The organism is Serratia fonticola (assembly GCF_001006005.1).
GTDB lineage: Bacteria > Pseudomonadota > Gammaproteobacteria > Enterobacterales > Enterobacteriaceae > Chania > Chania fonticola.
Genome location: NZ_CP011254.1, coordinates 5698728 through 5756398, shown reverse-complemented (window position 1 = coordinate 5756398; position 57671 = coordinate 5698728). Strand labels below are relative to the sequence as shown.

Here is a 57671-nt window from a genome sequence, read left to right as displayed (position 1 = left end):
AACTGGCGGTCAACCTGCTATTCCTGATCAGCGCCATGGTGTGTGTTGGTTTGGGGATATGGGTTACGCGAGTGGGCTTCCCGCGCTGATCCTGGTTGTTTTTTTAACGTTGCTGGCCGGTGGTAGTTCTGTATCACCGTCTTAACTCAACAACGTGGCTACCGGTACTCAGTATCTCATGATGAAAAAACGCGCTATTTTTGTGATTAAAGTCTCATTTTTGTGATTTAAATCTATCAAATTGCATTGTTAATGTGATTTTTATCACATGTAGCGGTCTGGTTTCGCGTAAACTAGGTGGATTATTTTTAGCGGATCAGGATTATGAACGTCATTTTTGCCATTGCGGTAACTACCGGTATTCTCTCCGGCGTATGGGGCTGGGTTGCCATCAGCCTTGGGCTAATCAGCTGGGCGGGCTTTCTTGGCTGCACGGCCTATTTTGCCTGCCCGCAAGGTGGCCTCAAAGGCCTGGCGATCAGCACACTGACCTGTTTGAGCGGCGTGTTCTGGGCGATGGTCATTATTCACGGCAGCGCGTTGGAACCCGCCTGGAGCATTCTGGGTTACCTGCTGACCGGCGTTGTCGCCTTTCTGATGTGCATTCAGGCCAAACAACAATGGCTTGGTTTTGTACCCGGGACTTTTATCGGTGCCTGCGCCACCTTCGCCGGTGACGGCAACTGGCCATTGATCACGGCCTCACTGCTGGTTGGGCTATTGTTTGGCTACGCCATGAAAAACAGTGGCTTGTGGCTGGCCGCACGCCGTAAATCCCCCTCTGTAGCGCTGGCTGAACAAGCCTCCACCGACGCCTGAAAGGGCGTCAGTATCTTGCCTTGCCTCTTTTTTAATCAACATTCTGATGGCGTGTATCCAGGTCGTGTCCTACCATGGGACTACGACCAAGGGTTGTTGATGGTTAAGCAACGTTGCATTTGTTAATAACGGAGAGCTTAAAGATGGCGATAAATCGAAACGAGAACCAAACGACGCTGGATGACGATCTGAGAATGCTGAGTGACACGCTGCAAGAAGTGTTGGATTACTCTGGCGATCGAGCCGATCAGGCTTATACGGATATCAAAGCCCATGCCGAGCGGGCGCTAAAAGACATCAAGTCGCGTCTGGCAAATAGCTCAGAATGTTATTACGTGCGGGCGAAAGAGGTGGCATGTCGCGCCGATGACTATGTCCGTGATAAGCCTTGGCACAGCGTAGGCATTGGTGCCACGGTAGGTTTGGTGCTTGGGCTATTGCTGGCCCGCAAGTAACACCAATGAGCGTGATAGCTGCCGAATAGTGTCACAGGAAGGAGTCATGCAGATCACAGACACGCCGTAACCCGTCCCTGGGGGCTCGCAATCGCGCATCCATGCGCTCAACGGTCGGCTAACCTGCAATGACTCCCTCCTGTCTCAAGCTTCGGGTGTAGCGGTATTAAACACAACTATTTAGCTACTGCGTCCCTTATTGCTTTCCCAGAATTACCTCCACCTGGTAGGTTTTACCCTCATCAGCCAAGGTAATCACCGCTTCCTGCTGCAACACACCATCAATGAACACCTGAGTTTCTCCTTCCCCCTGGCGTAGGGTGAAGTGATATTCGCTCTCCCCTTCACGGTAGGTTAGGGTGACCGGTGGCCAATCTGCCGGTAAGCGGGTGTGGATGGAAAGCGTATTGCCGTGGCGTTTTAGCCCCAGCAACGACTCGACGATTAACCGATACATCCAGCCCGCCGAGCCGGTATACCAACTCCATCCTCCTCGCCCAACGTGTGGGGCGACCGCGTAAATATCCGCCGTGGCGACATAAGGTTCGACCTTGTAGCGCTCCGCCGCAGTACTATCCAGGCTGTGGTTGATGGGGTTAATCAGCGCCATCAGTTCCCAGGCGCGCTCGATATTGCCCATCTCGGCGAACGCCATCACCGCCCATACCGCCCCGTGAGTGTATTGACCGCCGTTTTCCCGCACACCGGGCAGGTAACCCCGGATGTAGCCAGGATTCGGGCCGTTGCCGTCAAAGGGTGGGGTCAGCAGTTTGATGATGCCGGCCTGGTCGTCTACCAGGTGCTTATCCAGAGATTGCATTGCCTGTGCGCTGCGATCTTTGTCACCCGCGCCAGAAAGGATCGACCAACTCTGGGCTATGGCATCAATGCGGCATTCTGCCGCTTGGTGTGAACCCAGCGGTTCTCCGCTATCGAAGTAACCACGGCGATACCATTCGCCATCCCAGGCGTTGTTGTGCAGGTTGGCACGCAGTTTTTCTGCTTCCTCGCGGCACAGTTCTGCCAGCTCCAGATCGCCGCGGTGGGTGGCCAGTTTGCCGTAACGTTGCAGAATATAGAACAGGAAGAAGCCCAGCCAAACGCTCTCACCCCGGCCTTCCAACCCCACCATGTTCATGCCGTCGTTCCAGTCACCGGCACCCATTAGCGGCAAGCCATGCTCGCCAAAGGTCAGGCCATGCTTCAGCGCTCTGGCCCCGTGCAGATAAAGGCTTTCCTGTTCCGGGCTGATACCAGGCTGTTCATAGGAAGACTCCTCACCCGGTGCCAGTATACGGGCCTCCAGATAACCCACCTGTTCTTCGAGAATCGATGAATCATCGGTCGCGTCTAGGTAGTGGCATATCGCCAATGGCAACCACAGGTAATCATCGGAGCAGCGGGTACGCACCCCGTTGCCCTGTGGTGGATGCCACCAGTGCTGAACGTCGCCCTCAACAAACTGGCGCGAAGCACACAGCAGGATCTGCTCACGCATCCGCTCAGGCAAGGCATGCGTCAGGGCCAAGGTATCCTGGAGCTGATCGCGGAAGCCAAATGCGCCGCCGGACTGGTAATAACCACTGCGTGCGTGAATGCGGCAGGAGAGGGTTTGATACAGCAACCAGCCGTTGGCCAGCAGGTTAACCGCTGGATGAGGCGTCCCGATCTGCACCTTGTTGAGGATCTTGTCCCAATGAGCATCGACCTGCTGCAATTCGTGTTGCAATGCCTCCTCGTTGAGATACTGGCGCAGCAGGGATTCGGCTTCGTCGGCATCTTGTCCCAGACCAAGCGCAAACACAAAGCTGCGCTGATCGCCATCGATCATGCTGATGGCCGATTGCACCGCGCCACAGGGATCCAACCCGGCACCGGTCTTGCCGGATAACCGCCGCAGCTTAAGTACGGCTGGAGCGGCCAACGAACCGTTTCGGCCAATGAACTCCCGCCGATCGCCGGTGACCGAGCAATGGACACCAGTGACGCCGAAGAACGCGGTACGTGGCGATCCGCTGCTGGTGTAATGGTTGGTGGCGAAGATGCCACAGCCGCCAGGCGGTGTGGCTACGCGGGTGACCACGTGCATCGCCGATTTCTGGCGTAAATCACCGAGGATCAGTTCGGCATAGCCGGTAGTCGAAAGCTTACGCGTGCGGCCAGAAGTGTTGGTGAGCGTCAGCAGGAACAGTTTCACCGGGGCGTCTTTGGCAACCAGCATCGTCAACTGGCTGTCGATGCCGCCTTCCCGGTGTTCAAACACGCTGTAACCAAAGCCGTGGCGCGTCAGGTAATGACCGCGCCCACGGGCGGGCAGCGGCGTTGGTGACCAGACGTGACCACTCTCTTCATCGCGCAGATAGAAAGCCTCGCCGCTGCGATCGCTGACCGGATCGTTATCCCAAGGCGTCAGGCGGTATTCATGCGCATTCTCATACCAGGTGTAGGCTTGGCCGCTTTCAGAGATCACCGAACCGAACATCGGGTTGGCGATAACGTTTGACCACGGAGCCGGCGTCACCTTGCTTTCGTTCATGGCGATCACATATTCGCTGCCATCCTCCGAGAATCCGCCAAACCCGTTGTAGAACTGGAGTTTGTCGATGATTGGCAACTGTGGCGAATGCAGATTACGCGGCAAATTGGCCATGGTAGCCAGTTTGGAGGAGGCGGTGGGCGGCCCCAATGGCTGTTGTAGCGTTTGTGGCAACTGCAACCGTTGGTTGAGCTGTTCCGTCAGGCCACCACGGCGGTCATCCAGATAGATCCGCGCCACGCTCAGCAGCAATGTGTGATCCTCCGGTGACATATGTTCACTGGAGCGAACGAAGATCCCTCCAGGTTTGTCCGTTAGGGAAGACTCCATCCCGGCGGCGATCAGCCCCATGATCTGATTTTGCAGATCTTGCCGGTAACCGCCGGAATCCTCATTGAGGATCACCAGGTCGACCAGCAATCCTTTGAGGCGCCAGTAGTTGTGTGCCTGAATGAGCTGTTGCACCAGCCCGATATTCTCACTGTCGGTGACGGACAGCAGCACGATTGGCAGATCGCCGGAAATCGAATAGCCCCATAGGCCTGACTGCCCGCGGCGGTTATTGATGATTTCATTGCTGGCGGCACGCATCTCCTGCACCGGGAACACCACCGCGCTGGCCAGGCGGTTAAACAGATTGGCATCTTCTTCGTTAGCGTTCAACTGGCGCAATACCACCTGGCTGTGCGACCAGGCGAGTTCGAAAATACGATCGGCCATATGGCGGTCGCGGTACTTCTCCAACATCGCCAGGCTGGTGGCGCGGTCTTCACACACGCCGTAGAAGATATCCAGCGTCAGCGGCACGTTGGGTTCCAGCCGGATCCGCTGACGGATGGCGATGATCGGATCGATCACCGGCCCGGCGCTATTGGTCAGGGGTTCATTCTGAAATAGCGCCTGCGGGTTGGCTGCCGTGCGGCCACGGCCGATAAACTTGGCCCGGTCGGTTTCAAAGGACGTTTTGCTGCTGGCACCCTGGACCGACATCATATGCAGCAACCACGGCGATTTTTCTTTCGGCTCACGCGGACGGCGATGGCACAGAATGGCATCCTGTTCCTGCAACAGCTCGGTTTGTACAAACAGATTGCTGAACGCAGGGTGGGCCAAATCGTTGCTGGCTGGGGCCAGCACCACTTCGGCATAGCTGGTGATCTCAATGGTCCGCGACTGTTTTCCCCGATTCACCAAGGTTAAGCGCCGTAGTTCGATGTCGTCCTCAGGGGAGATCACCACCTGGGTTTTCACCGACAGCAGCCCCTGCTTGCGTTGGAATTCCGCCCCGGCATCGTTGAAGACCGCGCGATAGCCGCCTTTCTCGGTTTCGCCGGTGGGGTGCCAGGTATTGCTCCACACCTCACCGGTTTGCGGATCGCGCAGATAGCAGAATGCGCCCCAGTTATCGCAGGTGGCATCCTCACGCCAGCGGGTCAACGCCAGATTCTGCCAGCGGCTGTAGCTGCCGCCGGTTTGGGTGATCATCAGGTGGTAGTTGGCATTCGACAGCAACTGGACTTCCGGGATCGGTGTATCCACACGGGTGAACTCACGTGCAGCGAAGCTGGCCGGTTTAATCGCGCCTTCATGGGTTTCGAAGTGGCGGCGGGTGCTGTACAGCTCAACCGCATCAGGCACCCGTTCCTGCAACAGCAAACGGGTCGACTGGAAGGCGGGGTAACTGGCGAAGCGTTTCACCATCGGCGCATCCAACAGCAGGTGTGACAACGCCAGGAAACTCATGCCTTGGTGGTGGGCCATATAGGAACGAACAATCACATACAACTGCCCCCGGCTGAGGCGTGAAGTGGTGTAGTCCAGCGCTTCATAGAAGCCATAACGGCCCTTGGCACCGTTTTTTTCCAGTTCCACCAGGTTGCTACAGGCACTGTCCGGGTCGACAATCAGCGCCATCATGGTAGCGTATGGGGCGATCACCATGTCGTCACTCAACCCACGCCGCAGCCCTAACCCCGGCACGCCAAAGGCGTGATACTGGTAGTTTTGCAAAGCGTCAAAGCCGAAGTAGCCGGACTCGGAAATCCCCCACGGTACACCGCGCTCCTTGCCCCAGGCAATTTGCCGCTCGACTGCAGAGCGGCACATTTGCACCAGCAGCGTATCGGGATAGGCAGGCATCACCAGTTGCGGCATCAGGTATTCAAACATTGAGCCGCTCCAGGACATCAGCGCTGGCTCCTTGTCGATCACCGTAAACAGCCGGCCTAACGCAAACCAGCTACGCTGCGGAATTTGATTGGTGGCAATCGCCACATAGTTGGTCAGGCGGATTTCCGAGGCCAGCAGATCGTATTTACCACTGTCGGCACGGTTTTGATCGCAGTTGAAACCGACGGTCAGCAAATGGGTGGCTTCGTCATACAGGAAGCTGAAGTCCATTTGCGCCATTGCGGTCAGGCGCCGTGCCAATTGCGCCAACTGTTCGAGGCGCTCCGCTGCCAACTGCTGCACGGCATCCAACTGCGTTTGCTGTTCAGTCGACAGCGTCAGCCGTTCAGGTGGGTTGGCCAGCCAATGCAAGCTAGGGATTTGTTCCAGCTCTGGCATGCTGTCGCTCAGCCAGCTAAACCATAATGCCCATTCGGCGCACAGCTCGTTGAGCTGCTGGTGTAGGTTGCCAGCCCAGCGTTTGACCTCGTCGCCCTGTTGCAGAGCGGGTTCCTGCAACCCATTACAGTGGTTACGCATTTCATTGAGTTCAGCCTGTAGTGCCGCCGGATGGGCGTTCTGCGCCTGTTCCCAGTGTTTGCGCAGTTTGGTTAATCCTTTCGGTGCGGCGTTACCCCAGTGCTGCTCCAGTATCAGCAACGTATCTTCCACTCCGGCCAGAATGCGGACTGGCTCGATAACTGGCTGTGTAGCCAACGCTGGCAGGCCTGAGCTCAGGGTCAACAGGTGGCCTGCGAAATTACCGCTGTCCACGCTGGAAACATAACGTGGATTCAGAGGCTCCAGGGTACGCGTGTCGTACCAGTTGTACAGGTGACCGCGATAATGCTCCATGCGATCGAGCGTATTCAACGTTAGGGTAATACGCTGCAAGGCTGCACTGAGGGTGATATAGCCGAAGTCATAGGCGGTAAGATCGGCCAACAGCGCCAACCCGATATTGGTGGGTGACGTGCGGTGCGCCACTACCGGCTCTGGAATTTCCTGGTAGTTATCCGGCGGCAGCCAGTTTTCCTGCTGGTTGACAAAGGTGGCGAAAAACTCCCAGGTTTCGCGACTGCTCTGGCGCAGGAAACGGCGCTGGCGATCGTCGATGGCCGTTTTGCTGCGCTGTGGTTCCAGGCTGAGTGAATAAAGCAGGTACGGCGACAGGATCCACAAGGCGGCTAACGGGATAGCAGCTAATAGCGCTATCGGATTGGAAAAGGCGGCTATCAGCAACAACAGGACGCCAGCACACGGGGTGATCCACAGGTTGCGATAAAAATTCGCCAGCGTGACGGTCAGGTGGTGTTTGGATTGGTCGAAGCTGGTCCACTCTTGCAGATGACGTTTGCTGATCAGCAAACGCCACAGGGTGATGCCAATGGCTTTCAGGCTGTACCAGGCTTCATGAGGTAGCTCGGCCAGACGCAGGCCAATCTGACACAACCGATGCAGTGAGCCCTTCAGTGCCAGCTGCAAGTGCTGAATAACAGGCCGACGCGGGGGCTTGCGCACCACATCCTGCAACAGCGCCAGCAGCGTGGGCAGCAGCAGAATAATGGCGAATACGGCCAACCAGTATGGGGTATCCGGTAGCCAGGTTAAGCCAAAGAACAGCAGCAACAGGAAGCAGGGCGCTACCAGGCTGCGGCGTAGGTTATCGAACAGTTTCCAGCGCGACAGGGGGCTTAATGGGTTAGCGGCCCGTGAACCGTCTTCGGTGGTGACTCGGGGCAACAGCCAGTTCAATAGCTGCCAATCGCCGCGGATCCAGCGGGTGCGGCGGGCAACATCGACCAGATAGTTGCTTGGATACTGTTCATAGAGCAAGACGTCGCTCAATAAACCGGAACGGGCATAGCAACCTTCCAGCAGATCGTGGCTTAACACCAGATTTTCCGGGCAGGTGCCCTTCAGGCTGTGGGAGAAGACGTCAACATCATAAATCCCTTTGCCGATAAATGAGCCTTCGCCGAACAGATCCTGATAGATATCTGAAGCCATCTGGGTATAAGGATCGTTGCCGGGCGTACTGCTGCAAAGGGCAGCATAACGGCTCTGGCCATAATCGGGGATCTCTTCGGCCATGCGGGGTTGCAGGATGGCATAACCCTCCACCACCCGCTGCAGTTTGGCATCATACTGGGGTTGATTCAGGGGATGGGCCATGGCGGCGATCAGCCGGTGTGCGGTTTCACGCGGTAGCACGGTATCGCTGTCCAGGGTGATCACGTATTTGACGTTTTTCAGCACCTCCAGCCCTTGGCCAACCTGAGTGGTAAACGCATTGCCACGGTTACGCAGCCAATCGTTCAGCGCGTTCAACTTGCCACGTTTACGCTCCAACCCCATCCAGCTCTGTTGTTTTTCATTCCACTGACGATCGCGATGGAACAGGAAAAAGTGGCTTGGCCCTTCGCAGGCATATTGCGCATTAAGCTCGTTCATCTTTTGGCTGGCATAGGCCAGCAGTTCGACATCGTCGGGGTGTTGTTGCCGAGGTGAGTCATTAAAGTCAGTGAGCAGGGCAAAATGCAGGTGCTTGATGGCATTGCCCAGATAACAAACTTCCAGCGTGTTGATCAACTGGTCAATGCCGGGCTTGCTGCTTATCAGCGTGGGAATGGCAACCAGCGTGCGGAACTCGGCCGGGATACCACAGGAAAAGTCCAACCTTGGCAGCGGCTGCGGAGAACGGCTGCGGGTGGTGATCTCACTGAGCAGACTAATGACGAACTGAGCGAGCACCATCCCCAAGGGGAACAGCAAGATCAACAGTCCCCAGGTAAGCCCGGTTTGGTGGGCATGGCGTAACAGCAAGGCCCAGCAGGCCGTCGTGAGTAGGCTGATGCTGCCCAGCCAGGAAAGCAGTGGGGATTGGCTGAGCGCCTGACGGATGCGCGTAATACGGCTAAGCCGAACGTCGAGCTGTTGCTCTAACTGCGCGCGGCCATGGTCAATCAGGTAATAACCGATGTGATGAGTACGTGGATCGTTGCGGGGATCTTCGGCGGCGATCCGTGCCATATTCAGAGCGTGTTGTGCGACCTCAACCTCGTTGTGAGAACAGTGACGAGCCAGCCTCTCGATCACATGACGATAGTTGTCTCGGGTATCGAAATGCATTAGTGGATAAACCCCGGTAGGGTCTTCGCGCAGCGTCTGATCGACCTTGCTCATGGTCTCAACAAATTCCGCCCAATCCATTTCACTCAGTTGCCGCAGGCCAGCGATACTGTTGCTGACGGAAAGCTGGCTCACGGCCAGTTGTTGGTTGAAACGATGGATAAGCTCATCGGAGGTCAGGCTGACTTCGGCCAGGCGTTGCTCAACCCAGGTCAGCGGTAGTGCCAGCATGGTGCCGTGCCCTTGCAGACGACGCACCAGTTCCGCCACGAAGGCGCTGGTGCGGGGCGGGTTGGAGCGGGCCATATCGGCAATCACAATGATCAGGTTGGCCGGATCGTTCTCCGCCGACTCCAGCATTTTGGTCACCCAACTATCGGCCAGGCTGCGTTCTTCCTGTGCCTGGGCCACTTCTACCGCCACGCGGCGCAGGTTTTCAATGAGTGCCAGCCTCAACATGCCCGGCAGCGCCCAAAGCTCGCCCAGGGTCAGATTAGCCTCTTTTTGGTAAGCGGCAATATAGCGCGTCAGGCTCTCGGCATCCCATCGTCCGTCGCCGTGAGCAATGGCTTCGGTAGCGATATCGAAAATGCGTGGGCAATTGTGCGGGGCGGTTAACTGTGGCAGCCCACGGCCGAAGGTTTTCGGCAGGTGGTGCCTAACGACGCGGATCTGCTCCTCGATAAGATAAAAGTTATCCAGCAGCCAGTCGCCCGCCGGAGTCATGGTGTTTTTCTTATCGTTGCTTAACCTGCGGCAACTATCCGTTAATACCTGCTCGTTGTTATCGAGGCGTTTTAGCAAATAGTAGGGCGTTTTATGGGTTGCCAGCTTATGGGAGCGTGCCAGGCGCTGGCCGTAGCGTTCCATTTGATCGACCGAAAACAGCTCTGCCTTGATGTTGCTGGCGGGAGGGGTTTCGGCAGTAGCCCGATTATGCCGTAAGGGCAACCGGGCTACTTTGGGACGGCGGCGCTGCTTCTTTAACCAATTGATAAGTATTTCTTTCACGCAAAAAGCTCCTTACATCTGACCCAAAGGACAGCGGGTTAATACCGTTGGGAGGCTGTGAACATCTTGATTTAACTATCGATTTGATATGACAAGATTTCACTGCGGCAGGAACATGACTTCTAAGTATAGTTCCGCCGCGCGCGTGTGGTTGTTTTTTAATCTTAAACTTCAGTTTTAATAAATAATTAGCGACGGAAGATATGGGTTAATTGACGCTATTTTTCCGCCCGTAAGGGTTGATTTACCGTATAATTCCCCACATAGCGTTTGGTTAATGAGGTGGTAGTGGAACAACTTTCGGGATTGCTGCGGCGGCTACGTCAGCAGCTTGGGCACGATTTTCCCCGTGAAGCCGGATTTCGGCAGCTAACGCTGGTGGTTCCCGGCCATCTGAGCGATTTGCTGCTGGAGTGGCTGGCGGCGCAGGTGCTGTTCCCTCAATTCTACTGGCGTCATCGCGAAGGGCGGCAGGAGGCGGCAGTGTGCGGCGCTTTGCGGCAGTTTTCACAGCCTTCAATGGCGCAGGCATTCGTGAATGCCTATCCAGCAGCCCGTTTATGGGGGCTGACTGCCTTTGACGGTGACGCCCAGCTGTTTTTGCCGCGCCTGGAAATTCTCAACCGCCAAGGTAAGTGTGAACTGACGCTAAACCTGTTTTCTGAAGAGGCATTGAGTGATGACGCCCAAGCGGCGCTTGCCTGGCTTGAAAATCTGCTGGTGATCAAACCGATCGAGAATTTACAGGTGAAAGTGCTGTCGGTGCAGCATCAGCCGGAACGTTCCGGGTGGGAAATCATACTGCGCGATGCGCTGAAGGCGATAAATCGGCAGCAGATGGATAAGGTGGTCTTGGCGCGCAGCTCGGTGTTGACGCTGGAGAGTCCATTGTTTGCCCCTGCGATGATGGCCGCCAGCCGCAGGGTGAATCACCAATGCTACCACTTTATGCTGCGCTTTGATGCACATTCCGCATTTCTTGGCTCCAGCCCGGAAAGATTGTACCTGCGTGAGGGAAAACATTTGCTGACCGAAGCGTTGGCGGGGACGGTTGCCAACCATCCTGATGAGCCGCAAGCCCAGGCACTGGCCGAGTGGTTACTGCAAGACAGCAAGAACCAACAGGAAAACCTGCTGGTGGTCGATGATATCTGCCAGCGTTTGCAAGGCGGTGCCAGAGCGGTCGATGTGTTGCCACCAGAAGTGGTGCGGTTGCGCAAGGTACAGCATCTGCGGCGGCGTATTGAAGGGCAACTGAACCAGGGTGATGATGCCGATTGCCTGCAACGGCTGCAACCGACGGCTGCGGTGGCTGGGCTGCCGCGCCAGGCCTCGCTTGAGTTTATCCGCCAGCATGAGCCTTTTTCTCGCGGTTGGTATGCCGGCTCTGCGGGTTATCTTTCTGCGGCACGGGCTGAGTTCTGCGTTGCGCTACGTTCCTGCCAGATCGAGGATGCTCGGGTTGAGCTGTATGCCGGGGCGGGGATTGTGGCCGGTTCCGATCCGGCACAGGAGTGGCAAGAAATCGAAAATAAGGCGGCGGGCTTACGCACTCTGTTGCAGCCAGAACATTCTGGGCAGGCGCATTGAGCAGGCCGATCTTCGTGTGTAAACTTGTTGTGTTTTATATGTTTCTTTTTTGTTCTCTTTCGGGGCGCTATTTGGCATAGGTGGGGCGAAATTGATTTATTGCAGGCCACCTGCCACAGGGAAATACGGCGTTTTTGCGCTGGCGCAAAAGCCGTAAAGATAATTACTTATATAATTCAGAGTTATGATCTCCGGTTCGCTACCTCGTTTGGGTAGGCTTCGGCGCGTAACCTCTGTTTACTACTGATGAGCGAAATATGTCGACAAGTGTTTTTAATCGCCGGTGGGCGGCGTTGTTGCTGGAAACGCTGGTCCGCCATGGAGTGCGGCATGTCTGTATCGCTCCGGGATCGCGCTCCACGCCTCTTACGTTGGCCGCTGCCGCGAACCGCGCTTTTGTCTGTCATACTCATTTCGATGAGCGGGGCCTGGGCCATTTAGCGCTCGGCCTGGCAAAGGCCACGTGTGAGCCGGTGGCGGTGATCGTCACCTCGGGTACCGCGGCAGCAAATCTTTATCCTGCCCTGATCGAAGCCGGGCTAACCGGGGAGCGGTTGGTGTTTCTCACCGCCGATCGTCCGCCGGAGTTGATTAACTGCGGTGCCAATCAGGCGATCCGTCAAAACGGCCTCTACTCGAGCCACCCCACCTTGAACATCGATTTGCCACGCCCAAGCCCGGATATTCCGGCTCGCTGGCTGGTGTCTACCCTGGATAGCGCGATGGCGCGCCTACGGCAGGGTGCCCTGCATATCAACTGCCCGTTTGCCGAGCCGTTATATGGCGGAGATGAACAGCTGTATGAGCAGTGGTCGGCAGAGTTAGGGGACTGGTGGCAGGATACGCACCCTTGGCTGCGTGAAATGGATCCCCATCAGGTTATTAAGCAGCCGGACTGGTTTTTCTGGCGGCAGAAGCGCGGCGTGATTATCGCTGGCAGGATGGGAGCGGAAGAGGGCGTGCAACTGGCTGAATGGGCGGGCATGCTCGGTTGGCCGCTGATCGGCGATGCCCTTTCGCAAACGGGACAACCGCTGCCCTGTGCCGACTTATGGTTGGCGAATCCACAGGCTCGCGATCTGTTGGCTAGTGCGCAGTTGGTGGTGCAGTTTGGCAGCAGCCTGACGGGCAAACGCCTGCTTCAATGGCAGGAGCGCTGCCAGCCGGAGGAATTCTGGCTGATCGACGATCTGCCTGGGCGTCTCGATCCCGCGCATCATCGTGGCCGCCGTATTCGTTCTACCGTCGGCGAGTGGCTCGATCTGCATCCGGCGCAACCTCGCTCACCTTGGGCTGGCGATCTGTCCGCGTTGGCGGATGATGCCCTTGATGCGACGTCGCAATACCTGGTTAACCGGTTTGGTGAGGCCCAACTGGCCCATCGCCTACCTGAGCTGTTGCCGGAGAACGGCCAGCTGTTTCTCGGCAATAGCCTGATTGTGCGCCTGATCGATGCCTTAACCCAGTTGCCTGCCGGTTATCCGGTGTTCAGTAACCGCGGGGCCAGCGGTATCGACGGCTTAATTTCCACCGCGGCTGGGGTTCAGCGCGCCACAGCCAAGCCGACGTTGGCCGTGGTAGGCGATCTCTCCGCGCTATACGATTTGAACGCCCTGGCACTGTTGCGCCAATGTTCGGCGCCCACGGTGCTGATCGTGGTGAATAACAATGGCGGGCAGATTTTCTCACTCTTGCCAACGCCAGAACCTGAGCGTCAGCGGTTTTACTGTATGCCGCAGGACGTGGAGTTCAGCCAGGCGGCAGCCATGTTCCAGCTTGATTATGCTTGCCCGGAAAACTGGGGGCAATTGCAGCAGGCAGTGGAAAAAGCCTGGCGCCACAGAGGAGCCACGCTGATTGAGTTGCAGGTGCCGCCAAGCGATGGCGCAGAAACCTTGCAACATCTGGTACAAAAAATGGGGGCAAACTGATGCTGGCTTCCCGCGTGCTACAACAAGGCGAAAGCCAACGCCCATGGTTGATCTGGCTGCATGGTCTGCTAGGGAACAACAATGAGTGGCGGGTGATCGCCTCGCGTTGCGAACAGTGGCCCTCGCTGGCTATTGATTTACCCGGCCATGGCGATTCTGCCGATCAATCCTGCCTGGACTTTGCCGACGTCAGCAGGCAAATCACTGCCACGCTGCAGCAGCATAATATTGAGCGATACTGGCTGGTGGGTTATTCACTCGGTGGGCGCATCGCCATGTACCATGCTTGCTGCGGAGAAGCGCAGGGGCTACAAGGTATTGTGATCGAAGGCGGTAATCCAGGGTTGGAGAATGAGGATTTACGTGCCCAGCGGCGTGCCCATGATGCCACTTGGGCGAAGCGTTTCCGTACCGAACGGATCAAAACGGTATTGGCCGATTGGTATCTCCAACCGGTCTTTGCCAACCTCAGCCCGGTACACCGCGAGGCGCTGATCGCTGCCCGTGCAGATAATCATGGCCCGGCCATTGCCGATATGCTGGAGGCGACGTCTCTCGGGCGGCAACCTTGGCTGGTGCCACAGTTACAACAGTTGGCACTGCCAGTGATGGTGTTATGCGGTGCCGACGATCACAAATTTCAGGCGTTGGCGCGTGATGCCGGTTTGCCATTGCAAACCGTGCCAGAAGCGGGTCATAACGCTCATCTGGCCAATCCGGCAGATTTTGCCGCCGCGCTCGATGCATTTCTTGCTAAAAAAGGAACCAAACATGCTGTATCCCAATGAAGAACAACTGTACGCCGCGATCGACTGGCAGGACTGCTCGGGTGATTTCGAAGACATCCTGTACCACAAGTCCAGCGATGGCATTGCCAAAATCACCATCAACCGCCCACAGGTGCGTAATGCCTTCCGCCCGCACACGGTGAAGGAAATGATCGAGGCGATGTCGAACGCGCGCTATGACGACGGCATCGGCACCATCATTCTTACCGGTGCCGGGGATAAAGCCTTCTGCTCCGGTGGCGATCAGAAAGTGCGCGGTGATTACGGCGGCTATCGTGATGACAGCGGTGTACACCACCTGAACGTGCTGGACTTCCAACGCCAGATCCGCACCTGCCCTAAACCAGTGGTAGCGATGGTGGCCGGGTATTCCATCGGCGGCGGCCACGTGCTGCATATGATGTGCGATCTGACCATTGCGGCCGATAACGCCATCTTTGGCCAGACGGGGCCGAAAGTCGGTTCCTTTGACGGCGGCTGGGGGGCTTCCTACATGGCGCGTATCGTCGGCCAGAAGAAGGCCCGTGAGATCTGGTTCCTGTGCCGCCAATACGACGCTGCTGCGGCGCTGGATATGGGCCTGGTGAATACCGTGGTGCCGTTGGCCGATCTGGAAAAAGAAACCGTGCGCTGGTGCCGTGAGATGTTGCAGAACAGCCCAATGGCCCTACGCTGCCTGAAAGCCGCACTGAACGCCGACTGTGATGGACAGGCCGGGCTGCAAGAGCTGGCGGGTAACGCCACCATGTTGTTCTATATGACCGATGAAGGTCAGGAAGGGCGCAACGCATTTATCGAAAAACGCCAGCCTGACTTCAGCAAATTCAAGCGTAACCCGTAATGACGGCACTAACCCGTGTTGCTGCGATCTATCGCTATAGCCTGCCGATGGAGGCGGGCGTGGTGCTGCGCAACCAGCGGCTGAAAACCCGAGATGGCTTGCTGATCCACCTGCAACAGGATGGGCTGCAGGGATGGGGGGAAATTGCCCCCTTACCGGAGTTCAGCCAGGAAACGCTCGACCAGGCGCAGCAGGCTACCTTGGCCTGGGTGCAGGCTTGGGCTGCGGGTGAACTGCCTGCGGAAAGCGAGTTGCCGTCGGTGGCTTTCGGCACCAGCTGTGCCCTCGCAGAACTGGCTGGGCAATTGCCAACGCAGGCCGATTACCGCAAGGCACCTCTGTGCACTGGCGATCCGGACGAGCTGTTTGACCTGTTGGCCGCGCTGCCGGGGGAGAAAGTGGCCAAGGTGAAGGTGGGGATGTATGAGGCGGTGCGGGATGGCATGGTCGTCAATGTCTTGTTGGAAGCCTTGCCTGACCTCAAGCTACGCCTGGATGCCAACCGCAGTTGGAGCCGGGCCAAAGCGGACGGTTTTGCCAAATACGTTAACCCAGCGTGGCGCGATCGCATTGCGTTTCTGGAAGAGCCCTGCAAAACCCGTGATGAATCCCGTGAGTTTGCCTTGGCAACCGGGATTGCCATCGCCTGGGATGAAAGCGTGCGTGAAGCCGATTTTGTCGTGCAGGCGGAGCCGGGCGTGGCAGCGATTGTGATCAAGCCGACCTTGGTGGGTAGCCTGGCACGCTGCCGTGAACTGGTCATGCAGGCGCATCAGGCCGGATTGGTGGCGGTGATCAGTTCCAGCATTGAGTCCAGCCTGGGGTTGACGCAGCTGGCGCGCATCGCGCATTGGCTGACGCCGCAAACGGTGCCAGGTTTGGATACGTTGAACCTGATGCAGGCCCAGTTGATACGCAACTGGCCAGAGAGCACCTTGCCGCTATTGGGCATTGATACCTTGGAGTGTGTATGGCGCAGTTGAGTGATTGGCCGTGGCGGCATTGGGCCAAACAGCGCCCGCAGGCGACCGCGGTGATCTTTGAACAACAGCCGGTCAGTTGGCTGATGTTACAGCGGCAGGTAGAAGTGCTGGCTGCCGACTTTCAGCGCCAGGGCGTGTTACCTGGTAGCGGCGTGCTGCTGTGTGGGAAAAACAGCTATCCGTTGCTGTTGGCCTATCTGGCGCTGTTGCAGTGTGGTGCGCGCCTGCTGCCGCTCAATCCGACGCTGCCTGCGCCGATGCTGGCGGCTTTGCTGCCGGATCTGGATATCGACTTTGCTTTCAGCCCGGATGGCTTGCCTGAGTTGCCCCCTGGCGCGATCGTCTTGTCGCCGCCGGGCGTTGATGAGTGCCACTTGCAACTGTTGCCGTGGGATGAACAAAGACTGGCGACGTTGACGCTGACTTCCGGCTCCAGCGGCCTGCCAAAAGCTGCCGCCCATAGCTATGCCGGCCACCTTGCCAGTGCCGATGGCGTGTTGCAACTGCTGGAGTTTCAGCCGCAGGACAGCTGGCTGCTCTCGTTGCCGCTGTTTCACGTGTCTGGTCAGGGCATTATTTGGCGCTGGCTGGCGGTGGGGGCACAGCTTGTGGTGCGTGAAATGCAACCCTTGGCCGATGCGCTGGCGGGATGCACCCATGCTTCGCTGGTGCCAACTCAACTTTGGCGTTTGCTGTCTGAACCGATGGCCAAGCATGCGCTAAAAGAAGTGTTGCTCGGTGGAGCGATGATCCCGGTGTCACTCACCCAGCAGGCCGAGGCGGTAGGGATCCACTGTTGGTGCGGCTATGGTTTGACGGAGCTGGCTTCAACGGTTTGCGCCAAGCGTGCCGACGAGCTGCCTGGCGTTGGGGCACCTTTATCAGGCCGTGAAATACGCCTGGTGGATCAGGAAGTCTGGATCCGCTCCACCAGCCTGGCGCTGGGTTATTGGCTGCGGGGCCAGCTAGTACCCATTACCGACGATCAAGGATGGTTCCATACCCGCGATCGTGGCGCGATGGAGCAGGGTGAACTGCGTATTATTGGCCGGCTGGATAACCTGTTCTTCAGCGGCGGGGAAGGCGTTCAGCCGGAAGATGTGGAACGTGTTTTTGCCGCGCATCCTCAGGTGCTACAGGTGTTTATCGTGCCGATTGACGATGAGGAGTTTGGCCAACGGCCGGTAGCGGTGGTCGATCTGGAAGGCGAGTTGACGCTGGAAGGGTTAATGCTCTGGGCGCAGGACCGGCTGGCGAACTTCCAGCGGCCGATTGCCGCATTGGCGTTGCCCGACGAGCTAAAAAACGGCGGCATCAAGATTTCGCGCCGTCGTCTACAACAGTGGGCGAGTAGCCAACTGCAAGCATAACCTGTTGCGTTGCGAAAAAGGCCGCCCGAGGGCGGCCTTGCTATTGGTGTAAAAAATTATTTCAGGCCCAAGGCCTTGGCTACGCCGTTACCGTAATCGGGATGTACTTTGGTGAACAACTCAACCTGACGACGTTGGATCTGTTCTGGCACCTGCGACAACTCACCGGCGATACGGGTGAACATACGTTGGTGCTCCTCGGCACTCAGCAGATTGAACAGCGCGCGCGGTTGGCTGTAGTAATCGTCGTCTTCACGATGATTCCAGTGATCGGCGGCACCTTCGATGCTCAATGGCGGTTCGCTGAAATCTGGCTGCTCCTGGAACACCCCAAAGCTGTTTGGCTCATAGGTTGCGCCGTTGCCGCTGTTACCATCCACTCGCATAGCCCCATCGCGATGATAGTTATGGAACGGACATTTGGCACCGTTGACCGGGATTTGGTGATGGTTGACGCCCAGGCGGTAGCGGTGTGCATCGCCATAGGAGAACAGACGGCCCTGCAACATTTTATCCGGGGAGAAGCTGACGCCAGGCACCACGTTAGCCGGGTTCATGGCCACTTGTTCTACTTCGGAGAAGTAGTTATCCGGGTTGCGGTTCAGTTCGAAGAAGCCGACATCGATCAGCGGGTAGTCGCCGTGCGGCCAGACTTTGGTCAGGTCAAACGGGTTATACGGGGTTTGTGACGCTTCATGCTCTGGCATGATCTGGATTTGCAGTTTCCAGCGCGGGAAGTCACCGTTCTTGATGGAATCGAACAGATCGCGCTGCGAACTTTCACGATCTTTGGCGATGATGGCTTCTGCTTCATCGTCCATCAGGTTTTCGATGCCTTGCTCACAGCGGAAGTGGAATTTGACCCAGAAACGCTCGTTATTGGCGTTGATAAAACTGAAGGTATGGCTGCCGAAACCGTGCATATGACGGTAGGATTTAGGCAGGCCGCGGTCGCTGAAGTCGATGGTCAACTGGTGCAGTGATTCAGGCAGATGGGAGAAGAAGTCCCATTTGTACACCGGATTGCGCAGGTTGGTGTGCGGATCGCGTTTTACTACGTGGTTCAGGTCAGGGAATTTCAGCGGATCGCGCAGGTAGAACACCGGGGTATCGTTACCGACCAGATCCCAGTTACCTTCTTCGGTATAGAACTTCATGGCAAAGCCGCGGATATCACGTTCGGCGTCGGCAGCCCCGCGCTCACCGGCAACGGTAGAGAAGCGGACGAACATCTCGGTTTGCTTACCAATCTCAGAGAAGATTTTTGCGCGGGTGTACTTGGTTATATCGTGGGTGACGGTAAAGGTGCCGTAAGCTCCGGACCCCTTGGCGTGCATACGACGCTCTGGGATCACTTCGCGGTCAAAGTGGGCCAGTTTTTCCAGGAACCAAACGTCTTGAAGTAGCATCGGGCCGCGCTTGCCGGCGGTGATCACGTTATTATTATCAACAACGGGCGCGCCAGCCGCGGTAGTTAATCCTTTCTTGCTCATCAATTGCTCCTTACTGTGTTGCAGTTAAGTTGATAGCTTAGTTTCGGGTGCTGCAGATCTTCATCATATTAACTAATGAAAAGGCCAGCTCTGCTGACCTCCATCAAAGACACTACTAGTTGTAGACTTATTCTCAGTCCTCGGCAAATAGGCAGCGCTTATCGTTGTAATTTTGGGGTAACTGATTGGCATTTGTTTACAGTTTATTGAAAAATTAACGGCTTATTGCTTTAAATTAGCCGGGAATTGATGACAATTCAGTTACACTTACCGCGGATTTTTTCCGGTGCCAGACATCATCACTCCTTGATGATGAAGAATGAAAAGGATCAATAATGAACAAAACTTTAGTCGCGTGCGCAGCAGGTTTGCTGTTTGTGGCTGGCTCTGCCAATGCGATCAGCGTGAGCGGTGAGGCAGGGGAACATTACACCAACCTGGGCGTCGGCTTGGGGGGCACAACAGCGGGCCTGGGGATCAGCGGCAACTGGATCCGTAGCGATCATGATGGTGACATCGGGAGCCTGGGGCTGAGCTTCGGCCTGCCGGTTGGGCCTTTAACGGCCACCGTGGGCGGCAAGGCCATTTATCTTAGCCCGAAAGATGGCAAAGATGGTGGGGCATTGGCATTAGGAGGCGGTCTGCAATGGGACCTCAACCGCTATCTCAGCCTGTATGGCGAAGGCTATTTTGCGCCGGAGTCTTTGACCAGCGGGGCAAAAGCCTACAACGAAGCTAATGGCGGGGTGCGCTTAAACGTGCGTCCGTTCAATGTGGATGTCGGTTATCGTTACATCAACATCGAAGGTAAAGACGGCAACCGCGACAACGCGATAGCCGATGGCCCTTATATCGGTGTGGGCGTGGGTTTCTAATCCTGCCTGTTATTAAACGGGCGCCGCATATGCGGCGCCCATTTTTTCTGTCAGCCAATGGCTGGTAACAGGCCGCTGGCGATGCTGATCTGAATGGCAATCACTGCCACCCCACAGACAAACACCAACGCCAATGCTGGCGTTCCGCCCCAGACTCGATAGCTGGCCTGATGCCGCCGACGAGTTTTCCAGACCAACAATGAAGGTAGCAGCAGGGCGAGTACGGACAGCGCAATTGCCGCAAACCCAAGTGCCAGCACAAAACCGCGTGGATAGAACAGTGCGAATGCCAATGGCGGCAGGAAGGTGATGGCCCCGGTCTGCAAACGACCCCGCACGTTATCCTGGCGTTTGAACAGATCGGCCAGGAAGTCGAACAACCCGAGTGAAACCCCCAGGAACGAGGTTGCCAGTGCCAAATCGGCAAACAGGTGCACCGCCAGCTCGACATGAGGCGACGCAACCACGTCACGCACCGCTTGCAGTAAACCGTTCAGCCCGGCCTGTTGTGCCAGAATGCCGACAAAGGTGGTGGAACTGATGCTGCCCAGCGTCGCCAACTGCCAGAAGATATAAGCCACTAACGGGATGGCACTGCCGATGATAAAGATCCAACGCAGCTTGCGGATGTTACCGCCCATATAGTTGACGATGCTGGGTACGCTGCCGTGGAAACCAAACGAAGTGAAGATCACCGGGATGGCCGAGAGCGCCAGCCCTTGCTCCAGCGGGAGCGTCAGCAGGTTGGTTTGCTGGATGTGCGGCATCATCAGGCCAAGCATGACGATCAGGAAAATCGACTTGGCGGTAAACAGAATACGGTTGAACAGATCCACCGAATGGGTGCCGATGCAGACGATCCCCCCTGCGACCAGGGTGAATAGCAGTACGCCGAGGTAAGTCGGGAAGTCCTGAGAAGTCCACTGGCTGATGCTGACAGCCAGCAGTTCGCCAGCGCCGCTGATATAGGCTGCGGTCAGCGCATACATCAAGAACATCATGCTGAAACTGGTAAGCCACTGGCCGCCGCCGCCCAGATAACGTTTGGCCAGCGTTCCCAGACCGGTGTCCGCCTGCTCATGCTGATAAACTTCGACCAGCAACAGCGCGGTATAGCACATTAATAACCACAGCCCAACCAGCAGTGCCAGCGTTACGCCAAAACCTACGCCCGCTGCTGCCAGGGGCATAGCCAGCATCCCTGCACCAATGGTGGTGCCTGCCACGATAAAAACACTGCCCAGCGTGCGATTCTTCACGTTTTTCTCTGCTATTGGATGATTTAGGGGCGTTTTCGGGACCCTATTTTTAGTGCGGCAGAATAGTTGATTGCCGATTTTGTGTCAAACCGGCGTTACGTATGGTGTACGCTTAAATTTACAGTCAGGGGTAAGGGCAGAGGGATAATAAAAAATGCCTTTAAACAACAATATCGTTCCGTACGTAGTGAAAAGTTGTTAACAGGCTTCTATAGTGGAGGGATCTGAACATAAGGGAGAGATCAATGTTAAGAGTGGAGATGCTCAGCACCGGTGATGAAGTGCTACATGGGCAAATTATTGATACCAACGCCGCCTGGCTGGCTGATTACCTGTTCCAGCAAGGTTTACCGATGAGTGGGCGTGAAACGGTGGGGGATAGCCTCTCCTCTCTGATCGAAATCCTGCAGGAGCGTAGCCACATTGCCGACGTACTGATCGTCAATGGCGGTCTGGGGCCAACCAGTGACGATCTCAGCGCGTTGGCGGCAGCAAAGGCTTGCGATACCGAGCTGGTCGAACATCCCGAATGGATCGCCCGTATGGAAGCCTACTTTGCGGAGCGCGGCCGTCCGATGGCGGCTTCCAACCGTAAACAGGCACAGATCCCGGCTAATGCGGAAATGCTGGATAACCGTGTAGGTACCGCCTGCGGCTTTGCCTTAACGCTGAATAAGTGCCGGATGTTCTTTACACCGGGTGTGCCTTCCGAATTTAAAGTGATGGTAGAAGAGCAGATCCTGCCACGCCTGCGCCAAGGCTTTACTCTACCTGAGCCGCCGCTTTGTCTTCGCCTTACCACCTTCGGGACTTCGGAAAGCGACTTGGCTGCTGAACTGGACGGCATGCCTTTGCCGCCGGGCGTCGTACTGGGCTATCGCTCTTCCAGCCCGATTATTGAACTGAAGTTGACTGGCCCACAGGCTCAGCGTGCCGCGATGGAACAAGCCTGGCAGCGAGTGCGGCAGGTTGCGGGTGACAATACGATTTTTGAAGGTACGGCAGGGCTACCGGCAGAGCTAACGCAACGCTTACAGCAGCAGAACTTGACGTTGGCGCTGAGCGAGCAATTTACCGCCGGGCTAATCAACCTGCAGTTGCAGAGCGAAGCGGCCCCGCTGGCCGGAGGCGAACTGTTACCCGCACATTGCTCCGAGACGCTGGCAACAGTGCTGGCGCGTGCTCAGTCTTTGGCTCAGCTCACCGGCGCGCAGTTAGCGTTGGCCGTTAGCGCCATGGCAGGGGATCGTGTCAGCGTTGCCTTGCATACGCCAAAAGGCGGTATTGGTCAGACGGTGAGCTATCGTGCATCACGTCATAGCCTGCGTTTACGCCAGGAGTCGGTCGCGATGCTGGCGCTGGATATGCTGCGCCGCTGGTTGAATGGCGGCCAGGTTTGCGGCAAAAACGGCTGGTTGGAAATTGTGGAAATTATCGAGTAGAACATTCCTCAGCAGGTTCAAAACCTAGGGGGCCTCATGCAGTCAAGCGGGCGGTCCCCTACGGTCGAACATGTGCGATCCCTTCCATTTCTGCAAATCTTCACTGGTATCCTCTATCGCCGAGCAACGGCTAGCTGGAAATAGTTGCTATTACCGGAGAGAAACGGGTTGATAGCGCTGATATTTCCCTGATTCATTGTTGCTTTTTTGTTTTATTATTGTGCGCGTGTTTTTTGACATGTACACGGGTAACTTGTTGATTATCAATATTAATTAAAAATTATAAGTTAATTATTTACGTTTTTTTATTAACTTTTTATTATTTATAGTTATTGCCTATCAAACGACAGAAATTTACTTGGATTCATGTCTTCCAAAAGCCAGTGTTGGTGATTTACCATTCCGCCCCTCATTTTTCCTCTCAGTTTTTTATTTCAAAAAAATCAAAAAATTCGGAATTAGATGTTTGTTTGTTGTTTTTTCATGGAAGAAGTATCCGGGATAGGGATGGTCAAGGTTAGTTGATCTTAAGAATGGTATTTAAATGAAATTGTTTAAACTTACAACGCTGCCCCTTATTCTGGCTACTTCTGCCGTTTCCCTTCCTGTGATGGCAGCGGAAACGGCCCAAATTATGGTGAAAGGGTCCATCGTTCCTACCGCATGTTCCATCTCTGTTGCTGGCTCGGCAGACTTCGGCAATTTGACCGAAAATGAACTGAAAGAAAAAAGCAAAGTCCTCAATGCTTACCAGTTAGGCTATAAGCCCGTTAATTTTGATATTCAATGTAACTCTGCAGCAAAAGTGGCGTTATCTACACAGGCTGATATTCCGCCCTCTGGTCCGAGCACGGTAGGTGTTGTGAGCTACGTTAATGAGACTGAAAAAACGTCTCATACCAAAACCGAACACTTGGGCAATCTGGGAGTGATTGAGGGGCATGACATCGGCTATTTTACCACTGCGTTGGTAAGTGCAAATTTGGATGACAAAAATTCCGAGCTGATTTTTTCCCAAGATAATGGCAATGATTGGCAAGCGGTCTCTGGTGCAGATGAGCATGTGATGTATCAGGATGGCTCTGCATTTTATAGTTGGGGGAAAGACAACACACCACAGGAAGCAACCAATATCTCTGGTGTTATCAATATCTCTGCTGCCATTGATGCTCGTTTTATCGATGACATGAAAGAAGTCCTCAACTTTAACAGCAGCACAACCCTAAGCCTACAGTACCTGTAAACCCTCGGTGTCTTGTCTGGCAGTTGCCTGCCAGACAATGTTTACCCGCTGTTATTTTATCAATACTGTTTTCTGTAAGGTGTGTTTGTCATGCGCTGTCAATTTTCCGCTTATTTTACTTCCGTCAAGCGAATAATCTCCAATACGTTATTACTGGTTGCTCAGTCTTATTATGGGGATCGAAATTTAAAATCAGATTGGGTGCTGTGCAGTTTATTACTGGTCGCGTTATCCATTTTTTCTACTCAGTCTCACGCCTCTGGCGTATTACCTGAATCTTCGGCGGTCATTATTGACGAGGCACAGAAGGGCGGCAGCATTAATGTTAAAAATACGGAAAAAGTTCCGGTGCTGTTGTATACCAGAATCGTTGAATTACCTGACGATCCCACTCCTCGCCTGATTGTGACCCAGCCAGTAGCTCGTTTGGAGCCAGGCCAGTCCCAACGCGTCCGCTTTGTGTTGAATACCGATACTCCGTTGCAGAGCGAACATATCAAGCGCGTATATTTTGAAGGCGTGACTGAACGGACTACGGATAACAGCCAAGTGTCCGTTAGCGTGCGTCAGGATCTGCCGGTGATTATTGTACCAAAGGGGTTGAGTGCTAAACGCGATATGTGGACCGATTTGGACTGGTCCGTTAGCGCAAACAGCCTGAAAGTCACCAACACGGGTCGCCATGTGGTGCGCCTGACCCCGCAGGTCAAACTACAACCCGCAGGTAATGTGCTGTCCCTGAACAAGAGTTATATCCTGCCTGGCGAAACCCTGGTGGTCACCGCACCTGCCAGTACCCGTCTCAGTAGCCAGCAGCGAGTGGAGTTCTCCCCTGTGACTCGTTACGGGTTTGGTGTAGGTGTACAGACTGCTCCTCTGAGCGGCAAATAATTACTCATACCATGAAGACAACCCGCCATTCATTACTGATCTCAGCCATTTTACTGGTTTGCTGGGGGGGCCCCGTACCAGCAGAAGGGGCCAAATTGACCAACTTCAGTGAAAGTCGGCTGAAGGCGTTGGGTATCGATCCGTCTACTGCTGCCTACTTTGCACAAGGGGCGCGCTTTACGCCTGGTATTACCGATGTGGAGCTAGAGGTCAATGGCGCCAGCCGAGGCATGCAGAGACTGGCATTTGGTCACAGTGGTGAAGTGTGTGCGGATGAAGCCTTTTTTGCGTCTGCCGGTATCCGATTGGATCCGCCACTGCGGCAGGATAGGGCGGACGCAGATACTTGCCCGCAACTTACCGACGTCTGGCCGACCGCTACGGTCTCCCTACTTCCCGCCACTCAAGAAGTGCATATTGTGGTGCCACCGGAAGCGGTGGAGAAGGCAAATGACCTGGCGCATTTCCAGCAAGGTGGCACGGCTGGCTTGCTGAACTATTCCGCTTACCGTTCCTATTTTTCCTCGTACGGTAACCATTCAAGCAACAGCTACCTGAATCTGGAAAGCGGTTTTAATGCGGGTGACTGGATGGTGCGCGGTGCGCATAACCTGCGCCAGAGCAGCGCGGGTGGCTTTACCTTCGACAATGCGTATGTATACGCACAGAAAACCCTGGTGGATAGAAAGCAATTGTTGCAGGCCGGGCAAATCAACTTTTCCAATAATCTCCTGTCTGGTGCGTCCATCGATGGGATGCAACTGATCCCACAGTCTGCGCTGAGCAGCCAGGGAGAGGGGGCACAGGTGCGCGGTATTGCCCGGGCAGACCAGTCAAGGGTGGAGGTCCGTCAAAGCGGGATCCTGATTTATTCCACGCTGGTGCCGGCCGGTCCCTTTACGCTGACGGAGCTCCCTGTATTGAACTCCACCAGTGACCTGCAACTCAGGGTGATAACCCCGGGCGGGCAGGAAGAGGCTTACACCATCACTGCGGCATCATTTCGCAGTTTGGTACCAAAGGCACCGGAAACCTGGTCGTTGGCGTTGGGACGCCTACGTGCGGACAGCGTCAGCCAGAACTATGAGCGGCCCTGGGTGGCCAGCCTGTCTGATGGGCGGGCGCTTTCCCAGCGGATATTGCTGGAGGGCGGGTCAATTATCGCCTCTGGTTATCTGGGCAGCGGTGTGGGGCTCACCGTCAGTCCGCGTCAAGAAGTCTCTCTAGGCCTGTCCGCCGCGCTGAGCCAGGATCGCAACCATAACCGACAGGGGGCAAAGAGCACGGCTTCGGTGAACTGGCAAGCGCCACTGAATCTCGGATTTGGTGGTGATATCACCCTATATTCTCCCGGCTATCGGGAACTGACGGACTCGGTTTCCCTCACTGATAGCCCTTACAGCCGCACCAGTGCAGGTCTGCGGATGAATTGGTACCAAACGACACTGGGCCATATTTCGCTCTCTGCCAGCCAGACCCGTCAGGGGGATAATGGCGGTGATACTCGGCGCCTGATGGCCACCTGGAACCGCAATTTTGGTTTTGTAAACGCCTCAGTGAACTGGCAGCGCCAGAGCCGAAGTGTACGAAACTGCCATGCATCTTATCGGTGCCGCAATACCGACCGCGACAGCCTGTTTGTAAACCTCAGTTTTCCACTGGGTGGACAGGTAATCGGTAGCCATTATCGACATACCCCAGATTCAGCGGCTGTAGGCATGCAAACGAGCGGTGTCCTGACGGATAACAGCAACTGGTCATTGGCGACAGAGCACAGTATGAAACAGCAACGCGATACCAGCCTGTCAGGCAGCCTGAACGGCAACCTGCACTACACCACTGCCGGGTTATATGGATACGCTGCGACCGATCATACCCGCAACTACTCCGGCACGTTGTCTGGCGGCATCGTAGTTCATCAGGAAGGTGTGGTGTTCTCACCGCATAAGATTAACGACACTTTTGGCGTAGTGACGGTGGAGCCTGCGGTCAGTGGGGTAGAAATCAACACCCCACGGGGAAAAGTATGGACTGACTGGCGGGGTAAGGCGGTGGTTCCTGGGCTACCCGCTTACGCAGCAGGCCGGATAGAGTTGAACACGGAACAATTGCCAGCAAATACCGATGTCAGCAATGGTTTGCGGCAAGTTGTGGCGGGGCACGGAGCGGTAACCGATACCCATTTTATTTTGCAGCAGACGCGCAACGGGTTGTTGAAGGTGAAGCTGATGGATGGATCGCCGTTGCCGAAAGGCAGCGCCATTATTGCGCAAGACGGTAGTTATGTGACCACGGCGGTAGATGCAGGCACGGTGTTTCTTACCGATCTGAACGATAAACGCCCGCTGATGGCGCGTTGGCAGGAGCAGCAATGCAGTCTGCATTATTCCGTACCGGAAAAGGCGCTAAAGGGGGAGGCCTATGAAAATGTCACCGCACAATGCAGTTAACCGTAGAACCAGGGTGGGCGTGTGAAACAGAAAGTTATCACATTAATCCGGGGATTGAAGCTTATCACTGTGCTGTGGCTTGTTACTCCAGACGCTATGGCACAGAACTGTCAGGTGGTGGTATCACGCCCCGAGATCCAACTGGGCAAACAGATCCATGTTGCCAATGCAGGAACGTTGTTTACCCAGCAAGAGATGACAGTCGCCGCTGAGTGTGTGGGGACGGGGCCGATCACGTTGCTGATTGATGGCACGCCGGATGAGGGGGGACAACACTTTCGCTTTGGCGTTGCGGGCAGCATGACACTGACGCTGCTGACTGCGCAGTATGACGGTAGTGACACAGGGCTGAGGCTGAGTTCTGTGCTGCAGGGAGAAAGGCAGCTATCGTCGGGTTCATCGGTTCTGCTGTCTCCTGGCAGCCAGATTACCACGCTCGCAACAGGGGACGCCGGGAAGGAGACTCATCTGCTGATAGTGCAGTTGCGCCTGGATTTTCCCGCAGCAGGAGATGAGGGCCGGATCCGCGATCTGACGGAGATGGACGGCCAAGTGAGGTTTGAAGCTCGGCAATAGTCGATATCGCCTGAGGCTGCCGACAAACTCCAATAGGCTCACGGTGTAGGGGTGCTGCATGCTGCGCCTGTTTTTGTTATGGAAGAGGTATCCAGTCTAGGGATGGTTAATGTTAGTTAATCTGAAAAATGGTACTTAAATGAATATGTTTAAAATTACAGCTCTGACCCTTGCCATCGCTACTTCGGCGTGTTCCTTGACTGCGATGGCGGCGGAAACGGCTCAAATTACGGTGAAGGGGGCAGTATTTCCTTCCGCGTGTGCCATCTCTGTTGATGGTTCTGTTGACTTCGGTAATTTGAAAAAAAACGAGCTGCAAGAACAAACTAAAAATCAAAATGCCTATCAGTTAGGCTATAAGCCTGTTGGTTTTAATATTCAATGTAAATCGGCAGCCAAAGTGGCGCTATCTGCACAGGCGGACACCCCTGTTTCTGGCAATCCGACGATGGGTGTTGTTAGCTACCTCAGTGATACCGACAAAGCGCTGCGTGCTGAACCTGGACAACTTGCATCCCTAGGGGCGCTTGAGGGTGAAGACATCGGCTATTTTACCGTGATGCTGGCAAGTGCCACCCTGGATAGCAAAGATGCCGAGCTTATCTCCTCCAAAAATGGCGGCAGTAGCTGGAGCGCGGTTTCTGGCACCGCCGAGCATTTGATGTATCAGGATGGCTCCGTGTTCCATGGTTGGGGGAAAGACGCCGCACCACAGGAAGCCACTAATATCTCAGGTATTATGACGGTCTCGGCGGCACTTAACGTTAAAGTTGTGGAAGAGCTGAAAGACGTTGTCAACTTTAACACTAACACCACTCTAAGCCTGCACTACCTGTAAACTATAGGGGTATTGTCCTGGTGCTGGATTTTCTGCATCGTTGGCTGAATGGCGGCCAGGTTTGCGGCAGAAGCAGTAGGCTGAGAATGGTCGACATTACCGCAGAGAAACTTGTTGATAGCGGTGATATATCCCTTATGGATCATAACAATATAAGGGGTATTCGCTGTGGGATTGTGTTGTTACACTCTTTGCGGGTGCTTGAGACTTTTCGTCTTGGGCATTGTGTGGCAAGGCGGAAAGTTGAAAGCCCCAAACTGACGTTAACTCAGAATGGGGCAACCAATAACGCCTAGACACCGTTATGGTAGCCCCTTCACAGCAAGGAGGCAAGCCATGTATAAAAAACATGCGCTCTACGCGTTACTAACTGTATACATTACAGTTTTGGTAATGATACCCGTCGCCTTTCAAGCTGCAGCGTTGTTGGCTGCAGGTGCTCACCCCAGTCACTTACTAAACGTAAGCTCCTGGGGATTCACACCTTTGCCGCCTAGCTGCAACTTGAAATTCTTAGGGTATCCCAGTGATTGAAGATTATTTTGCGTGGTTAAATTTCTAATTCGATATCCATGGCGGGCATACAGCAGCAGGGCAGGATCTCGCCGTGATTGATAAATGCCAACGGCTGCTGGTGGTAAGCGACCTCACCCTTCAGTAATTTCACTCGGCAGGCACCGCAATAGCCGGAGCGGCATTGGTATTCCACCTCCACCTCATGCAGTTCCAGCACGTCGAGCAGGCATTTCTCACCTTCGGGGCAGGAGAGCTGCGTACCGGTGGCACGCAGCGTGATGGTTGGTGCAGCCACTTACAGCTCGAAATCACTCAGGTCGTCAGCGTTGACTTCAGAGTCAATCTGGCCGACCAGGTAAGAGCTGACTTCCACCTCCTGCGGAGCCACCTGCACGTTATCCGACACCAGCCAGGCGTTGATCCACGGGATTGGGTTGGAGCGAGTCGGGAACGGTGAACCCAGGCCGACGGCCTGCATGCGGATATTGGTAATGTATTCCACATACTGGCACAGGATGTCTTTGTTCAGGCCAATCATGGAGCCGTCGCGGAACAGATATTCGGCCCACTCTTTCTCTTGCTGTGCCGCCAGGACGAACAGGTCATAGCACTGTTGCTGGCATTCCACGGCGATTTCAGCCATCTCTGGGTCATCGGCGCCTGAGCGCATCAGGTTCAGGATATGTTGCGTACCGGTCAGGTGCAGGGCTTCATCGCGGGCGATCAGCTTGATGATTTTGGCATTGCCTTCCATCAGCTCACGCTCGGCGAAAGCAAACGAACAGGCGAAGCTAACGTAGAAACGAATGGCCTCCAGCGCGTTGACGCTCATCAGGCACAGATACAACTGCTTTTTGATGGCGCGCAGGTTAACGGTCACCGTTTTCCCATTGACCTGATGTGTGCCTTCACCCAGCAGATGATAGTAGCTGGTCATTTCGATCAGATCGTCGTAGTAGCCGGAGATATCTTTTGCCCGCTTGAGGATCTCCTCGTTGGTGACGATATCGTCGAACACCACCGACGGATCGTTAACGATGTTACGAATGATATGGGTGTAAGAACGCGAGTGAATGGTCTCTGAGAATGACCAGGTTTCGATCCAGGTTTCCAGCTCCGGAATGGAGATCAGCGGCAGAAACGCCACGTTAGGGCTACGGCCCTGGATGGAATCCAGCAAGGTCTGATACTTCAGGTTGCTGATGAAGATGTGCTTCTCGTGTTCCGGCAGCGCTTGATAGTCGATACGATCGCGCGCGACGTCAACCTCTTCAGGACGCCAGAAGAAGGAGAGCTGCTTTTCGATCAGCTTTTCAAAGATTTCATGTTTTTGCTGGTCGAAACGCGCCACGTTGACCGACTGGCCGAAGAACATCGGCTCAAGCAACTGGTTGTTTTTGTTTTGAGAAAAAGTAGTGTAAGCCATGAGCTTGGATCCATTAGTGCCGAGCTGAAAAGTAAAGGGGCCGGAAGAGTTCCGGCCCGCTGTGTCAAACGTTAGATCTTGCAGGCGCCGCCTTCACAGTCGTCATCGCCGCCCTGAGCAGGCTGCATGTCTTCCTGGATATCATCTGCACCGTCGCGGGTGTTCTGATAATACAGCGTTTTGACACCGAACTTGTAGGTGGTGAGCAGATCTTTCAACAACTGCTTCATCGGCACCTTGCCACCCGGGAAACGGGTTGGGTCATAGTTGGTGTTCGCCGAGATCGACTGATCGATAAATTTCTGCATCAGGCCAACCAGTTGCAGGTAACCGTCGTTATTGGGTAATTCCCACAGCAGTTCGTAGTCATTTTTCAGACGCTCATACTCAGGAACGACCTGGCGCAGAATGCCGTCTTTGGACGCTTTGATACTGATATGGCCGCGTGGTGGCTCAATGCCGTTGGTGGCATTGGAGATCTGCGACGAGGTTTCCGACGGCATCAAGGCAGACAGCGTTGAGTTGCGCAGGCCGGTCTCTTTGATCTCTTTACGCAGGCTTTCCCAGTCGTAATGCAGGGGTTCGCTACAGATCGCGTCTAAATCTTTCTTGTAAGTGTCGATTGGCAAGATGCCTTGCGCATAGGTGGTTTCATTGAACCACGGGCAAGCCCCTTGCTCCTGAGCCAGACGGTTCGAGGCTTTCAGCAGGTAGTACTGGATCGCTTCGAAGGTTCTGTGGGTCAGGTTGTTGGCGCTGCCGTCGGAATAGCGTACGCCGTTCTTCGCCAGGTAATAGGCGAAGTTGATCACACCGATACCCAAGGTACGGCGACCCATCGCGCCACGGTGAGCGGCTTTGATCGGGTAATCCTGATAATCCAGCAGGGCGTCGAGCGCACGCACGGCCAGCGTCGCCAGCTCTTCCAGATCGTCCAGGCTCTCAATCGCGCCCAGGTTGAATGCTGACAGCGTACACAGCGCGATTTCGCCGTTTTCGTCGTTAACGTCATCCAGCGGTTTGGTCGGCAGAGCGATTTCCAGGCACAGGTTTGACTGGCGTACCGGGGCGATCTGCGGATCGAACGGGCTGTGGGTGTTGCAGTGGTCGACGTTCTGGATGTAGATACGGCCAGTAGAAGCACGTTCCTGCATCATCAGTGAGAACAGCTCTACCGCTCTCACACGCTGCTGACGAATGCTGCTGTCTTTCTCATACAGGGTGTAGAGACGCTCGAACTCGTCCTGATCGGCAAAGAACGCGTCGTACAGCCCTGGGACGTCAGACGGACTGAACAGGGTGATGTCTTCATTCTTGATCAGGCGCTGATACATCAGGCGGTTGAGCTGCACACCGTAGTCCATGTGACGCACGCGGTTGCCTTCAACCCCACGGTTGTTTTTCAGCACCAGCAGGCTTTCAACTTCCAGATGCCACATTGGGTAGAACAGTGTGGCTGCACCACCACGTACGCCACCCTGAGAGCAGGATTTCACCGCGGTCTGGAAGTGTTTGTAGAACGGGATACAGCCGGTATGGAAGGCTTCACCGCCACGAATTGGGCTACCCAAGGCACGGATACGGCCAGCATTGATACCGATACCAGCACGCTGTGAAACGTATTTCACAATGGCGCTGGAGGTGGCGTTGATGGAATCCAGGCTGTCACCACACTCGATCAGCACGCAAGAGCTGAATTGGCGGGTTGGGGTGCGCACGCCAGACATGATCGGCGTAGGCAGTGAAATCTTGAAGGTGGAGATCGCGTCATAGAAACGTTTTACGTAGTCCAGACGGGTGGCGCGCGGGTAGTTGGAGAACAGGCACGCGGCTACCAGGATATACAGGAACTGGGCGCTCTCATAAATCTCGCCGCTGACGCGGTTCTGCACCAGATATTTCCCTTCCAACTGCTTCACGGCAGCGTAGGAGAAGTTCATATCACGCCAGTGATCGATAAAGGAGTCCATCTGCTCGAACTCTTCAGTGGTGTAGTCTTCCAGCAGATGTTTATCGTATTTGCCCATCTCCACCATGCGTGCAACGTGGTCGAGCAGCTTCGGCGGCTCAAACTGACCGTAAGCTTTTTTACGCAGATGGAAGATGGCGAGGCGAGCGGCCAGATACTGATAGTCCGGTGCGTCACGGGAGATCAGATCGGCTGCAGCCTTGATGATGGTTTCATGAATATCGGCGGTTTTGATGCCGTCATAAAACTGAATATGTGAACGTAACTCTACTTGAGAGACCGAGACGTTGTTTAAACCTTCCGCGGCCCAGTCGATGACTCGGTGGATTTTGTCGAGGTTGATGCGCTCTTTACTGCCATCGCGTTTAGTTACAAGTAGGCTTTGGTTCATTTTTACCTGTCCGTGAGATTCCCCTAAGCAGAAAGTGTAGTCGCTCTGCTCAGTATGTAAACACTATATATAGGGGGTGTATGTCGGTGAGGTAACAAGATAGTGATAAAACGGTGGGTTTGCAAGTGAACAAAACCTGCCGATCTTGTGGATAACTTGGGGGTGAAATGTTACCAATTGTTCCTAGTGCGCGCCCTATCTGGGGTGGCAAGGTTGTCAATAAGCGCGATGAGATTTTGCTGATTTTGTGAAAATCCCGATCGTTTGCCGCTTTATTAAACGTTAGAAAAAAACCGCATATTGATCTGCTTTTATATTCTTAAAAACGGTTTAGATCGGCTTTTTTGATCGAAAACGGATAAATAGGTATTTATCTTATACGCTTAGTTGCACCGGCGGCGGAAACATCGCCCCCGGTACGTTATGGCAGTTTCAACCCTGATGCTGGGTATGCACCATGTAGTTCACATCAACGTTGCGGCCCAGCTTGAAATGGTCGGTGATCGGGTTGTAATGCAGGCCGATGATATGTTTTTCACGCAGCTCGGTGCCGTCGACCCAACCGATCAGTTCAGAAGGGCGGATGAACTTCTTATGATCATGGGTGCCCTGTGGCACCATCTTGAGCACGTATTCAGCGCCGATGACCGCCATCAGCCAGGCTTTGGTATTGCGGTTGATGGTGGAGAAGAACACGTGGCCGCCCGGTTTGACCAGATGTGCACAGGCCCGCACGACGGAGGCCGGGTCTGGGACGTGCTCGAGCATCTCCATACAGGTGACGATGTCATACTGTTGTGGATGAGCTTGCGCATGGCTTTCTACCGTTTCTTGCACGTAGGTCACCTGCATACCGCTTTCCAGCGCATGCAGTCGCGCCACCTGGAGCGGTTCTGCCCCCATATCCAGCCCGGTCACCAACGCACCTTCACGTGCCATGCTCTCTGCCAGAATGCCGCCGCCGCAGCCAACGTCGAGCACTTGTTTGTCAAAAATGCCTCCTGCGCGCTGCATGATATAATTCAGACGCAGCGGATTGATCCGATGCAGCGGCTTGAACTCACCTTCCAGATCCCACCAGCGCGAGGCGACAGCTTCAAATTTGGCGATTTCCTGGTGATCAACGTTTGGCGCGTGACGGGATGATTCAGCATTCATGGGCGTTATTAGCTCCTGGTTCTCTTATGGTGCAGATTATACATGTTCCGGTACGCTTGGCGCAGCGCTGTTGTTATCGAGGCAATTGTTATCGAGGCAATTTTCGCCCGCAGGGCAGCACATTTCAGTGAAACAGTGCCGGTAATTTCCCCGTAAAGCGCGCTTTGTGATATAGTTTTACACCTTTGGCACTACGCCAAGGCAGATGAATCATTCAGTATGAGGGATAGCAGCTCCATGAGCGACCTTGCCAGAGAAATCACACCGGTAAATATCGAAGAAGAGCTGAAAAGCTCGTATCTGGATTACGCGATGTCCGTTATTGTCGGCCGTGCGTTGCCAGATGTTCGTGATGGACTGAAGCCGGTGCACCGCCGCGTTCTGTACGCGATGAATGTACTGGGTAACGACTGGAATAAACCATACAAGAAATCGGCCCGTGTCGTTGGGGACGTGATCGGTAAGTATCACCCGCATGGTGACAGCGCGGTGTATGACACGATCGTCCGTATGGCCCAACCGTTTTCGTTGCGTTACATGTTGGTGGACGGCCAGGGTAACTTCGGTTCTGTGGACGGCGACTCCGCCGCAGCAATGCGTTATACCGAAGTTCGCATGTCGAAAATCGCCCACGAACTGCTGGCGGATCTGGAAAAAGAGACCGTCGACTTCGTGCCAAACTATGACGGTACCGAGCAGATCCCGGCCGTTATGCCAACCAAGATCCCGAACCTGCTGGTCAACGGCTCGTCTGGTATCGCTGTGGGCATGGCGACCAACATTCCGCCGCATAACCTGTCTGAAGTTATTAATGGCTGTCTGGCCTATATCGAGGATGAAAACATCAGCATTGAAGGGCTGATGGAACACATCCCAGGCCCGGACTTCCCGACGGCGGCAATCATCAATGGCCGTCGTGGTATTGAAGAAGCCTACCGTACCGGCCGTGGCAAAGTGTATCTCCGCGCCCGTGCCGAGGTAGAGGCGGACGCTAAAACCGGCCGCGAAACCATCATCGTGCATGAAATTCCTTATCAGGTGAATAAAGCGCGCCTGATCGAGAAAATTGCCGAGCTGGTGAAAGAGAAACGCGTTGAAGGCATCAGCGCGCTGCGTGACGAGTCTGATAAAGACGGCATGCGCATCGTGATTGAAGTCAAACGTGACGCCGTGGGTGAAGTGGTGCTGAATAACCTGTATTCGCTGACTCAGCTACAGGTCACCTTCGGTATCAACATGGTGGCACTGCATCAGGGCCAGCCAAAGTTGCTGAACCTGAAAGATATTCTGCGTGCATTTGTGCGCCACCGCCGTGAAGTGGTGACCCGCCGTACCATTTTCGAACTGCGTAAAGCCCGCGACCGCGCCCATATCCTGGAAGCGTTAGCCATTGCGTTGGCCAACATCGACCCGATTATCGAACTGATCCGCCGCGCGCCGACTCCGGCAGAAGCGAAGATTGCGTTAATCGCGCAACCTTGGGATTTGGGTAACGTTGGGGCGATGCTGGAACGTGCCGGTGACAACGCTGCACGCCCAGAGTGGCTGGAGCCAGAGTTCGGTATCCGTGACGGTAAATATTACCTGACCGAGCAACAGGCCCAGGCGATCCTGGATCTGCGCTTGCAGAAACTGACCGGCCTGGAGCACGAGAAGCTGCTGGACGAGTATAAAGAGCTGCTGAACATCATCGCTGAGCTGATCTTTATTCTGGAAAACCCAGACCGCTTGATGGAAGTGATCCGTGAAGAACTGGTGGCCATGCGCGATCAGTTCGGTGACGCTCGCCGTACCGAAATTACCGCCAACACGTCTGATATCAACATCGAAGACCTGATCAACCAGGAAGATGTGGTCGTGACATTGTCGCATCAGGGCTACGTGAAGTATCAGCCTCTGACCGACTATGAAGCGCAGCGTCGCGGTGGTAAAGGCAAGTCAGCCGCCCGTATTAAAGAAGAAGACTTTATCGATCGTCTGCTGGTGGCCAACACCCACGACACGATCCTGTGCTTCTCCAGCCGTGGTCGCCTGTACTGGATGAAGGTGTATCAACTGCCTGAAGCCAGCCGTGGAGCACGTGGCCGGCCAATCGTCAACCTGTTGCCGCTGGAAGCCAACGAGCGTATCACCGCCATTCTACCGGTACGTGAATACGAAGAAGGCCGCCATGTGTTCATGGCTACCGCTAGCGGTACCGTGAAGAAAACCGCATTGACCGAGTTCAGCCGCCCACGCAGCGCTGGCATCATCGCCGTTAACCTCAACGAGGGTGACGAGCTGATTGGTGTTGACCTGACCGACGGCAGCAACGAAGTGATGCTGTTCTCTGCCAACGGTAAAGTGGTGCGCTTCCCTGAAGGGCAGGTGCGCTCGATGGGCCGTACCGCTACCGGCGTACGCGGTATCAACCTCGGCGAAGGCGATCGTGTAGTTTCGCTGATTGTTCCACGCGGTGAAGGCGATATCCTTACCGTGACGCAGAACGGCTACGGCAAGCGTACTGCGGTAACGGAATATCCGACCAAATCGCGTGCGACCCAAGGGGTTATCTCCATCAAGGTCAGCGAGCGTAATGGCCAGGTTGTTGGGGCAGTGCAGGTAGAAACTACCGACCAAATCATGATGATCACCGATGCAGGCACGCTGGTGCGTACCCGTGTCGCGGAAGTCAGCGTGGTTGGCCGTAACACCCAGGGTGTTACCCTGATCCGTACTGCGGAAGACGAGAACGTCGTCGGCCTGCAGCGCGTCGCTGAACCGGTTGAAGATGAAGAGCTTGATAGCCTTGAACCGGGCGCAGAAGAAGCGGAAGAAGATACCACACCACTCGATGAGGGTGATGAGGATACCGGCGCCGTAGACGATGTGGATGACGAGAACGCCTAAATAGCACGGCCCTGGCCGTATAATCTGGGTGGATCAAAAAGGGCTTGGCAGCGATGCTAGGCCCTTTTTCAGTTGTATGGTTTAATTGCTGTAATCACTTGTCGATGCTGCACGGGATCGTTGTTTTGCTATGATTATGCTCGTCACCTCTTACTCTGGCATGGTACCTGCTTGAAATACTTAGCCTCTTTCCGTACCACGTTAAAAATTTCCCGCTATCTGTTTCGGGTGCTGGCGTTCATGCTGTGGTCGCTGGGTGCGCTGCTGACCACGTTTTATATCCTGGATATCGTGCATGAGAAAGAATCGGATATCAGGCAGGAATATAATCTCAACTTTGACCAGGCTCAGGGCTACATTCGCCACTCGGCGGATATCATCCGCGACATCAAATACATGGCGGAAAACCGCCTCAACGGCACGGTAGGGAGCCTCGAGCTGTTCACCGGCATGATGAATGGCAAAGACAGCCAGCCGGAGATGAAGCCACTGTACCCGGAATCCAACTGTGCGCTGAATTCCAACTACCGTGACTCGATCACCTCGTTAAACAGTCTGATCCAATACTGGAAAGAAAACTTTGTCGCGGCCTATGATCTGAACCGGGTGTTTTTTATCGGCAGTGACAGCCTGTGCATGACGGAGTTCGGTAGCAGCAACGGCATCACCGATCGGCAAAACGTGCTCAAGGCGCTCCATGAGCGCATCCTTAAATACCGTAACGCTGCCAACAGCGCGGAGAAAGACAATAACCTTTACTGGATCAGCCCCAGCCAGCAGCGGCCTGATGTAGGTTATCTGTATGTGATGACGCCGGTCTATGTCGGCAACAAGCTGGAAGCGCTGCTGGGGATTGAACAGACGATCCGCCTGGAGGACTTTGTCACCACCAGCAACTTGCCGGTGGGGGTTAATCTGCTGGATGAGAACAACGAATCGGTGCTGCGACTGGCCAATGGCGATCGCTACGCCTCTTCGCTCAATGTTTATCCGCAGGAACACACCTATTTTGGCTATGTCGACAGTTACCAGGATCTAATCATGAAGAAGGCGCTGCCTCCTTCGTCGCTCAGCATCGTGTATTCATTGCCGGTGAAGAGCGTGGTGGAGCGCTTCAAGGTACTGATCCTCAATGCGGTGCTGCTTAACCTGTTGTCGGCAGTGGTGTTGTTCAGCCTGGCGTGGTTGTTCGAACGCAAAATGTTCCTGCCAGCGGAAGAGAATGCCTTCCGGTTGGAGGAGCATGAACAGTTCAACCGCAAAATCGTGGCTTCGGCGCCGGTGGGTATCTGCATTCTGCGCATCAGTGATGGTACCAACATCCTGAGTAATGAACTGGCGCATAACTATATCAACCTGTTGACCAACGAGGATCGGGATCGTATTACACGCATTATCTGCGAACAGCAGGTCAACTTTGTAGATGTGATGACCAGTAATAACAACAATCTGCAAATCAGCTTTGTCCATTCCCGTTACCGCAATGAGGACGTGGCTATCTGCGTGCTGGTTGACGTTAGTGCTCGCGTCAAAATGGAAGAGTCGCTGCAGGAAATGGCCGCGGCGGCAGAGCAGGCCAGCCAGTCCAAATCGATGTTCCTGGCCACTGTCAGCCATGAGCTGCGCACGCCGCTCTACGGGATTATCGGTAACCTGGATCTGCTGCAGACCAAGGCGTTGCCGCAAGGAGTCGATCGCCTGGTCAATGCGATGAACAACTCCTCGGGGCTGTTGCTGAAGATCATCAGCGACATCCTGGACTTCTCCAAGATTGAGTCGGAGCAGTTGAAGATAGAACCCCGTGAGTTTTCTTGCCTCGAAGTCATTACTCACATTGCGGGCAACTACTTGCCGCTGGTGGTGAAAAAGCGGCTCGGTTTGTACTGTTTTATTGAACAAGGTGTGCCTGAACGTATCAATGGCGATCCCGTGCGTTTGCAGCAGGTCTTGTCTAACCTATTGAATAACGCCATCAAGTTTACCGACACCGGCTGTATCATCCTGCAGGTCTGCACCCGTGACAGCTATCTGGAGTTCAGCGTTCGCGATACCGGCGTCGGCATTCCAGAAAAAGAGGTCCTGCGCCTGTTTGATCCCTTCTTCCAGGTTGGCAGCGGGGTGCAGCGCCATTTCCAGGGCACTGGGCTTGGGCTGGCGATTTGTGAAAAACTGATCAACCTGATGGACGGTGATATCGCGGTGGAGTCCGAGCCTGGCCTCGGCAGCCTGTTTACCATTCGCATTCCGTTGTTTGGGGCGCAGTTCCCGACGCCGCAGGCCAGCGATACCTGGCAGGGCAAAAACCTGTGGCTGCAAATTCGTAATCAGCGGTTGGAAAGCTATCTGCAGGCGATCCTTGGCGGCTTCGGTGCCACGGTATTACGTTATGAGGGGCAGCAAACCGCAGCAGGGGATGTTCTGCTCAGCGATTATCCTTTGCAGGTGGATACCCCGCTGTTGGCACAGATTGAATTCTCCATTGCGCACATCGGACCGTCATTGGAAACGCACCCGGGTTACTGGCTGCATAGTACCTCCACGCCACGGGATGCCATCCTGCTGTTGAACCGGTTGTTTGGCGTGGTTACCGAAAGCGATAAGGCGTTGGTGCAACTGCCGTTACCGGTTAAGGCCAATAGTGCCGATAACGGGGATATTCGCCTGCTGGTGGTGGACGATCACCCGATCAACCGGCGCTTGCTGTCCGATCAGCTGTCATCGTTGGGCTATCAGGTGATTACCGCCAATGATGGTGTCGATGCGCTCAGCGTACTGGAACGCAATGCGGTGGATATTGTATTGACTGACGTCAATATGCCGAATATGGATGGCTATGAATTGACACGTTGCCTGCGCCAGTCGAATTTCATTGCCCCGGTGATTGGCGTAACGGCTAATGCGCTGGCAGAAGAGAAACAGCGCTGTCTTGAGGCCGGGATGGATAACTGCCTGTCGAAACCGGTCACGCTGGAGACGCTGGAGCAGTCGCTGGGCTATTACAGTCAACGGGTACGGCGGCTTAGGGCTGAGTCGCAAACGGTATAAATACTAAAGGGCGCCTAAGAGCGCCCTTTAGATTGATAACAATGTTGGTTCAGGGGTGCCGCATGCTGCACCCGTTGAACTTTAGTCTTTATCCAACTGCGTCATACTGACGGAGGAGAGATAGTTGAGCAGTGCGATATCGTTATCAACACCCAGTTTCATCATGGCTGATTTCTTCTGGCTACTGATAGTCTTGATGCTGCGGTTCAGTTTTTTGGCGATTTCAGTCACCAGGAAACCTTCGGCGAACAGACGCAACACTTCACTTTCTTTCGGAGAGAGGCGTTTGTCACCGTAACCGCTGGCACTGATTTTCTCCAACAGCTTCGAGACGCTCTCTGGCGTGAATTTCTTGCCTTTCTGCAATGCGGCCAGCGCTTTTGGCAAATCGGTAGGCGCACCCTGTTTCAGGACGATGCCTTCGATGTCCAGATCCAACACCGCGCTGAGAATGGCCGGATTGTTGTTCATGGTCAGAACGATGATCGACAATTGCGGATAGTGGCGTTTGATATATTTTATCAGCGTAATGCCGTCGCCATATTTGTCACCCGGCATCGAAAGATCGGTGATCAGGACGTTGGCGTCCAGCTTGGACAGATTGTTGATCAGTGCTGTAGAGTCCTCGAACTCCCCAACGACATTCACCCACTCAATTTGCTCAAGTGACTTCCGGATGCCAAACAGTACGATAGGATGGTCATCGGCAATAATTACGTTCAGGTTATTCATGTTGTTGGCTACCTTGCTGCAGCAGTCTACTGACGAAAAAATCAATCTGACTGATGTTATTCTCGATCTTGAGCGCATCACCGTCCGCGATGTGCTGTTCTAACGATTCACACAGAAGCTTTCCGGGAAGCAGATTTAACATAGCAAACACGCCCTTCAGGCGGTGTGCGGTTTGAGACAGCGCTGCAAAATCACCGCTGCCCGCCTCAGTATACAGTTTTTTGATATCGTCGGGTACTGTATCAATAAACAAACCATAGTAATCACTTGATCTCAATTGTTTTTCATACACTTGGGCGCTTTCTGCCAGCGATCCTACAGGGGTTTCTTCCAGCTCTTGTGCCGCCATCTGGTGTTCTATCAAGATCAGAACAGCGTCGATCATGGCATTGTGCAGGTTATAGTTGACGCGAATATAGCCTTTATCAAGCTGTTGCCAGCCCGCTTCATCGCTGGTTAGCAGCAACGTATAGTTGTCGGCCTGCTGCGGGTTATCGGTCAGTAATACATCATATTCCCGGCTGTTTTGGTGCTCCTCGGCCACGATGCAGTTGGCCCCGTAGCCCGCCAGCAGTTGAGTCACGATACGGCGGATCTCGTCGGAGGTGATATCCAGCAGCGCCGTTACTCCATCGAGTAACTTCTCCGTTGCCTGTTCCTCTGTTTTCTCCTGCTCCATAGTGACACGAATGGTATAGCGGGTACCGATATCGATTTTGCTGCGGATATCCAACTGGCCATTGAGTTTTTTGCACAGCTGATTACACAGGAAAAACGTCAGCCCAGAGCCGTGGTCGAAGCGATCGACCAGCGTTTGGCTGAGGAACGGGTAGGTCAGGTTGCTGATTTCCTCATTGGAAATGCCGGTGCCGGTGTCATTGATATGAAATACCAGGTGTTCAGGGCGATCGGCTTCCTGTTCCACCACAAGGGTGATCTTGCCGTAGGCAGTGGTGATGATGGCGTAGCGCAGCAGCAATGAAAGGATTTTGCGCAGTGCGCCAGCATCGCCAATGTACTGTTGGTTGACGTCCAGATTAACGTGATTGAACAGCGCCAGCCCTTTCTGGTTGATGGCTGGCAGCACGTCCAGCAGCAGTTCATCCAGCAGTTCAGTGGGGTTGAAAGGTTGACGTACCGGCTGCCAATCCTGTGTCTCCAGTCTGGTGAGCAGGGTGATATTGTCGATCAGATCCAATACCGATGCCGAAGCCAGGTTGAGTTGTTTAAGCAATGTCTGTTGCTGCTCGGCATCTGATGGTTGGCAAAGGCTTCCGGCCAGTTCGTGCATTTGCCGCACCGGCTGATTCAGCTCGATCCCCAGGTTATGCAGCATCAACTTACGGGCCTGCACATTTTTATCGTATTCGCGGCGGGCCTGTTGCAGCCGCTTGTTCACCATCACTTCTTTATCCTGATCGTTGAGCAGGAACAGATAGGTTTCTGCCGTTCGTTGGCTGCGGAAGATGCGGATCTCATAGACTTCGTTGTTGACCGTCGCCTGGATCACGCCGTGATGCTGCTCCGCCATATGGGCAATTTTGGATAGGCTGAGATGTGGCAACAGGTGCTCGGCGATCTTGTTGCTGGTAATCACGCTGTTATCAGCAAAGTCATAGACCAGTAGCCCGCAAGGCAGGCTGGCGACAATTTCCTGGTTGAGCGAGCGTTGGAGTGCCAGCTCGGCGGCGATATTTTCGCTGGGGCGGATGTATTGCTGGCGGAGGAAATAAATGCCCACCATAGATAGCGTCAGCAACAGCAGATTGACCGCCAGTAGCCAGATGTTATTGCGAAGCAGGTCAATCGCCAGATTGAAAGCTGAAACGCGGTAAATCAGCTGCAACGGCGAGTTGGGCAAGGCAACACTGAATTCAACCCAACTGCCTTTCAGAGCGGCCTGGGCGTTGATTGCCGTTTCGTTCGGCGCCATGCTGTCGTCGATCTCTTCATTATCGGGCAGCAGCAGGAAGTTGGAGCGGGCCATATTAAGCGGAATGATATCGTTAATCGGCAGGTCGAAGGCGATCACCGTGGCCAAATGCCCCGGCTGGTTAAAGGTGGTGCGGATAGAAAACGAGTAGGCGTTCTGGAAGCGCTGTTTGCGCAGGCCGGAAAAACTCTCGCGTTCGTCCAGCATATTGGCCTGTTGCAGCATTTCAGTGCGGCGGTCTGACACCGACGTAGTCAGGTAGTTTTCTTTCAACCGGGAGGTCAGGTCTTTCAGCGATTGGGTCGTCACCAGGCTCAGGCTGTTATCTTGCCCGTTGAGAAAATACATCGCATAGTTTTCGGTCTCGGTTCCCCAGCGGTTATCCAGGAAGTCCGAGATATTGGCAACCGTAGCCAGCGTGGCGTTGTCGTGGTTGCCAAAAATGACCGCATCGGTTTTGCTGCGTCGCTTCTCAACATAATATACATCCGGACGCAGTCGGGTTTCCTGCAGGTTGGTCTCAACAGGAAGCGACGCGGTATTACCAAATTTGTCGTAGATTTGCTCGGTCAGAGAGCGGTAGCTGTCGATACGCTTTTGCAGCATGTTGGCGATGGTGTTGACGGCATGTTTTTTCTCCGTCAGATAGGCGTTGGTGTAGTTATAGCTGTACAACCCAATGGCCATGGCCAGCAGCACGATAAACAGCCAGAAGCTGCGGGTGATGTAGCGGGAGTTAATGGTCAGTTGTCTATCTTGCAACATGGCTACGCATTCCTGAAATTAGCGAGTGACCGCTTTGGCGCTGGCAGTGACGATCAGCAGTAATGCCGCGACACAGGCCAGGGCAAACGTCAGGCTGGAGACCTGGGCGATTAGCCCGATCACTGCCGGGCCAGCCAGAATACCGGCATAACCCACCGTGGTGACCGAAGCGATGGCCAGGTTGGCAGGCATGACGCGTTGGTTCCCAGCCGCGCTAAACAGAATAGGGACCACATTGGATGCCCCGACGCCGACCAGCATAAAACCAATCAAAGAGGCTATGGCGCTGTCTATGGTAATGGCCAGCGCCAGGCCGATGGCCGCGCATAGGCTACCTAGCAACAGCACCTGATATCTGCCCATGGCATTCACCACGCGATCGCCATTTAGCCTGCCGATCGTCATGGCAATGGAGAACAAAGCGTAACCCAAGCCTGCCTGGTTATGATCCATCCCGCGCATGGTGGTCAGGTACAGCGCGCTCCAGTCGAGCATTGAGCCTTCCGCCAGGAACATGATGAAGCACAGTAGACCAATGAACATCACCCAGCCACGTGGCAGAACGAACATTGGGCCTTCTTTATCTCCGCCACTTTCACGCAGCAGGTTTTTACTGGCAATCAGCAGCAGAACCAAAATGGCAACGACGGCGATCAGAGTGGCTTGTAGCGGGCCTAGCCCCAACCATAATAGGGCGCTGACGCCACCCGCACCGGCTATCCCGCCAACGCTGAAGAAACCGTGAAAGCCGGACATCATGGCGCGATTGCTGGCGCGTTCGACCACCACGGCCTGAATATTCATGGCCACGTCAATCATACCCATTGCCGCACCGAACAGCAGTAAGGCTAATGCCATCCCCAAGGTGGAGTCCATCAGCACCAGCAGCGGCAGGTCGATGCATAGGGCGATGCCCGCCAGCAGGATCACGCGTCGACAGCCAAATTTGCCGGTCAATAGCCCTGTCAACGGCATTGCCATGATCGAACCAACGCCGATGCACAGCAGCAGCAGGCCTAATGAGCCGTCATCTATACCGATACGCGTTTTGGCAAAAGGCACCAGCGGTGCCCAGGTGGCCATCGCCAGTCCAGCGATAAAAAAGGCCAGACGGGTAGCATTCTGCTCGGGCACACCGGGCTTAATTTGTTCGTTGCAAGTGACTGTCATGTCGGTATCGGGATCGGCTCTGGATAGTGGCTTAAATGAACCCCTGTTTTTATCACAATCTGTGATCGGGGTCGAAAGGATTCGCGTTAACCGTGTAGCCCATCAGGGGGGAGGAGCTGTGCTAGATCACTCTCTGATGAGAATGAAATAGTTTCTCAAGGTAATAAATATATTGTCGGGGGAATTGATGAGGGATTTATTGCTATTTCGTATGTGATTGCTGACTATTTAAACGATGAGCGGCGGCAAATTATTCATTGGTTAATTTGTTGGCGGTTTTTTAGAGTTGATTTAGCTATTAGTGCGGTGATTGATCATGTTTATGATATCTCTTTGTGATTAAATTTGTGCATAAAATGCTTTATTGGGACGATTTTTACGCTGATTTTCGAGTATAAAAAAACCGGCCAGAGGCCGGTCGTAACTACAAAAATTATCATACGGATAATGAAGGTAATAATGAAAATAATGATGATAGCGGGGTGATTATAGCGCCTGGCATTGCAGCGGTTTTTGGCACAACGTGCTTATTATTTGATACTTTTGTACTGTTATCTTTATTTTTATAAAGATTTGTATATTATGTTGTTTTATAAGGTTTAATTTATTTTTTTATCTTTCGGTGCTTTATTTGGTTTGTCGGTAAGGTTTTGTTAAAGTTCGCCAGTATTTACATTTTGAAACTTTTAAATATAGGTATGAAACACTATCGGATACTTGGTATCATTTTCTTTCTGGATTAATATAGCCCTTGTTACCAGAATGGTGATTCACAGTCGCGCTAATAATGCTCAGAAGAGCAGTGGCCGTAGCTCGACATAATTAAGAGGATAATAACGATGAAACTTCGAGTACTCTCCCTGATCGTCCCAGCTCTGTTGATGGCAGGCACAGCAGGTGCAGCAGAAATCTACAACAAAGACGGCAATAAACTGGATTTGTTCGGTAAAATCGATGGTCTTCACTATTTTTCCGACAACGATAAAACCGACGGCGATCAGTCTTACATGCGTTTTGGCCTGCGTGGCGAAACTCAGATCAACGATCAACTGACCGGTTATGGTGAGTGGGAATATCAGGTTCAGTTGAACAAAACTGAAGACGAAAATGACGCATTCACCCGTGTGGGCTTCGCTGGTCTGAAATTCGGCGATTACGGCTCATTGGATTACGGCCGTAACTACGGTGTGATGTATGACATCGGCGCATGGACCGACGTGTTGCCTGAGTTCGGTGGCGATACCTATGGCGCGGACAACTTCCTGTTCCAACGTACCAGCGGTGTTGTGACTTATCGTAACAACAACTTCTTCGGTCTGGTTGATGGCCTGAACTTTGCCCTGCAGTATCAGGGTAAAAACGGCAACGGTGAAGAAAGCAACAATGGCCGTGATGTCCTGAACCAGAACGGTGACGGCTACGGTATGTCCGTATCCTACGATCTGGGCTATGGCATCAGTGCTGCCGGTGCATTCTTCAGCTCTGACCGTACCAACGATCAGAACGGTGGCCCTAACGGCACCTCTTCCATTTTGGGTCGTGGTGACAAAGCCGAAGGCTATAGCGGCGGTCTGAAATACGACGCCAACAACGTCTACCTGGCAGCAATGTATACCCAGTCTTACAATGCTACCCGTTTCGGCAACAGTAATAGCTCTCTGTACGGTTACGCGAACAAGGCGCAGAACTTTGAAGTGGTTGCACAATACCAGTTCGACTTCGGCCTGCGTCCTTCCGTGGCGTACCTGCAGTCTAAAGGCAAGGACATTGGCGGCGGTTACGGCGACCAAGATCTGCTGAAATATGTTGATGTGGGCGCGACCTACTACTTCAACAAAAACATGTCCACCTACGTTGACTACAAAATCAACCTGCTGGACGACAACACATTTACCGACAAAGCCGGTATCAATACCGACGACGTGGTTGCTGTAGGCCTGGTTTACCAGTTCTAAGCAATACCGTGAATGTGACCACGCGGCCTTCGGGCCGCGTTTTTTTTGCCCGTTCACCAGCCGCACAGATTGATCTTCACGCGGCACTGATTGCTATTCTGCTGAGTCCGTACCTGCCTACCCTGTTTATAAATTGATAAATCAGGAGGTTGGTATGGAGCTTAAGATTGAGCGTGTGATTGAGACGGTGCTGTATGTTAACGATATCGAACGTGCCGCAGCCTTTTATCAGCAGGTGTTACAACTGCCAGCGATGGTCGCGAACGATCGTTTCCGAGCCTATAACATCTCCGATCAAAGCGTGTTGCTGCTGTTTGTTGCCGGAGATTCGCTGAACGGTGCTCACTATCCGGGAGGTTATATTCCCCCTCATGACGGCAGCGGCCCACAACATCTTGGTTTGGCCGTGAGCAAGGCTCAGCTAGCCCTGTGGGAGCAGCAGTTGGCCGAACACGGTGTTGAGATAGAAGGGCGTATGCGTTGGGAGCAGGGCGCGGAGAGTATTTATTTCCGCGATCCGGATGGTCATCTGTTGGAACTGGTGACGCCGGGTATCTGGGCCAACTATTAACAGCGTAACGCATTATTGGCATAAAAGCCTTTTAGCTTCTACACTTAGATGACAATAAGCATGCTAAGGAGATAAGCTATGACAATGAAACTGGTTTTGGCCGGATGCACTGCGGCGCTATTTACCGTACTGACTGGGTGTACCACTTACGACAGGGCCGCGAGCTATGTTAACGAGCCTGTGGTAAGCGATGTAAAAGTCGGGATGACGAAACAGCAAGTACGCGCAATTGCCGGGCCACCATCAACCTCAGCCAGCCTGATCCATGCGCAGGGTACCTGTGATACTTATGCCGTGGCACCACGGGATGGTAAAGCTCAGACCTATTTTGTCAGCTTCAACGACACGGGCCACGTGATGAACAAGGGTTATCAGAGTTGTTCAGAGTACGATACCCAACCTAAATAACTGCCTGTTTATTGCCCGAAAAGAGCCTCGCTGATGCGGGGCTCTGGTTTTTTTAACTGCAATCGGCCTGAAATTTAAGCAAACGAGCGTTTTGACGCATTTTTTTACGTCAAAACGATAGACATTTCATAACGGTACCGTTAATATCTGCGCCCATTGGAAGGATGGCCGAGTGGTTTAAGGCAACGGTCTTGAAAACCGTCGAGTGTAACAGCTCCCAGAGTTCGAATCTCTGTCCTTCCGCCAAATACAGACCCCAAGCTCGTAAGAGCTTGGGGTTTTTTGTTTGTGCCGATGTTTAGTATGCCATCGAATGTTGACTGCCCTTGCCCTTGCTTACCTGGTATTGGGCCGGTATTTGAGGGACCCGTCATTCACTGTGCGCTCTTCCGGTTCCATTGATGGTCAAGGGTGGGAGAGGTAGCAGGGTGAGATTGGGAGGCTAATCCGTTCTCCGCCATCATAATCGTGATGCTAACATCCCTGGAAAATGTTTTGTCACGATGTCATTCATCTTTTCAACCAGCCCCGGTTTTCTAAACGTCAGATGTGCCGAGCCCTTCATACAATATTTGATCGAAAAATACTCATCTTCATACACCTTCGCCATTTGCCGACTGGCACAGATATGTTCATAGAGTCGCGTGGTGATATCGCTACGATTATCAGCCAGCGGTTAATCGTAGCTAAATATATTCAGAAGATCGTCATTTGCGATGTCGAAAAAATTCCGCCAGATACTGAACCATTTTGCACGGATTGGCTAGACGGGGTTCTACGCCGGAGTCCCAGATTTTTCCGGCGGCCAAAACTATACGGCCCAGAGGGATCGAAACTACAAAAAGGATAAGGATTTCTGCTGCAGCATCCCGCGATACATTGAGTGGCTCTAAATTAAAGGAAGTCTCCATGCCTGATGAAGTGACTGGTTTAGTAAAATGGTTTGATGCAGGGAAAGGTTTTAGTTTTCTCTCTCCTGCTGATGGCAGCAAAGATGTCTTCGTGCATTTATCTGTGGTCCAAAGTAACGATTTTAAAATGTTAGATGAAGGGAGAAGTGGGGTTTTATATTGAAAGTGGTATCAGAAGTACTTCCGCTGGTAATGATTTCCCCCTGTTAGTCCCCTTTAAGCATATTGGCAAATGAAAGGGACTGTCCTCATTTTGTTTACGAGCTTCATGGGGGGCATGCGAACAGAAAAACGTGACAACAAAGTCTGTCACAGCTTTTCGGGTTCTGCCTACGGCCAGAGCAGACTGCCAAAGGGGGCAGTGAATATGAACGCTAGCCATGAGTAAACCTCAAAGGCCAGTTATTGTGCATCAAATTCAACCAACTGGAGGTTGTTGTGCTTTTATTTATATATTTCAATTGGATACTGATTAGTATGCTTGGTTTATTCAACTGTAATTTTCCCGGCAATCAATACATAAGAATAATCCCAGTCTGATTTAGACTCTGATTTAACGGATTTAGCTATCATTGGTATCTTTTGGATCGTAATATTTTTCACAGCGAACCACGGATGGCGGGCAACAGACTAGGAAAAGACGTGCATTACAGCTCCTGTCACAAGAGTAGCGAGATAAGTGCAACGATGTCTGCATGATGATAACTACGCAGGAAAATGTAGTTTTTTTAACTAAAAAACATGAAAAACATATTGCATATGTTTTATTGATAACCTCAAGTTACATTCGATATATAGTATCGTGTTGGTGAGTAATGGTGGTTATAAGTAAGTGCTTCCTTGTGATACGTGGAGTAAAAAGCCATTTATATGATGCGCTGTAGGTTTAAGTTCTTTCTTTCAAATCGATTTGAAAAGACGTATTTCATAGCCTTAGAATGGCCACTCTTAATCAGGATGTATGTCGTGGGGTATGATAGCGCACGTTGTTCGAGGTTTTACACATGGGGAAAAGGACTTTATACGGCTATCGCATTGGTTGCGATATCTATGTGGATATACGGCATAAATGCCTGGTCTATATGGTTTCTGATAAAAATAAAGAAGCATCTGGCATCAAAGTCGTGCATTTAAGAAAAACCATGATGCAATTATTAATCTACATCTTGGATAATGCGCAACAACACATTATCCAGGATGATGATATCATGCTAAATGTTTGGGATGCTCAAGGGTTGAGTTCATCCAGACAACGACTGTGGCAAGTCATCAACACACTGAGTCAAAAACTTTGTGCTTTTGGTATTTCCGCTCACTTTATTGAGCGCGTGAGGGCTCAGGGTTACATTATTGATAAAGAAATCATCACATTGATTTATGGTGAAAAAATGTAGGGGAAAGGATCCTGATATTGAGCAATGGAACTTAATGTATGATTACTATAATTTCTGATGATAGCTATTTTGTATTGGGGGCTCAAGCGTTGTTGACGCACTCTGGATACCAAGTGGCCACCATTGATATACATAAACTTAATCGCCCTGTTAACTCACAGCAGAACGACATCATTCTACTGTCATCAAACAATAGAAACTTGATCCATAATGTACTGTTGTTTGCTGGGGTCGAGAACAGGCGTGTCATCCAATTGATTGATGGGAACACGCCATCCGATATGTGGGCTGATGGTGTTCTGTCAAAAAAAACGGCGACACATGAGTTTCCACGCATCATAAAATACATCTTGAATCTGAAGGTAAAGGACTGTTTGAAAGATCTGACGCTTCGTGAAGTGGAGATCATGGATAAATTATTAAAAGGTAAAAAAAACCATGCCATCTCCAGAGAAATGCGAATATCTGAAAAAACTGTCAGCGCCCATAAGTTGAACGCATTAAAGAAACTGGGTCTCACGGGGTTAAATTCACGGGCCATACTGATCTACGGAAGCTATCAGAACAGACTACAAATGCAAAGATCTCACTAACCGGTTGTCAATGTTTTTTAAATTATCGGAGGATATCTGTTGCTGGATAAGTTTCCGGCAATTGCAATAAAAGGAGTTTTGTAGATGCTGTAGTTGACTTAAATAAGATGACACTATTTTTACCAACCTGATGCAATGATTGCTCAAAAGTATAGCCTTGTTACATGGGCGAAATACTAATGCGCTATCAATGGTGAGGTTGTTTATACCACCCGGGCAACAATATGTTTGCCAATATGTACTTATCACATACTTTAATGGATTTAAAAATGAAAAAGACTTTAATTACACTCGCCTTGGTTGCTTCCGGTGTTCTGGCATCGTCCGTTTATGCTGCCGATGGCACGGTAAATTTTGTCGGTGAAATCACGGATTCTGCCTGTATCGTCGACAGCACTGCGCAAAACCTGCAGGTAACACTCGGTAAAGTTGCTGCAACCTCGTTTAGCGGCGCAGGCAGCTATTCTTCCGCAACCCAATTCAAGCTGGTGTTGAAAGACTGCCCTGCGGGAGCAACAACGGCGACCGTCAAGTTTGACGGGAACAGCGTTGACAATGACAACAGCGTGCTGGCCTTGACCCCAGGTGGCGCAAGCGGCGTAGGCATTGAGTTGTCTGACGCCAGCCAGAAGGTGGTTAATTTATTCACCAACTCCGCGCCTTATGCACTGACCGCGGGCGTAGGTACTGAAACCGACCTGAATTTCACCGCACGTTATAAAGCGCTGAGCGCCGATATCCAACCCGGCGTTGCGAACGCGTCTGTGCAGTTCTCTATTATTTACAATTAATCCGGATTTTCTTTGCCTGGCAAAGATGTCTTGATAAAAGCAGGTCGGTATTTATACCGGCCTGCTTTAACCAGGACCGCCAACCCGGCTTTACAGCACTTGGCACCCGGACTGAAAAGCCCACATTGCTCGCGTTCTTCATTAACACCACGCGTCATTTTTATGTGCCGTGTCATTACGCGCAATGAGCATTAACTAAAGCATAAGCCGGTCTGTCCCTCTCTCCGTGCTTATCTTTTATTCAACGCTTATTCATATTCTCAGATAGGAAGTACACATGAAGTTATTGTCAGTAGTCTTGGTGGCGGGTTTGTTTGCCACCGCATTTAGTGCAACCGCCGGTGTGGTGGTGGGCGGGACTCGCCTGGTTTATGACGGGGCTAAAAAAGAAGCGGCATTAAATGTCAGCAATCCCGACAAAACACCTTATTTGATCCAGTCCTGGGTTGACACTCAAGAAGGCGGCGAGGCTAAAGCCCCCTTTATTATCACGCCACCCTTATTCCGCCTGGATGGTAAGCAGAATAACGTATTACGCGTCGTTCGCGCAGGAGGAAACCTGCCAGAAGATAAAGAGTCCCTGTTTTGGTTGAACATAAAGTCTATTCCATCCAGTGAAAAACGGGATAACACGTTACAAATCGCAGTGAAGACGCGCATCAAGCTGATTTATCGCCCAAAAGGGATTAAAGGCACGCTGGAGCAGTCTGCAAAGGACATCAAATGGCAGCGGAGTGGCAATACCCTGAAAGCCACCAACAACTCCGCCCATTACGTGACCTTCTTTTCGGTGAAAGTCGGTGGAAAAGATATTCCCGACTTTCCGATGGTTGCCCCCGGCGCCACACAAACCATGACGCTGCCAGCTGTCAGTGCCGGGAGTCAAGTCAGTTGGGAAATCATCAATGACTACGGTGGCACCAGTGAAGCTTACCAGGCCTCACTGTAAAGCCAACTGATGGGTAAATTTCAAGATCCGCTGCGTCAACATATTGGAAACGAGTAAATGGAAAAGCTGCTGAACAAGGGATATGTAAACAGGACCCGGCACTGCGTTCATTTGACGCGGCTAAGTTATTTGATCCTCTGTCAGTTAGGGTTACTGATGACGGATATGGGGTGTGTACAGGCTCGGGAATATTTTGACCCCGCCTTGTTAGAACTGGGTAACGCACCTCAAGCCAGGGCTGATTTATCTGTCTTTGAAGAAAGCAATACCCAGGCGCCGGGCAAATACCGGGTCGATATCTTGCTGAATGACCAATTCATTGAAACCCGTGAAGTGGACTTTACCCTGGTAAAAGATGCCAGCGGCAACCAAAGCCTGCAGCCTTGCCTTAATCAGGGTGAGCTGGAACAGCTGGGTGTCAAGGTGGCGGCATTCCCAGGGCTGGCCAAGGACGGTTGCGCCGACATATCAGCGGCCATTCCTCAGGCCTCGACAGCGTTTCGCTTTGGTCAACAGCAGCTTAACCTCAGCATTCCACAGGCCGCGCTGGCCCGGCAGGCGCGCGGATATGTGCCACCAGAACAGTGGGACCAGGGTATTTCCGCCTTGTTGGCCAACTACAGCTTTAGCGGTTCTAACAGCCGGGCAACCCATGACGATGGCAACAGCAACAACAGTTACTTTTTAAATTTGCGCAGTGGATTGAATATCGGCCCCTGGCGGTTACGCAACTACTCAACCTGGGCGCGAGACAATGAAGGCAGCGACAAATGGAGCTCCATCAACACGTATTTGCAACGTGACATTGTTGCTCTGCGTAGCCAACTCACACTGGGTGACAGTACCTCTCCCAGCGAAGTGTTTGACAGCGTGCCGTTTCGCGGTGGTCAGTTGGCTTCGGATGAAGAGATGCTGCCGGACAGCATGAAAGGTTATTCACCTGTCGTGCGTGGCATTGCCAAAAGCAACGCTCAGGTTACCGTGCGGCAAAATGGCTATGTCATTTACCAAAGCTATGTCTCACCCGGGGCATTTGAAATTAATGACCTGTATTCCACCTCGGGCAGCGGCGATTTGGCCGTAACGGTCACCGAAGCCGATGGCAGTGAGCAAAACTTTATTGTGCCATTTGCCTCTGTGCCGGTGCTGCAGCGTGAAGGTGCCTTGAAGTACAGCCTGACCGGCGGTCACTACCGTTCTTCAGACAACAGCGTGGATGAGACGGCGTTTGCGCAGGGGACCGCTATTTATGGTCTGCCCTGGGGGCTGACGGTCTACGGCGGCGTACAGGGCGCCGCGCATTACCAGTCGGTTGCTGGCGGTATAGGGAAGAACATGGGCCGTATCGGCGCCATCTCTCTGGATATTACCGAGGCGCAGTCAACCTTATCCGATGACAGCACCCGCAGTGGTCAATCATGGCGTTTTCGTTACGGCAAGAGTTTTGTTGAAACCGGCACCAACTTTAGCTTGGCCGGATACCGCTACTCCACACGAGGGTTCTCTACCCTGCAGGAAACGCTGGATACCTACAGCAGTAATAACTCTCCGCTCGGCGAGCAGCATAAACGCAGCCGTGCGGAGATGGTTATCAGCCAAAGCCTGGGTGAGTCAGCAGGCTCCCTTTCATTGAGCCTGATTGATGAAGGGTATTGGGACAACGGCCAGAAGACGCAATCCCTGGGTGTCGGCTATAGCAACAATTGGCAAGGGGTGAGCTATGGCATCAACTACAGCCAGAATAAAAATGCGGCCAGCAGTAATGGCACACGCAGTGAGGCCACCGACAGGGTGTTGGCGCTGAACGTGAATATCCCACTCAATCACTGGATGGGTAACACCTGGGCGAATTACGCCATGAGCAATACCAAAGGGGGCGCGACCACGCATAACGTCGGTCTCAGCGGCACAGCGTTGGACAATAACAACCTGAGTTGGGGAGTCAATCAGGGATATGCCACGCAGGGCGGCCGGGGTAATGTCAATCTGATGGCCAGCTACGAGGGCGGTAGCGGCCAGATTAATGGCGGCTATAGCTATGACAGTCATCAGCAGCGCATCAACTATGGCGTTGCGGGCGGTGTCATTGCTCACGCGGGGGGCGTCACGCTATCCCAGTCGCTGGGTGAAACGATCGCGTTGGTTAAGGCGCCGGGAGCAAAAGGCATCGATATCAATAATAACCGTGGCGTGAAAACCGACGGTCGCGGTTATGCGGTGGTGCCGTATATCAGCCCCTATCGCAATAATGCCATCAGTCTGGATACCACCTCACTGCCTGATGATGTTGAGCTGGAACTCACCAGCCAAACGGTCACCCCGACGCGCGGAGCGGTGGTGGTTGCCCGCTATCAGACCAAGATTGGTCAGCGGGTCATGATGACGCTGCTCCGTGCCAATGGCGAACCGGTGCCGTTTGGTGCCACGGTCAGCGACGCCGCCAACCCGAGTGAGAACGGCTTTATCGTCGGAGACCGGGGTCAGGTTTATCTGACCGGTCTGGCTGAGAGCGGCAAGCTAGGGGTGCAATGGGGGAAAGGTGGCGATAGCCAATGTCAGGTCAGCTATCAATTAGCCAGACAACACTCTCAGGATATAACGGCCAATGGCATTCAGATAATGAATGGCCGCTGCTTATAAAGGAACCCAAGAAATGAAGAATATCGTCAAGATGATGGGAGGGGTGTTGTTTTTATACAGCACCCACGCCTGGTCTTTCTTTGCTTGTAACACCGAATCTACCGGCGTCACGATCAATGCCCCGACGCTGGTTGTTCAGCGAGATCTGCCCGTCGGTGCCCGTTTGGCCGCGCCGGATTTTACCTCTCCTATCACGCTGTTATTCAGTTGCCCGGAGGGGAGGACCTACCCCACGGGGGGACAAAATTTAGGTGTCAAGGCGACGACAACCTTTACCGGAATGGTTGCAGGTGGTGGAGCCCGCATTTATAAAACCAATCTTCCCGGGCTGGGGATACAGTTGGGAGGAACGCTAGCAGCCGGAGCCCCTGGACAGGGCTGGGTTGGGCGTGCTGGCAATATAGACGGCAATGTGAACCAGGGGGCATTTTCGTTCACTGATAGCGTGTTGAGGTCGGCGTCAGCCGGCGCGGCGGTCACTTTTTATAAAATAGGGGACATGTCTTCAGGCGTGCTTACCCAGCAAGTCGGGTCAATGATCCTGGGTCAGGCGGGCAATTGGGCCCAACCCGAAGTTCCGGTCAATATTACCGGGATGAGTGTGACGGTGCTGGCCTGTTCACTGACCACGCCGACGGTGGCTGCCCCGTTGGGCAATGTCTATGCCACCGCCTTTACCGGGGTCGGTTCTACAACGGGTAACGTTGATTTTAACCTGGGGCTCAATTGTGCTGCCGGTACCAAAGTCAATGTGACCATGAACGGGATACAAAACACGGATACTGCCAATACCAGCGTGCTGGCATTAACCGGTGCCGGGAGTGCGGGGGTAGCAAAAGGGGTAGGTGCACAGATTTTGTATAACAATACGCCCTTGAACATTGGTTCTAGCCTGTTGTTGAAAACCGCTGCCGGTGGTATTGAGACCTTCCCTTTTAAAGCGCGTTATTATCAAACCCTGAGCAATGTTTTACCGGGTTCCGCCAATGCAACGGCAACACTGAATATTACTTATCTTTAAATCAACGTTAATAGCATAGTTTGTGAGGATCAATGAATTTATCAAAATCAAGAATGGCGCTGACCGGCTTATATTTACTTGCCAGCCCGCTGGTGATGGCTGCGGATAACAGCACCATTAATATTACCGGCAATGTCCTTGCCTCGCCGTGCGTTGTTGATGCGACCAACTCGGTCATGAATATTAAATTGGATGATATTCAGGCGACCGCCTTGAGTACTGCGGGTTCATACAGCCCCTGGAAAACCTTTTCGATAACGTTAGCCAGTTGCCCCGCATCAACCACCAATGTTGATATGACGCTGTCTGGCACCCAAGATCCGCAGGATGCGACACGCTATAAGAATACCGGCGCGGCAACCAATCTTTCTATTGAACTGACGGACAACGCAGGGACCAATCTCGGCAATGGTAAAAAATCATCCGTTGCGGTAAATAGCTCCACCAAACAGGCCGTTTTTACCCTGAAAACACGTGCCTATTCGGCTACAGGCAGTGTGATGCCGGGGAGTATCGCGGGCACGGTTTTGGCCACCTTTACCTATAGATAAAGCCCGGCAGTAAAGCACTGGTTGATGATGAAAGGACTGTAAGATGAAATTGAGTACCCTTGGCCTATTACTTTTATCTGGACTGTCAAGTTGGGGATGTTTGGCAGAGGATTCAAATCTCACTATCAGTGGCAACGTGATGGCCAGCCCTTGCGTTGTTGACACTGACAGCGCCAATCAGACCATAGATTTTGGTCAAGGCCGCAGCCGTGACTTTCTGGTTGCGGGCAGCGTGGGAGAATGGCAGCCTTTCTCGGTTTTACTCACCCAGTGCCCGATAACCACGCGTCACGCGACCGTGTTACTGACGGGGAGCGCGACCTCCGGGCCAGATGGCGTGCCACTTTATGCTAACCTGGGTTCGGCTCCCTACGTCGGGATACAAATAGCGGATGGCGATACTCATCAAACCCTGGGGCCAGGCAGCCGGGTCACCCTGGCCGTGGATAATACCAGCAAGACCGCAACCCTCTCTCTGGTCAGCAGGTTGTACAGCACCGGCCAAATGGGTGCAGGCCAAATCAGGGGCGCCATGCAGCTCGACTTTACTTATCAATGAACCATCTGCAGGCTTGTTATAAAAGGCGTTTGGATTAGATTCAGGCGTCCGCTAAAAACCTAATCAAGGTCGGGATGGCAGAACATTGCTGTCCCCGATCAAGTTATAGGTAGTGCAGTCAGATGATGCTTCGCTTTCTATCGGGGTGTAGCATGAAACAGCAGATACACGAGTGCTATAGCTAAAAGCCGTGATATAGATATAAGGAGTGACCTTACAATCTGCCCCTAACTCTTTAATCGATTTTATTTTCCCAGGTAAATCATAAATGGCGGAATCCGTATATATGATACATCCTGAAATTTCAGAATGGTGCGTGTAAGAACTTAATGGAGATAACTCCTTATTTTTAAAAACCAAGTAAGTTACCCACAAAATGACAATAAGAGCCAATATTACCATCATGTAATAATACAGGCTCTTTAATTTGACCCTTTTTTTATGCTGCATGGGATAAATTGGATGATCATTAACATTATCGTCATGCCCAAGGGCTTTGGTAATATTTTCTATCAGCACGCCACTATTTGAAGAAGACGCAATTATTGTCTCACCAATTTGCTCCTGCACAGAAAAAATCTGATTAAATTTGAATCCCTTCCTCGGGATCGTTAATATCATAACTTTATATTCTTTTGATAT

Annotated in this window: 40 protein-coding genes, 1 tRNA gene and 2 pseudogenes (2 of these 43 cut by a window edge); 31 read left to right on the top strand and 12 right to left on the bottom strand. The window is 53.3% G+C overall.

Annotated features, from left to right (window positions below):
* The 3 genes from WN53_RS25560 to elaB all read left to right on the top strand — a co-directional run.
* On the top strand, nt 1-89 hold the final stretch of the coding sequence (locus WN53_RS25560) for an MFS transporter (RefSeq protein ID WP_024485130.1). 1153 nt of this gene lie to the left of the window's left edge; the window shows 89 of its 1242 coding nt (coding positions 1154-1242); its start codon lies off the left edge, out of view; it ends in the stop codon at nt 87-89.
* A 235-nt stretch (nt 90-324) separates the two neighbouring features.
* Nucleotides 325-819 carry a DUF1097 domain-containing protein gene (locus tag WN53_RS25555; protein WP_024485129.1) on the top strand — a complete coding sequence of 165 codons (495 nt, stop codon included), beginning with the start codon at nt 325-327 and terminating at the stop codon, nt 817-819.
* Nucleotides 820-962: 143 nt separating this feature from the next.
* A complete protein-coding gene (gene elaB / locus WN53_RS25550; protein ID WP_024485128.1) occupies nt 963-1274 on the top strand; it encodes a stress response protein ElaB in 312 nt (103 codons plus the stop codon).
* A gap of 196 nt (nt 1275-1470) precedes the next feature.
* Here the strand turns inward: elaB and WN53_RS25545 are convergent, their stop codons facing one another.
* The gene (locus tag WN53_RS25545; RefSeq protein WP_052754334.1) at nt 1471-10122 is read right to left on the bottom strand and encodes a glycoside hydrolase family 94 protein; all 8652 of its coding nucleotides are present in this window, start codon (nt 10120-10122) and stop codon (nt 1471-1473) included.
* 288 nt (nt 10123-10410) lie between these two features.
* Here WN53_RS25545 and menF point away from each other — a divergent pair, with 288 nt between their 5' ends.
* The 6 genes from menF to menE all read left to right on the top strand — a co-directional run bounded on the left by menF (nt 10411) and on the right by menE (nt 17625).
* On the top strand, nt 10411-11712 hold the full coding sequence (gene menF, locus WN53_RS25540) for an isochorismate synthase MenF (protein ID WP_024485843.1): 1302 nt from the start codon (nt 10411-10413) through the stop codon (nt 11710-11712).
* Between the two features lie 257 nt (nt 11713-11969).
* A complete protein-coding gene (gene menD, locus WN53_RS25535; protein ID WP_024485844.1) occupies nt 11970-13643 on the top strand; it encodes a 2-succinyl-5-enolpyruvyl-6-hydroxy-3-cyclohexene-1-carboxylic-acid synthase in 1674 nt (557 codons plus the stop codon).
* The gene (menH, locus tag WN53_RS25530) at nt 13643-14431 is read left to right on the top strand and encodes a 2-succinyl-6-hydroxy-2,4-cyclohexadiene-1-carboxylate synthase (protein ID WP_037412885.1); all 789 of its coding nucleotides are present in this window, start codon (nt 13643-13645) and stop codon (nt 14429-14431) included. The genes menD and menH overlap by 1 nt, the downstream gene beginning before the upstream one ends.
* A complete protein-coding gene (gene menB, locus WN53_RS25525; RefSeq protein ID WP_021805976.1) occupies nt 14415-15272 on the top strand; it encodes a 1,4-dihydroxy-2-naphthoyl-CoA synthase in 858 nt (285 codons plus the stop codon). Before menH ends, menB begins: the two co-directional genes overlap by 17 nt.
* Complete coding sequence (gene menC, locus WN53_RS25520) at nt 15272-16255, top strand: o-succinylbenzoate synthase (protein WP_024485846.1); 984 nt, start codon at nt 15272-15274, stop codon at nt 16253-16255. Before menB ends, menC begins: the two co-directional genes overlap by 1 nt.
* Nucleotides 16243-17625 carry an o-succinylbenzoate--CoA ligase gene (menE, locus tag WN53_RS25515; protein WP_024485847.1) on the top strand — a complete coding sequence of 461 codons (1383 nt, stop codon included), beginning with the start codon at nt 16243-16245 and terminating at the stop codon, nt 17623-17625. Before menC ends, menE begins: the two co-directional genes overlap by 13 nt.
* A gap of 56 nt (nt 17626-17681) precedes the next feature.
* Here menE and katA read toward each other — a convergent pair whose 3' ends face one another.
* Entirely contained in the window at nt 17682-19118 is a 1437-nt protein-coding gene (gene katA / locus WN53_RS25510) for a catalase KatA (protein ID WP_021805973.1), read from the bottom strand.
* Nucleotides 19119-19453: 335 nt separating this feature from the next.
* Here katA and WN53_RS25505 point away from each other — a divergent pair, with 335 nt between their 5' ends.
* A complete protein-coding gene (locus WN53_RS25505; RefSeq protein WP_024485848.1) occupies nt 19454-19993 on the top strand; it encodes a YfaZ family outer membrane protein in 540 nt (179 codons plus the stop codon).
* Between the two features lie 50 nt (nt 19994-20043).
* On the opposite strand, the gene tyrP is transcribed toward WN53_RS25505, so the two are convergent.
* A complete protein-coding gene (gene tyrP, locus WN53_RS25500; RefSeq protein WP_021805972.1) occupies nt 20044-21252 on the bottom strand; it encodes a tyrosine transporter TyrP in 1209 nt (402 codons plus the stop codon).
* A 245-nt stretch (nt 21253-21497) separates the two neighbouring features.
* Between tyrP and WN53_RS25495 the strand changes: the two genes are divergently transcribed.
* From WN53_RS25495 to WN53_RS25470, 6 genes are all read left to right on the top strand, one after another.
* Nucleotides 21498-22694 (top strand): nicotinamide mononucleotide deamidase-related protein YfaY, encoded by a 1197-nt coding sequence (locus tag WN53_RS25495; RefSeq protein WP_024485849.1) that lies wholly within the window; start codon nt 21498-21500, stop codon nt 22692-22694.
* Nucleotides 22695-23238: 544 nt separating this feature from the next.
* Complete coding sequence (locus WN53_RS25490; protein WP_024485988.1) at nt 23239-23937, top strand: DUF1120 domain-containing protein; 699 nt, start codon at nt 23239-23241, stop codon at nt 23935-23937.
* 201 nt (nt 23938-24138) lie between these two features.
* Complete coding sequence (locus WN53_RS25485) at nt 24139-24828, top strand: fimbria/pilus chaperone family protein (RefSeq protein ID WP_037412960.1); 690 nt, start codon at nt 24139-24141, stop codon at nt 24826-24828.
* Nucleotides 24829-24923: 95 nt separating this feature from the next.
* Nucleotides 24924-27278: a fimbrial biogenesis usher protein gene (locus WN53_RS25480; protein ID WP_024485990.1), complete on the top strand. Its 2355-nt coding sequence runs from the start codon at nt 24924-24926 to the stop codon at nt 27276-27278.
* A gap of 21 nt (nt 27279-27299) precedes the next feature.
* A complete protein-coding gene (locus tag WN53_RS25475) occupies nt 27300-27854 on the top strand; it encodes a DUF1120 domain-containing protein (protein ID WP_024485991.1) in 555 nt (184 codons plus the stop codon).
* A gap of 139 nt (nt 27855-27993) precedes the next feature.
* Nucleotides 27994-28692 (top strand): DUF1120 domain-containing protein, encoded by a 699-nt coding sequence (locus WN53_RS25470; protein ID WP_024485992.1) that lies wholly within the window; start codon nt 27994-27996, stop codon nt 28690-28692.
* Nucleotides 28693-29242: 550 nt separating this feature from the next.
* On the opposite strand, the gene yfaE is transcribed toward WN53_RS25470, so the two are convergent.
* From yfaE to ubiG, 4 genes are all read right to left on the bottom strand, one after another.
* A complete protein-coding gene (gene yfaE, locus WN53_RS25465; protein ID WP_021805960.1) occupies nt 29243-29503 on the bottom strand; it encodes a class I ribonucleotide reductase maintenance protein YfaE in 261 nt (86 codons plus the stop codon).
* Nucleotides 29504-30634 (bottom strand): class Ia ribonucleoside-diphosphate reductase subunit beta, encoded by a 1131-nt coding sequence (nrdB, locus tag WN53_RS25460; RefSeq protein ID WP_024485993.1) that lies wholly within the window; start codon nt 30632-30634, stop codon nt 29504-29506.
* 71 nt (nt 30635-30705) lie between these two features.
* A complete protein-coding gene (nrdA, locus tag WN53_RS25455) occupies nt 30706-32994 on the bottom strand; it encodes a class 1a ribonucleoside-diphosphate reductase subunit alpha (RefSeq protein WP_024485994.1) in 2289 nt (762 codons plus the stop codon).
* Nucleotides 32995-33426: 432 nt separating this feature from the next.
* Nucleotides 33427-34152, bottom strand: a complete 726-nt coding sequence (gene ubiG, locus WN53_RS25450; protein ID WP_021178493.1) for a bifunctional 2-polyprenyl-6-hydroxyphenol methylase/3-demethylubiquinol 3-O-methyltransferase UbiG — start codon at nt 34150-34152, stop codon at nt 33427-33429.
* A gap of 237 nt (nt 34153-34389) precedes the next feature.
* Here ubiG and gyrA point away from each other — a divergent pair, with 237 nt between their 5' ends.
* Both gyrA and rcsC read left to right on the top strand, forming a co-directional pair.
* Complete coding sequence (gene gyrA / locus WN53_RS25445) at nt 34390-37041, top strand: DNA topoisomerase (ATP-hydrolyzing) subunit A (protein ID WP_024485995.1); 2652 nt, start codon at nt 34390-34392, stop codon at nt 37039-37041.
* Nucleotides 37042-37212: 171 nt separating this feature from the next.
* Nucleotides 37213-40086: a two-component system sensor histidine kinase RcsC gene (gene rcsC, locus WN53_RS25440; RefSeq protein ID WP_046808381.1), complete on the top strand. Its 2874-nt coding sequence runs from the start codon at nt 37213-37215 to the stop codon at nt 40084-40086.
* A gap of 81 nt (nt 40087-40167) precedes the next feature.
* Here rcsC and rcsB read toward each other — a convergent pair whose 3' ends face one another.
* Genes rcsB through WN53_RS25425 form a run of 3 tightly spaced genes read right to left on the bottom strand, consistent with a single transcriptional unit; the run spans nt 40168 to nt 44686 of the window.
* Complete coding sequence (rcsB, locus tag WN53_RS25435; RefSeq protein ID WP_021178490.1) at nt 40168-40818, bottom strand: response regulator transcription factor RcsB; 651 nt, start codon at nt 40816-40818, stop codon at nt 40168-40170.
* Nucleotides 40811-43513, bottom strand: coding sequence for a phosphotransferase RcsD (gene rcsD, locus WN53_RS25430; protein WP_024486724.1), 2703 nt, complete (start codon nt 43511-43513; stop codon nt 40811-40813). Before rcsD ends, rcsB begins: the two co-directional genes overlap by 8 nt.
* Nucleotides 43514-43534: 21 nt before the next feature.
* On the bottom strand, nt 43535-44686 hold the full coding sequence (locus tag WN53_RS25425) for an MFS transporter (RefSeq protein WP_024486725.1): 1152 nt from the start codon (nt 44684-44686) through the stop codon (nt 43535-43537).
* Between the two features lie 839 nt (nt 44687-45525).
* Here WN53_RS25425 and ompC point away from each other — a divergent pair.
* The 4 genes from ompC (at nt 45526) to WN53_RS25405 (ending at nt 47866) form a co-directional block, all read left to right on the top strand.
* Nucleotides 45526-46641 carry a porin OmpC gene (gene ompC / locus WN53_RS25420; RefSeq protein WP_046808380.1) on the top strand — a complete coding sequence of 372 codons (1116 nt, stop codon included), beginning with the start codon at nt 45526-45528 and terminating at the stop codon, nt 46639-46641.
* Between the two features lie 154 nt (nt 46642-46795).
* Nucleotides 46796-47212 carry a VOC family protein gene (locus WN53_RS25415; protein ID WP_024486160.1) on the top strand — a complete coding sequence of 139 codons (417 nt, stop codon included), beginning with the start codon at nt 46796-46798 and terminating at the stop codon, nt 47210-47212.
* A gap of 78 nt (nt 47213-47290) precedes the next feature.
* Complete coding sequence (gene osmE, locus WN53_RS25410) at nt 47291-47620, top strand: osmotically-inducible lipoprotein OsmE (RefSeq protein WP_021805952.1); 330 nt, start codon at nt 47291-47293, stop codon at nt 47618-47620.
* Between the two features lie 158 nt (nt 47621-47778).
* Nucleotides 47779-47866 (top strand) — tRNA-Ser (locus WN53_RS25405).
* Between the two features lie 214 nt (nt 47867-48080).
* Here WN53_RS25405 and WN53_RS27795 read toward each other — a convergent pair.
* Nucleotides 48081-48293: pseudogene (locus WN53_RS27795) on the bottom strand (DUF4942 domain-containing protein); the annotation flags it as partial.
* 236 nt (nt 48294-48529) lie between these two features.
* Between WN53_RS27795 and WN53_RS25395 the strand changes: the two are divergent.
* From WN53_RS25395 to WN53_RS25355, 9 genes and pseudogenes are all read left to right on the top strand, one after another.
* Nucleotides 48530-48767: pseudogene (locus WN53_RS25395) on the top strand (cold shock domain-containing protein).
* A gap of 768 nt (nt 48768-49535) precedes the next feature.
* Nucleotides 49536-49925 (top strand): winged helix-turn-helix domain-containing protein, encoded by a 390-nt coding sequence (locus tag WN53_RS25390; RefSeq protein ID WP_046808379.1) that lies wholly within the window; start codon nt 49536-49538, stop codon nt 49923-49925.
* Between the two features lie 38 nt (nt 49926-49963).
* The gene (locus WN53_RS25385; RefSeq protein WP_046808378.1) at nt 49964-50518 is read left to right on the top strand and encodes a response regulator transcription factor; all 555 of its coding nucleotides are present in this window, start codon (nt 49964-49966) and stop codon (nt 50516-50518) included.
* A 269-nt stretch (nt 50519-50787) separates the two neighbouring features.
* Entirely contained in the window at nt 50788-51309 is a 522-nt protein-coding gene (locus WN53_RS25380; protein ID WP_024486156.1) for a fimbrial protein, read from the top strand.
* Nucleotides 51310-51586: 277 nt separating this feature from the next.
* Nucleotides 51587-52258, top strand: a complete 672-nt coding sequence (locus WN53_RS25375) for a fimbrial biogenesis chaperone (RefSeq protein WP_024486155.1) — start codon at nt 51587-51589, stop codon at nt 52256-52258.
* Between the two features lie 156 nt (nt 52259-52414).
* Nucleotides 52415-54898 carry a fimbria/pilus outer membrane usher protein gene (locus WN53_RS25370; protein WP_024486154.1) on the top strand — a complete coding sequence of 828 codons (2484 nt, stop codon included), beginning with the start codon at nt 52415-52417 and terminating at the stop codon, nt 54896-54898.
* Nucleotides 54882-55919: a fimbrial protein gene (locus tag WN53_RS26970; protein ID WP_024486153.1), complete on the top strand. Its 1038-nt coding sequence runs from the start codon at nt 54882-54884 to the stop codon at nt 55917-55919. The genes WN53_RS25370 and WN53_RS26970 overlap by 17 nt, the downstream gene beginning before the upstream one ends.
* 32 nt (nt 55920-55951) lie before the next feature.
* A complete protein-coding gene (locus tag WN53_RS25360; protein WP_024486152.1) occupies nt 55952-56470 on the top strand; it encodes a fimbrial protein in 519 nt (172 codons plus the stop codon).
* Between the two features lie 43 nt (nt 56471-56513).
* Nucleotides 56514-57029, top strand: a complete 516-nt coding sequence (locus WN53_RS25355) for a fimbrial protein (protein ID WP_152526623.1) — start codon at nt 56514-56516, stop codon at nt 57027-57029.
* A gap of 63 nt (nt 57030-57092) precedes the next feature.
* Here the strand turns inward: WN53_RS25355 and WN53_RS25350 are convergent, their stop codons facing one another.
* A protein-coding gene (locus WN53_RS25350; protein ID WP_024486150.1) for a winged helix-turn-helix domain-containing protein crosses the window boundary here: on the bottom strand, nt 57093-57671 show its 3' portion. Its footprint extends 258 nt past the window's final position; only the last 579 of its 837 coding nucleotides appear in the window; the start codon falls outside the window, past its right edge — the gene reads right to left on this strand; it ends in the stop codon at nt 57093-57095.

Bases quoted from the DNA above. Each gene is read 5' to 3' on its own strand.
- WN53_RS25555 (WP_024485129.1), top strand. From the start codon at position 325: ATGAACGTCATTTTTGCCATTGCGGTAACTACCGGTATTCTCTCCGGC.
- elaB (WP_024485128.1), top strand. From the start codon at position 963: ATGGCGATAAATCGAAACGAGAACCAAACGACGCTGGATGACGATCTG.
- menD (WP_024485844.1), top strand. From the start codon at position 11,970: ATGTCGACAAGTGTTTTTAATCGCCGGTGGGCGGCGTTGTTGCTGGAA.
- menH (WP_037412885.1), top strand. From the start codon at position 13,643: ATGCTGGCTTCCCGCGTGCTACAACAAGGCGAAAGCCAACGCCCATGG.
- menB (WP_021805976.1), top strand. From the start codon at position 14,415: ATGCTGTATCCCAATGAAGAACAACTGTACGCCGCGATCGACTGGCAG.
- menC (WP_024485846.1), top strand. From the start codon at position 15,272: ATGACGGCACTAACCCGTGTTGCTGCGATCTATCGCTATAGCCTGCCG.
- menE (WP_024485847.1), top strand. From the start codon at position 16,243: ATGGCGCAGTTGAGTGATTGGCCGTGGCGGCATTGGGCCAAACAGCGC.
- katA (WP_021805973.1), bottom strand. From the start codon at position 19,118: ATGAGCAAGAAAGGATTAACTACCGCGGCTGGCGCGCCCGTTGTTGAT.
- WN53_RS25505 (WP_024485848.1), top strand. From the start codon at position 19,454: ATGAACAAAACTTTAGTCGCGTGCGCAGCAGGTTTGCTGTTTGTGGCT.
- WN53_RS25495 (WP_024485849.1), top strand. From the start codon at position 21,498: ATGTTAAGAGTGGAGATGCTCAGCACCGGTGATGAAGTGCTACATGGG.
- WN53_RS25490 (WP_024485988.1), top strand. From the start codon at position 23,239: ATGAAATTGTTTAAACTTACAACGCTGCCCCTTATTCTGGCTACTTCT.
- WN53_RS25470 (WP_024485992.1), top strand. From the start codon at position 27,994: ATGAATATGTTTAAAATTACAGCTCTGACCCTTGCCATCGCTACTTCG.
- nrdB (WP_024485993.1), bottom strand. From the start codon at position 30,634: ATGGCTTACACTACTTTTTCTCAAAACAAAAACAACCAGTTGCTTGAG.
- nrdA (WP_024485994.1), bottom strand. From the start codon at position 32,994: ATGAACCAAAGCCTACTTGTAACTAAACGCGATGGCAGTAAAGAGCGC.
- ubiG (WP_021178493.1), bottom strand. From the start codon at position 34,152: ATGAATGCTGAATCATCCCGTCACGCGCCAAACGTTGATCACCAGGAA.
- gyrA (WP_024485995.1), top strand. From the start codon at position 34,390: ATGAGCGACCTTGCCAGAGAAATCACACCGGTAAATATCGAAGAAGAG.
- rcsB (WP_021178490.1), bottom strand. From the start codon at position 40,818: ATGAATAACCTGAACGTAATTATTGCCGATGACCATCCTATCGTACTG.
- WN53_RS25425 (WP_024486725.1), bottom strand. From the start codon at position 44,686: ATGACAGTCACTTGCAACGAACAAATTAAGCCCGGTGTGCCCGAGCAG.
- ompC (WP_046808380.1), top strand. From the start codon at position 45,526: ATGAAACTTCGAGTACTCTCCCTGATCGTCCCAGCTCTGTTGATGGCA.
- WN53_RS25415 (WP_024486160.1), top strand. From the start codon at position 46,796: ATGGAGCTTAAGATTGAGCGTGTGATTGAGACGGTGCTGTATGTTAAC.
- osmE (WP_021805952.1), top strand. From the start codon at position 47,291: ATGACAATGAAACTGGTTTTGGCCGGATGCACTGCGGCGCTATTTACC.
- WN53_RS25390 (WP_046808379.1), top strand. From the start codon at position 49,536: ATGGGGAAAAGGACTTTATACGGCTATCGCATTGGTTGCGATATCTAT.
- WN53_RS25385 (WP_046808378.1), top strand. From the start codon at position 49,964: ATGATTACTATAATTTCTGATGATAGCTATTTTGTATTGGGGGCTCAA.
- WN53_RS25380 (WP_024486156.1), top strand. From the start codon at position 50,788: ATGAAAAAGACTTTAATTACACTCGCCTTGGTTGCTTCCGGTGTTCTG.
- WN53_RS25375 (WP_024486155.1), top strand. From the start codon at position 51,587: ATGAAGTTATTGTCAGTAGTCTTGGTGGCGGGTTTGTTTGCCACCGCA.
- WN53_RS25370 (WP_024486154.1), top strand. From the start codon at position 52,415: ATGACGGATATGGGGTGTGTACAGGCTCGGGAATATTTTGACCCCGCC.
- WN53_RS26970 (WP_024486153.1), top strand. From the start codon at position 54,882: ATGGCCGCTGCTTATAAAGGAACCCAAGAAATGAAGAATATCGTCAAG.
- WN53_RS25360 (WP_024486152.1), top strand. From the start codon at position 55,952: ATGAATTTATCAAAATCAAGAATGGCGCTGACCGGCTTATATTTACTT.
- WN53_RS25355 (WP_152526623.1), top strand. From the start codon at position 56,514: ATGAAATTGAGTACCCTTGGCCTATTACTTTTATCTGGACTGTCAAGT.